The following is a 57,671-nucleotide window of genomic DNA, read 5'->3' on the forward strand; positions in this document are numbered from 1 at the left end:
CGATATGTTTAATTTCTAAGAATCTTAGTTTACTGTCGCACCATTCGGCGCATCAGCATCTGGATTTACAAAAACCAGTTTTCCTTCTGCGTTTGTTGTCATCAATATCATTCCTTGACTTTCAACTCCGCGTAAAGCTCTTGGCGCTAAATTGGCTAATACAGAAACTCGTTTTCCGATAATTTCTTCTGGAGAAAAACTCTCAGCAATTCCTGAAACAATTGTACGAACATCAATTCCAGTATCCACTTTAAGAACTAAAAGTTTGTTTGCTTTTGGCATTTTTTCAGCTTCTAGAATAGTTCCGATACGAATATCCATTTTCGCGAAATCCTCAAACTGAATTAAGTCTTTTTGCGGTTCTGCTTGTTTGCTTTCAGCCAAATTAGCTGTTTTTGTTGCTTCCAATTTATCTATTTGTTTTTGTATTTCTTCGTCTTCAATTTTAGCGAAAAGCAATTCTGCTTCTCCAATTTTATGTCCAGCTAGCAATAAATCTGATTGCTCAGAAATATCATTCCAACCTAATACTTTATCCAAAACAACATCTGTAGCGCCAGGATGATTTTCTTTCAAAAATTTACTGAATCCTTTAAAATGCTCTTTTAGATCCTTTAGGTTTAAGATTTTTGACAATTTAGCCGCTGTAAACGGTAAAAATGGCTCAGCTAAAACACTCAACGCAGCAGCAATTTGCAACGCCACATACATTTGAGTTTTTACACGCTCTGGATTGTCTTTCATTACTTTCCAAGGCTCTTCGTCTGCCAAGTATTTATTTCCTAAACGAGCAACATTCATTAATTCGCCCAAAGCTTCACGGAATCTGTAACGCTCCACCGAACTTGAAATCACAGCTGGATACGCTTTTAATTCTGCTAAAGTCTGTTCGTCAACTTCTGTAAATTCGTTTGGCGTCGGGATAATTCCGTCATAATATTTGTTGGTTAAAACCACAACACGGTTTATGAAGTTTCCGAAAACGGCAACCAATTCGTTGTTATTTCTAGCTTGGAAATCTTTCCAAGTAAAATCGTTATCTTTTGTCTCAGGCGCGTTTGATGTTAAGGCATAACGTAAAACATCTTGCTTGTCTGGGAATTCTTCTAAATATTCGTGCAACCAAACCGCCCAGTTTTTAGAAGTTGAAAGTTTATTTCCTTCTAAGTTCAAAAACTCATTTGCCGGAACGTTATCTGGTAAAATGTAGCTTCCTTCCGATTTTAACATCGCAGGGAAAATGATACAATGGAAAACAATATTGTCTTTTCCGATAAAGTGAACCAATTTCGTTTCTTCATCTTTCCAATACGGTTCCCAGTCTTTTCCTTCGCGCGCGGCCCATTCTTTTGTAGAAGAAATGTATCCAATAGGCGCATCAAACCAAACGTATAATTTTTTGCCTTCCGCACCTTCAACAGGAACATCAATTCCCCAATCAAGGTCACGAGTTACGGCACGAGGTTCTAAACCAGCGTCGATCCAAGATTTTACTTGCCCGTAAACATTCGTTTTCCAGTCGTTTTTATGTCCGACTAAAATCCACTCGGTTAAAAAATCAGTATATCTGTCTAAAGGTAAAAACCAGTGTTTTGTTTCTTTAAGAATTGGAGTTTCTCCAGTAATTGTCGATTTTGGGTTGATCAAATCGGTTGCGTTCAAAGTAGATCCGCAACTTTCGCACTGATCTCCGTAGGCACCGTCATTACCACATTTCGGACAAGTTCCCACAACAAAACGGTCTGCTAAAAACTGATTTGCTTTTGCGTCATACAATTGTTCGGTAACTTCTTCTATAAAATCTCCTTTATCATATAATGTTCTAAAGAATTCAGAAGCCGTTTCATGATGAATTTTAGCCGAAGTTCTTGAATAATTGTTGAATGAAATTCCGAAATCAGCAAACGATTTACGGATGATTCCGTCATATTTATCAATAACTTCTTGCGGAGTAACACCTTCTTTTTTGGCTTTCATAGAAATTGCAACGCCGTGTTCATCGCTTCCGCAGATAAATGCTACATCTTTTCCTTGCAATCTTAAATATCTAGAATATATATCTGCAGGCACGTAAACTCCAGCCAAATGTCCAATATGGATAGGTCCATTGGTGTAAGGCAAGGCAGCCGTGATCGTATATCTTTTTGGATTCTGTGTCATTATATGAATTTTATGAAGTGCAAAAATAAGCAATAGAATTGAGATTTTAATATTGCACAGAGATTCGCTGAGATTTTCACAGAGATTCACGAAAATTTTTTGAGTTTTGCCACGAAGGCACTAAGACACAAAGTTCTATTTGCCACAGATTAAAAAGATTAAAAAATGATTTTTTTACGAAGTGTTTTAAAATGAATCAACATTGTCAGGCTGAGCGGAGTCGAAGCCCCGCACAGTGATTCAGCAAACGTGGCTTCTCCCGAATTCTCGGGACGCTTAGCCTAACAAAACATAAGGAAAAACTTCGTGCCTTTACGACTTTCCGAGATTTAAAAACTTCGTGCCTTAGAGCCTTTGTGGCAAAAACATAACAAAAAAACTTTGCGACTTCGCGTCTTTGCGAGATTATTTCAGCGATCTTAATAAATAAACTTTGCGCATCTCTGAGAAATTCTTCGTGCATCTTTGTGAAACAACCATCTTATAGTCTTTTTGACTATATTTGAAAAAAATATCAAAACCAATATTAAATGAACAAAATATACCTCTCCGTTTTAGTTCTATTACTAACACTTTCAGTCAATTCTCAATCGCAACCCGAGAAGATTTTAAAAGAAAATAAATTCAATAATCCCATTTTTGCAGGCGATTATCCCGATCCGAGTTTACTGCGCGATGGAAAAGATTATTACGTTGTACATTCTTCTTTTGATTATTATCCTGGACTTTTAATTTGGCATTCGACCGATTTAATGAATTGGGAACCTGTTACGAATGCGCTTCACAAATATGTTGGAGCCGTTTGGGCGCCAGACTTAATCAAGTACAACAATAAATACTACATCTATTTTCCGGCAAACAACACCAATTTTGTCGTAACGGCAGATTCTATAAACGGTCCGTGGAGTGAACCTGTAGATTTGAAAATCGGAAATATTGATCCTGGGCATATTGCTGATGATAAAGGGAATCGATTTTTGTATTTCAGTAACGGAGGTTATGTCGCACTTTCAAGAGACGGACTTTCGGTAACGAGCGAATTAAAGCATGTTTACGATGGCTGGAAAATTCCGCGTGAATGGAGCATTGAATGTTTTTGTATGGAAGGGCCAAAATTATTCAAAAGAGGAGAATATTATTATTTAACCGTTGCCGAAGGTGGAACTGCGGGACCAGCGACAAGTCACATGGTGATTTCGGCGAGATCAAAATCGCCTCTTGGACCTTGGGAAAATTCGCCTTATAATCCAGTTGTACGAACGAATAGCAGTTCTGAAACTTGGTGGTCAAAAGGGCACAGCACTGTTTTTGAAGATGCAAACGGAAAATGGTGGATGATTTTTCACGGTTATGAAAACGGATATTACAACTTAGGGCGCCAAACTTTATTGCAGCCTGTAGAATGGACAAAAGACGGCTGGTACAAAACTCCAAATGGAATTGAAACCGATAAACCCATTGGAAAACCAGAAGGAAAATCGCTTCCTGAATTTTCTTTGAGCGATAATTTTGAAGGTTCGGCTCTAAAACCGCAATGGAAATTTTATAACGGAGTAGAAAGTTCAAGATTTAAAGTTGCCAATAATTCTTTAACAATTGAAGGAAAAGGCGATGGTGTTGGAAACAGTTCTCCGCTTGTTGTCGTTCCGGGAGGTCATTCTTATTCTGCTGAGGTTGAAATGGAAATAGAAGGCGATGCTGTAGGAGGATTGGTTTTGTTTTATGACAAACAATATTATTCAGGAATTTTGGCCGATCAAAACAATATTTTAGCCAATTTGAGAGGATGGCAATTTCCAACAGAAAAAGATACGCATAAACGAAAAGTCTTTCTTAAACTTAAAAACATTAAAAACACTGTAGATATGTTTTATAGTCTTGATGGAAAAGACTGGAAAAAGATTGAAAATTCGGTAGAAGTTTCAGGTTACAATCATAATGTTTTAAGCGGTTTTCTTGGTTTGAGAATTGGACTTTGCTCGATCGGAAAAGGAAGCGTGAAGTTTAAGAATTTTGTTTATAAAGCGCTATAAGGTTTTGCCACGAAGGCGCTAAGACACGAAGTTTTTTAATCTCGCAAAGGCGCGAAGGCGCAGAGTTTTTGTTGTTTTGTCAGGCTGAGCGGAGTCGAAGCCACGTTTGCTGAATCACTTTGCTGGGCTTCGACTCCCCTCAGTCTTACAATCTTTGTGAATTATGTACATTGCGCGTTAAAATAAACTTCGTGTCTTAGCGTCTTCGCGGCAAAATTTGCTTAGAAAAATCATTTTTAATCTTTTCAATCTGTGGCAAACAAAACTTTGCGACTCTGTGCCTTTGCGAGATTATTTTAATTGTAATGTAGAAAAAGACTTAGAGCCTTTGAGTCTTCGTGGCAAAAACATTATAACACCTATCTTTGCACTATTCAAAATTAATAGTCATGGCAAAAGGACCTCAAAAAGATTCAAAAAATAAGGCTTTGCATACCAAATTGCTAAAACGGAAAAAAGCTAAAGTTCAAGAAGAGAAAAAAGAAAGAGCCTTACGATTGAAAGAGATTATCACAAAAATGAATCAGCAAAAAAAGGATGATGAGTCTGATACACAAAGCGTATAGACAAAATTTTTTTGCCTTCGTGACAAAATCGTGGAATCATTATGCGGGCTTCGACTCCGCTCAGCCAGACAAAACACAAAACAACTTTGCGCCTTCGCGACTTTGCGAGATTAAAAAACTTCGTGCCTTCGTGGCAAAATAGTAGAATCACTGTGTGGGGCTTCGACTCCGCTCAGCCTGACAAAACAAAAAAAACTTTGCGACTCTGCGCCTTTGCGAGATTAAGAAAACTTCGTGCCTTAGCGTCTTCGTGGCAAAAAAATACAACTAAAATAGAACCAGTTTAAACTACGTTCACCGCTTATAAATGCCAATATATTTCGCAACCTTTGCAGCCGAAAAAAACAAATTTATGAGCAAGACGAAATTAATCATCAATAAAAACGGATCTATCAAAATTGAAGGAGATTTTGAAATCATGGATCCAGAAGGAGCACTTTACGGTTTACAAGGAAGATCTGCATTGGGACTTTGCCGTTGCGGACATTCTGCTAACAAACCATTTTGCGATGGAGCACACAGAAATAACTTCGAACACGATTCAAAAGCGTTTGATTTACCGCCAATGAAAACGAATTAAGATTTTGTTTTCAATTAAAATATAAAAGCTGCATTTCAAATGTGGCTTTTTTTTGTTTCTTACTTTAAGAAAAAATAGAATGTAAGTGTTTGTTATCGAATTAATTAATTTAATTTTAAGTCGATAAAAGCAACTTATTTATGGAAGAATTAACCCACGTCAAATCGATTATCGGAATTATTCTAGGCTTAAGTTTAACACATCTTATAAAAGGATCGGTTATTTTTATTCAGCATCCCGGGCGGAAAAAGATCTATTTTGTTCATTCGCTGTGGGTATTTTATGTTTTCTTATTAATTATCCATTTCTGGTGGTGGGAGTTTAACTTGAAATTAATTCAAGAATGGTATTTTGCCGATTATTTTTTTATCATCTGTTATATTCTCATTTTCTATTTGCTGTGTGCGATTCTTTATCCAGATGATTTACGTGATTATAATGGTTACGAAGACTATTTTTATTCCAGAAAAAACTGGTTCTTCGCAATTTTGGCGATAAGTTTTGCTGCCGATTTGATTGATACGGCAATAAAGGGGGGTAATTATTTTTTATACAATCAAGAAGAATATTATGTACGCATCATCAGTCACATTGTTTTGTGTCTGATTGCTATAAAAATTCACAATAAAGTTTTTCATACCGTTTTGGTAACACTCTTTATCGTTTACGAACTCTCGTATATTTTGAGATTGTTTAATGTGGAATAAAAACTAGATATATAATTCCCCTTTCATTGTAATAATAGAAGAACCTCCAACCAAAATATCTTCTTCGCGATTCATCACTTCAATAATGGAAGCCTGTTTTAATTTCACACCTTGAAGAATTTTATACTCTTTGTCTGATTTAGTAAATTTCTTCTGCGTTAAAAAACCAATTAAAGGTCCAGCGGCAGTTCCTGTTGCAGGGTCTTCATTTATTCCGATTATTGGGTTGAAAAATCTCGTTTCAACGATATGATCCTGATCTTCATCTGCTGGAGCGAAACAATAAAAACCTTCGGAATTGTATTCTTTTGAGATTTGAATCAAAAGCTGGTTGTCTGGAACAAAGCTATTTAAAATTTGGCTGTTTTTGATCGGAACCATTGTGTGCGCAACTTCTGTTTTAACTATTGTTGGCACAAAAGAATTGACGTCTAAATCTTCAATCTTTAAGCCAAGAGCAACCGCAATTTTGTATGTTGGGATTTCTTGTTTAATGACCGCCGATTTTTGATGCATTTGAACAACGGGATACAAAGTAATGGGATCTAAACTTGTTGTTACAGGAATTGCCGAATGATTCATAATTACAAAAGGTTCACTTTCATTTTGTTCATCAAATATGGGAATTCCTTTTAGGAGAGCACCGCAGACCGCGCCTAATAGATTATGTCCTGCGCCATCAATTTCGATTCCAGTTGGAGTAAACGAACGAACTACAAGTGCTTTTTCTCTTGTGGAATAATAGACAAAAGAGGTTTCAGAATAGCCAAACTCTTTCGAAATGTCCTGATAGGTTTCTAGTTTTAAATTACCATCTGTAAAAACAACCGAAAGCGGATTTCCTCTATAACTTTCGTTTGAGAATACATCTAAAACATAATATTCTAATGCTTTTCTTCCATCCATATTTTTCTATTTTGCTGCTAAATCCATTTTGGATGGAATAAAATTACGGTTTATTCTTGTAATTGGTGACAGCTTTTATTTTTCGGGGGTTATTTTAATATTACTTTTTGATTAAAGATTTGTTTTCGAATCAAATGGAACTTGAAGAAAAAGAAATGTTATTGCTGACTATTAAAAAATAATTGCCTCCAGCTGAAAAAACTGGAGGCAATTAAAAATATTTTAAAAGTGGTAGGTTTTTATTTTGATCAGGCTATTGTTCAAAAATGACCTTTTTATCTGTCCTGTCTGTTTTAATAATATCGTAAGGTCTTGATAATTTTAAAGTGCTATTGCCATTTTTTAGTTTTTCGACTTTTACAATTATGGTATTTCGATTTTCTGAAATTTCGACAATATCTATCGAATGGCCACTTGTACTTTGAGTTTTGTCTATAACGGCAATAACTTGATATCGGCTAAAATCAATATTAATTTCTTTAAAATCTTTAGATAAATCAGTAGAAACATTCATTTCTGTAATTAAATTATCCCAAGCTTTCTGATCTTTAATGATTAAATGTCTTGGTGCAAGACTTTCATCATTAGGAAAAGAATCTCCCTTTGCAATTAACGAATATTGCACATCAGAATTTGGCAAATCATCGTTTTCACAACTTGTTAAAGCTAGCAGAATGCTAAATATTAGGACAATCCGTTTCATGGTTTTGGTTTTGGTTGCGAAAACTTCATATTAAGTTTTCTATATAATAGATGCATTTCTCTCCAAATAGTTGCGTTAAAAGCATTCAGTTTTAGCTGCATCTTTATATTAGATAAAGATAACGCTAATTTTGATTAAAGATTGTGATAAACGGCGGAAATCTGTCAAAAACTTTAATTTCTTCTAAATCGTATTATTATTTACCCCAACTTTGCAAAACAATCTTTAAATAAAACTCAAATGGAATTCGGTAAAATCATCATTTCAGAAACGGCGGCAAAGAGCGAAAATCCTCAAGACATTGTAAATTCGAATATTTCGGTAATCAATTTAATGCGCGAAGAAAAAATAGACGACGACTTGATTCACGAAGATGCTTTGATGAGTTATTATTTGGATTTTTATGCTTCTAAATATGCAGAAGGAAATTTTTCGAAGTTTGTACATGATTCGGGATGGAATAAAGAATTGAATGAATTAATCGAAGAAGGATTAGCTTTAATCGGAGCAGAAAAACATTTAGAATTGTTTAAAGAACAATGCCGTAAACTTCGTTTGCAGAGCAATATCAAATTAGGGAAATTTCTAAAAGAAAAATTCGATACTCCTAATGCTTTCAAAGATTTGCTAAATAACAATGCGTACTTTGAGTTAGACGAAAATCTAGCTGAATTGAATGCTTCTTTTCTAAAATCTCACCCTGACACAGAAGTGCTTTCGGTTGAAGAAATGTTTAAAACACTGGAAGAGTTTGTAGGTCACGAAATTAAGAGAGATTAGTTTTTATTTTTTTGCTTTTGGTTTGTAAGAAAATTATATATTTGAGACGCCCTAAATTTCTAACAAACCAAAGCCTATGAAAAAAACAATTCTTTTAAGCGGTGTTTTGATGTTGTTGTTTTCCTGCGAGAAAAATGAAAAAGTTCAAAATGAAGCAGAAGCTCAGTATCAAGAACTTCTTTCGCAAACTCAAGCCGATATTGGTTTTAATAAAAAACCACTAAAGAAACTCATTTTTAAAAATCTCGATGAAATTGAAGATTCAAAAGAAATGAATTTGCAGCTGCTCTCCAAAGTGGCAACAAACCTCAAAATCAAATATTCAGATATTAAAATTAAAGAATCAAGTTCGATCAATTATGACGATCAAACTACTTTTTTTGTGCTCACAACCGTTGCGCACGATAAAAAAGCTTTTAGAACAAACGATGACGATGAAGAACTTGGAGATTATTTTCAGCGAAAGTATCTATTTGTAAATCGGGAAGACGGAAGCATAATTGCTGAAGAATTTGATGAGAATCTGGGTTATTACGATAATGAAGCCATTCAGTTTTCGAAATCGCATATTTTAAAAGATTTGTTTTTTCTAAATGAAAAAACACCAGCCATTGCTTTTTATACAGAGGCCCGCGCAAGTAGCCGAATTGTGTTGTATTCGGAACAAAAATTTACGCTGATTACTTTAGGTGATAAAGAAATTAGAAAAGTTTTATACGAATATCCAGTTCAATTAACTAACGGCGATTCTAACGGAACCGGAACTTTTCAAATCGAAACTTTAGAAACCGGAATGAGTTTTTCTGACCATAAAACCAATGGATATTTTGATCTGATTATTACCAAAAAGTTTTCTTACGAAGAAGCGGTCGAAGATGATTTAGAAAATGGAATTGAAGAAAAAAGCGACCTGAAAACAAAAAAAGAAATCGAAAAGATAAAGTTTAACGGAAGAGATTATGCTTTTCATAGAGATGACAGACATCGTTTTTTAGAATAAAACGTCCAAAAATTAAAAATATAGCAAGAGCACTTTTAAGGTGCTTTTGCTGTTTATAGGAGATTTCGGTTTTCCTGAAAAAGTTTGTCCTTTTGTTAACAAACATTTCCTTAAATTTGCTTCCGTTATAAAAACACAATAGTTATAAAAAACAAGCTATGTTACAAATCGCATTTATTAGAGAAAATCAAGAGAAGGTAATCAAAGCTTTAGCAAAACGAAATATCGATGCTAAAAGCGTTGTTGAAGAAGTGGTTCAATTGGACGAAAATCGTCGTGCTGCACAAGTAGAATTAGACAATACTTTATCAGAATCTAATAAATTGTCCAAAGATATTGGTGAATTGATGAAAGCTGGTGAGAAAGCTAAAGCAGCAATCTTAAAAGAAAAAACAGTTTCACTAAAAGAAAAAAGTAAAGAACTGAGCGAAAAAGCAGAAGCTTTGGCTGTTGAGTTAACCAATAAATTATATACGTTACCAAACCTTCCGGCAGATATTGTTCCTGAAGGAAAAACACCAGATGATAACTTGAATGTTTTCCAAGAAGGAGATATTCCAGTTTTGCACGAAGGCGCACAGCCTCACTGGGAATTGGTGAAGAAATACGATATTATCGATTTTGAATTGGGAGTAAAAATTACTGGAGCAGGATTTCCTGTTTACAAAGGAAAAGGAGCTCGTTTACAGCGTGCTTTAATCAATTACTTTTTAGACAAAAATACGGCTGCAGGTTATAATGAAGTTCAGGTTCCTCATTTGGTAAACGAAGCTTCAGGTTACGGAACAGGACAATTGCCAGACAAAGAAGGGCAGATGTACCACGCAGGAGTTGACGATTTATATTTGATTCCAACGGCTGAGGTTCCAGTAACGAATTTATTCCGCGATGTTATTTTAAGCGAAAGCGAATTGCCAGTTTTACATACGGCTTATACGCCATGTTTCCGTCGCGAAGCAGGTTCTTACGGAGCACACGTACGCGGATTAAACCGTTTGCATCAATTCGATAAAGTAGAAATCGTTCGTATCGAGCACCCTGACAATTCTTATGCTGCATTGGACGGAATGGTAGAACATGTAAAAAATATTCTTCAGGAATTGAAATTGCCTTATAGAATTTTACGTCTTTGCGGTGGCGATATGGGATTCACATCTGCTTTGACTTACGATTTTGAAGTGTTTTCTACAGCACAAGACCGCTGGTTAGAAATCAGTTCTGTTTCTAACTTTGAAACTTTCCAGGCAAACCGCTTGAAATTGCGTTTTAAAGATAAAGACGGAAAAAATCAATTAGCGCATACGCTTAACGGAAGTTCATTAGCACTTCCTCGTGTATTGGCGGGAATTATCGAAAACTACCAAACTCCAGAAGGAATTGTAATTCCAGAGGTTTTACGTCCTTACTGCGGATTTGATATTATAAACTAATTTCTGTTTTTAAGATATTTATAAACCTGACAGGTTTTTATCCCGAAACTTCGGGACTGTCAGGTTTTCTTAATTTTTAGAAATTAAAAAACTTAGACTAATGAAAAACGGTATCTTAAACTGGAACGTTGATCCCGTTATATTTTGGATCACAGATACTTTTCCTCTTAAATATTACGGAGCTCTTTTTGCCTGCGGACTTCTTCTCGGGTTTTATATCGTCAGAAACATTTATAAAAAAGAAAATCTTTCGTTAGACAATCTTGATTCTTTATTGATTTATGTCATTGTCGGAACTGTTTTAGGAGCAAGGTTAGGACATTGTTTCTTCTACGAACCGGAATATTTTTTCAAACATCCGATAGAAATTCTTTTACCAATTCAAAAAATAAAAGGAGCTTACCAATTTGTGGGTTATCAAGGTTTGGCAAGTCACGGAGGTTCTATTGGAGTTATTACGGCAATGATTTTATACTGCCGAAAATACAAGGTGCAATTTTTAGGGCTTTTAGATAAAATGGCTGTTGCAGTACCTGTAACGGGCGCTTTTATTAGAATGGGGAATTTTATGAATTCTGAAATTTATGGAAAGCCAACTAATGGAAATTGGGGAGTTGTTTTTCAAAGAGACGATTTGATTCCGAGACATCCAACGCAATTATACGAAGCATTTGCTTATGTGTTGATTTTTGTAATTCTGTTTTATATGTACAAATCAGAAAAAATAAGAAATGCACAGGGATTAATCTTCGGAACTTTCTTAACTTTATTATTTACAGCCCGTTTTATAATAGAATTTTTCAAAGAAAATCAAGAAGCCTTCGAGAATGATATGCTGATTAATATGGGACAGATTTTAAGTATTCCGTTTATTTTAATTGGTTTGGGATTGATTTTTTGGAAATCTAAAAAGCAATTGGCAATTTAGTATAGCCTCAATCACAGTTTTCATTGCTTTAATCGTAAATTAAAAAACTGCAATATGAAAAACATATTGATTTGTATCGTTTTGTTATGTTCTGGTTTTGCATTCGGTCAAAACGAGCAGTTGGCGCAATATTATTACGACAAAGGCGATTTCGAAAAAGCAAAAATCAGTTATGAAGAGCTTTTAAGAGCCGCACCATCCAACACTCAGTATTTTTTAAGAACAGTCGATTGTTACCAGCAATTGCAGCAATTTGCAAATGCCGAGAAAGCAATTCAAGATCGTTACAACCGTTATAAACAAGGCGTTTTTCTAGTTGAATTGGGATATAATTTTCAATTGCAGAAAAATGATTCGAAAGCCAAAAATTACTACGAACAGGCTATCGAAAAAATAAAGGTAAATCCGAATGATGTTTACGGAATTGCAAGTTCGTTTGAGAAAAAAGTATTGCTCGAATATGCTTTAAAAGCCTATCAGACGGCAATGCAAGTTCAGCCGAACTTTAATTTCAATTTCCAAATCGGAATGCTGTATGGCCAGTTAGGCAAAACCGACCTGATGATCGATTTATTATTGACAGAATCTTTCACAAATCCGCAGAACACCAATTTGATTCAGACACAGCTGTCTCGATTTATGAATGGCGAAACCGACAATACGGCTTTTAAAGATGCGATGCGTAAAGCCTTAATCTTAAAAACCCAAAAAGATCAAGATGTTTTTTGGAATCATTATCTGAGCTGGTTTTATGTGCAGCAGAAAGAATTCGGAAAAGCGTTTATTCAGGAAAAAGCCATTTACAAACGCGAGCCAGAATCGTTGATGAGTATTGTCAATTTGAGTCAATTTGCAATGAATGAAGGAGATGACGACACAGCAGAAGAAATTCTGAACTTCATTCTTCAAAACACCAAAGATTTAGATTTATTGATTCAGTCGAATGCGTATTTAATGCAGATTAAAATCGATAAAGCACAAGAAAAAGATTATCCAGCCATTAGCCAGGAATTACAGCAATTGCTAGCAACTTACGAAATCAGTCCGTTTACTTTATCTTTGCAAATCATTCAAGCCCATTTTCTGGCTTTCAATTTGAAAAAAACGGAAGAAGGAAAAGCGGTAATCAAAAAGGCTTTAGAATTAAATCTAAACGAATACCAAAAAGCCGATGCCAAAATGGAATTGGCCGATATTCTGCTTTTGGAAGAAAAATACAATCAGGCGCTTATTTACTATTCGCAAATTCAATTGGATTTGAAAAATGATGTAATGGCGCACGAAGCAAGTTTGAAAGCGGCAAAAACAAGTTATTACAAAGGCGATTTTGAATGGGCCAACAAACAGTTTAAAGAATTAAAAGCCGCAAACACACAATTAATTGCCAACGACGCTCTGGAATATTTTTTATTGATTAATGACAATACCGCTGCAGATTCGACTCAGGTGGCGCTGAAAGCATTTGCAAAAGGCGATTTTTTAATTTATCAGAATAAAAAACAAGAAGCAATAACGCAATTTCAGAATATTTTAAAGACTTATAAAGGTCAGGAAATAGAAGCGGTAACTTTATTGCGTTTGGGTAAAGTTTATGAAAGCCAGAAAGATTTTGCTTCGGCTTTAAGCCAATATCAGCAAATCATTGATCACCACAGCGACGGAATTTATGTAGACGAAGCGCTGTTCTTTTCAGCCGAAATCTACAACGACGAATTAAAAGATGTAGAAAAGGCCAAACCGTTATACGAAAAAGTAATTTTCAATCATCAGGATAGTATTTACTTTGTTGATGCGAGAAAGAAATATAGAGAATTAAGAGGGGATAAGAATTTATAAATTCCAATTTTTTTAAATCCCAAATTCCAAAATAAAAGAATTTAGTAATAGGAGATTGTATTTTAAGTTTCAGAGGAAAAAACTCAGAACCTTAGAAGCTTAGTAGCTCAGAACCTTAGAAAAAAATGATTATATACAACGTTACCACCAATATACACGAAAGCGTTCATGACCAATGGTTAAAATGGATGCAGGAAAAACATATACCAGAAATTCTGGCAACTCAGAAATTTTCTTCAGCGCGAATTGTAAAAGTTTTGGTTGAAGAAGAAATGGGCGGAATTACTTATTCGGTACAATATGTTACAGACAGCAAAGAAACTTTAGATAAGTTTTATATCGAAGATGAACCAGAATTTCACAGAGAAGCTTTAGGTTTATTTGCAGACAAAATGCTTTCTTTTAGAACAGAATTAGAGGTTATTTCGGAGCATTGATTTTTTTAGTGTTCAGTTAAAATTCGAAACAAAGAAAATTTCTTGATTTTAATTGATAGAAAAAAATAAAAACTTTGCGCCTTTGAGTCTTCGTGGCAAAAAAATTCGTCTTTAAGCCTTTATAATAAAATAATTCAGTAGATGTAGAGCCTTTCGATAAAAAAGAATACTTTTGCAGCCTTCTGGCAAACAAGTAAGAAAATGGAAAAAGTAAAAGCCAAAAAACATTTAGGACAGCACTTTCTTAAAGATGAAAGTATTGCAAAAGCAATTGCAGATACTTTGACTTTTAAGGGATATGATGAGGTTTTAGAAATAGGACCAGGAATGGGTGTGCTTACTAAATACTTACTTGAAAAGCCAATTACTACACACGTTATTGAGATCGATACCGAATCTGTAGCGTATCTGGATGCTAATTATCCAAAATTAAAAGATAAAATTATCTCTCAGGATTTCCTGAAATACAATATAAACGAAGTTTACAAGGACAAACAGTTTGCCATTATTGGTAACTTTCCGTACAATATTTCTTCTCAGATTGTTTTTAGAACATTAGATCTAAAACATCAGATTCCAGAGTTTTCTGGAATGTTTCAGAAAGAAGTAGCCGAACGCATCTGCGAAAAGAAAGGTTCGAAAACATACGGAATTTTATCAGTTTTAGCGCAGGCTTTCTATGATACTGAGTATCTGTTTACGGTTGATGAAAATGTTTTTATTCCTCCGCCCAAGGTCAAATCGGGTGTGATGAGAATGACCCGAAAGGAAGATTACAGTCTTCCTTGTAGCGAAAAGTTGTTTTTTACGGTTGTAAAAACCGCTTTTCAGCAGAGACGAAAAACATTACGTAACAGTTTGAAAACATTAAATTTATCTGATAAACTGCGAGAAGACACTATCTTTGATAAACGTCCGGAACAGCTAAGTACAGAAGAATTTATTGAACTAACTCAAAAAATAGAAGCCGATGGAGTTCAAAGTTAGTAAAGAATTTATACTTCAATTAGAAGAACTGATTATTAGTAAAAACGACAATGAACTTGAAGTTTTACTGAATGATCTGCACCACGCTGATATTGCCGAAATCTTAGATGAATTAGATTTTGACGAAGCAACATACATCTTTAAGGTTTTAGATAGTGATAAAACAGCTGAAATTCTTCTTGAACTAGAAGAAGATCTGCGTGAAAACATCTTAAGCCGACTTTCGCCAAAGGAAATTGCAGAAGAGCTTGACGAGCTTGAAACCAACGATGCTGCCGATATTATCGCGGAACTTTCGCAGGAAATAAAAGCGGAAGTAATCTCGGAAATGGTCGATGTGGAGCACGCCAAAGACATTGTTGATCTTTTGCGTTACGACGAGAACACAGCCGGTGGTTTGATGGGGAAAGAGCTTGTAAAAGTAAATGAAAACTGGAATGTCTTAACCTGCGTTAAAGAAATGCGAATTCAGGCAGAAAATGTATCCAGAGTACATTCTATTTATGTAGTTGATGATGAAAACCGACTTAAAGGAAGATTATCACTTAAAGATTTACTGACTTCTTCTACTAAAACGCAGATCGGTGAGGTTTATATCAGGAAATTGAATTTTGTAAATGTAGATACAGAAGATGTTGAGGTGGCTCGTATCATGCAGAAATACGACTTAGAGGCAATTCCTGTTGTTGACGAACTCGGCCGTTTGGTGGGAAGAATTACTATTGACGACATTGTAGACGTTATCAAAGAAGAAGCCGATAAAGATTACCAGTTAGCTGCGGGTATTACACAAGACGTTGAATCGAATGACAGTGTTTACGAATTGACAAAAGCGCGCTTGCCATGGCTTTTAATCGGAATGGTGATCGAGATTGTGGCTTCTTTTGTCTTAAAAGGCAACGAAAGTACTTTTCAAAAATATTCGACTTTAATCATATTTGTGCCGTTATTATCTGCAACTGCAGGAAATATAGGTGTTCAGGCTTCGGCAATTGTTGTGCAAGGTCTGGCAAATGGAACGTTAAAAGATTTTAGCCGCGGTTATTTTACGAAAGAAATTACCGTTTCTATGATATCAGGAAGCATTATCTCTTTGCTTTTATTGTGCTATCATTCTATCATGTACCAGCAGTATTTGGTCGGATTTGCAATTTCGATTTCTATGATTGTCGTGATTCTTTTTGCTGCAACATTAGGAACTTTAGTCCCGCTTTTCCTTAACAAAAATAAAATTGACCCCGCAATTGCTACAGGTCCGTTTATCACAACAACCAACGATGTTTTTGGAATTATGCTCTACTTTGGGGTAGCTAATTTGATTCTTGGATTCTAGATTTTTGCCACAAATTAGTAGATTACAGTGATTTAAGATCTCTAAAATCTGCGTAATTTACAGGCGCAAAAAAAGCTGTTAATCAGCCAGAAATAAATTAAAGCCAACCAGAATGAAAGTACACATTATTGGAGGAGGAAACCTTGGGGTTTCTATTGCCTTGGGAATTGCTAAATTCTCGAAAAACAACCAAGTTACTGTTACAAGAAGAAACATTGCAAGTATTCAATATTTATCAGAATATGGCATTACTGTTTCTAACGATAATAAACACAACATCAAGGAAGCTGATGTTGTTATTTTAACCATAAAACCGTATCAGGTAGATACTGTTTTGGCAGAAATTCTGCCCGTTATTCAAAACAAAACTATTGCTTCGGCTGTAAGCGGATTGTCTTTGGACGTGCTTCAAACTAAAACCAACTACGAATATCCAGTAGTGCGCATTATGCCAAATATTGCGGCTCAGTTTGGAGAATCGGCTACTTGTATTTCTTTCCCAGAAAAGTATGCAGCAAATGCTTCGCCAATTGTCGATTTGTTCCAAGATTTAGGAACAGCTCCAGTAATTGATGAAAAACTAATGGATGCAGCGACAGTTTTAGGCGCATGTGGAACTGCGTATGCTTTACGTTATATTCGTGCGTCTATGCAAGCCGGAATCGAAATTGGATTTGATTCTAATACTGCTTTAGCAATTGCTGCGCAAACGGTAAAAGGAGCTGCGAAAATGCTTCTAGAAGAACGAGTGCACCCAGAACAATTAATCGACCGTGTAACAACGCCACAAGGCTGTACAATTGTCGGTCTGAATGAAATGGAGCACAATGGCTTTAGTTCGTCATTAATAAAAGGAATCAAGACTTCTTTGAAACAGATTAAAGGTTAGGTTTTAGAGAAATTCCAATATTTTAAATTCCAAATTCCAATTTTTATTGTTGGGATTTGGAATTTTTTTGTTTTTGCAAAATTGAAAAATTTGTTCTGAGGAACAAGGTCACGAACGATAGCGAAGAGACGGAGGAAATTACACTAGAAATTCGACAAAGAGTATCAAACATAGCCCAAGGTTTTAACCTTGGGTACGCATTGCAAATCACGTTGCGTTTAAATTGAAAGCGATTGCGAATCACGTTACGTTTACGTTGTGTACCCAAGGTTGAAACCTTGGGCTATGTTTGACAAAAATGAGAATAAAATAATAGTTTGCCACTCCGAGGAATTAGTAATTTCCACAAGTAGATCCACAAGGTTTTAAATTGGAATTTGGAATTTTTTAATTGGAATTTAAAAGAATATTGAAATTTACTTTCTACTCAATGTGTATTTCAAATAAACAAATCCCATAAATCCAGCTAAGAAAGAAGCAATAAGAATTGCTATTTTAGAAAAGACAATAATTTCAGGATTTTTGAATGCCAAAACCGTAATGAAAATGGACATAGTAAAACCAATTCCACCGAGCATTCCAGCGCCTAAAATATGCGCCCATTTTAGATTTTTCGGTAAAATGCATAAACCAGAAGTAACCCCCACTGAAGAAAAAAGTAAAATTCCAAGCGGTTTTCCTACTACAAGACCGAGAATAATTCCGTAGGTATTGACATGGCTTAAGCCTTCATGCCAGTTTTCGGTAATTGGTAAAGCGGTATTGGCAACTGCAAAAAGAGGTAGGATAAAAAAAGCGACTGGCTGATGCAGAAAATGTTGAAGTCTATACGAAGAGGTTTTTTCGCCTCCATCGCCAAACGGAATAACAAAGGCTAGAATCACACCTGTTATGGTAGCATGAACGCCAGAATTAAGCATAAAATACCACATTATGGCACCACCAATTAAGTACGGAATTAGATTGTGAATTTTCATTCGATTTAAAACAAAAAGCAAACACCAAATTCCAAGTGCGATTCCAAGATTTAAAAAAGAGATTGACGTGGTGTAAAAAATGGCAATAACGATAATTGCGCCCAAATCGTCAATAACGGCAAGAGCTGTTAGAAAAACTTTTAATGAGGCTGGAACTCTATTCCCTAAAAGAGATAAAATTCCAATGGCAAATGCAATATCGGTAGCCATCGGAATTCCGGCACCGTTTTGAGTTGTTGTTCCGTAGTTTAAAGCCAAAAATATTGCAGCAGGAACCAGCATTCCTCCAAAAGCAGCCATTATAGGCAGCGATGCGTTTTTAATATTTGATAATTCACCGTGGTAGATTTCCCTTTCCAACTCCAAACCAATCAAAAGAAAGAAAATCGTCATTAATCCATCGTTGATCCAATGTGTGATCGAATGCCCTGCAATATCTTTTTCCCAAAATGCAACATACGGAACTTGAAAAGATGAATTGGCAAGGAATAAGGATAAAAGCGTGACAAAGAGCAAGATAATTCCTCCTGATTTTTCGTTCTCAAAAAAGGCTTTAAAAGTCTTGGTTAATTTCATATAAAAATTTTGTGAAGTATTAATGAATAGGATATGAAAAAATCCCAATATCTTCAAAGTTAGAAAAAATCTACGAAGTGGAAAAGGAATAAACCATATATGGCTTATAAGTACATTTTAGCATACTTAAAAAAACTTATATGACTTGCATGGTTTAAAAAAAATCGACTAGACACTGCGGGTAAAAAAGAAAACAGCAAAGCAAAACTTAAAATAAACTTACATCACTTATATGGTTCAAAAACTTTTCACTTAAAATATAATCTTGAAGAATTACTGTATTTTTGTTAGATCATAAAATCAATAAAAATGAGTGTAAAAATTCTTCATATCGATAGTAATAATCCAATTCTTTGGAACCAATTGGAAGAAGCGGGCTTTGAAAATCACGCCGATTTTAAATCTTCAAAAGAAGAAATCGAAGCCAAAATCCATGATTATAACGGAATTGTAATTCGAAGCCGTTTCAAGATTGATAAGACCTTTTTAGATAAAGCAGCAAAGTTGCAATTTATCGCAAGAGTTGGTGCAGGTCTGGAAAGTATTGATTGTGAGTATGCTTCTGCAAAAGGAATTCATCTCATTGCGGCTCCAGAAGGTAATCGCAACGCTGTTGCAGAACATTCTTTGGGCGTTATTTTATCTTTATTTAATAATTTAAACCAAGCCGATGCCGAAGTAAAAGCAGGACAATGGAATCGTGAAAGCAATCGTGGTCATGAGCTGGATTTAAAAACAGTCGGAATTATTGGTTACGGAAACATGGGTAAAGCTTTCGCTAAAAAACTTAGAGGTTTCGAGACAGAAGTTTTATGTTATGATATCTTAGACAATGTTGGAGACGAAAATGCCAAACAAGTTTCTTTGGCAGAACTTCAAGAAAAAGCAGATGTTTTGAGTCTTCACTTGCCTTGGACACCCGAAACAGATAAAATGGTAAATGCAGTATTTATAAATGCATTTAAAAAGCCATTTTGGATTATAAACACTTCGCGAGGTAAAAATATTGTTACAGCCGATTTGGTTGAAGCTATGAAGTCGAAAAAGGTTTTAGGTGCCGGTCTAGATGTTTTGGAGTATGAAAAACTTTCGTTTGAAACACTTTTTCAAGATAAAAACACGCCAGAAGCTTTTCAATATCTTCTCGAAGCAAAAAATGTTTTACTGACGCCTCACATTGCAGGTTGGACTTTTGAAAGTCATGAACGTCTGGCTCAAGTAATTGTAGATAAAATTAAAGCGGTTTACGGCAAATAATAGCCTACAGCCTTTAGGTTTTAATAACGAGTTTTTTCCTGTGAATTTTATTTGGCAAGATTAGTTTTATTTGTTAATTTTTAATAATATTGTTTCCGAATTTTAAAGAATGAGTCTAAATAGGACGGTTTTTTGAAATTCGGAGAAAACCGAAAATCCCAAGAGTAGGCCAAAAACAAACGATTAAAAATTATGATTGAATGGTATAAAACAGCCATGTTTCAGAACTATGCAAACTTTAACGGAAGAGCTAGAAGAAGTGAATACTGGTATTTTCGTCTTGCTACATCGCTTCTTATGTTTGCATTTATTTTTTTAGGGCTAATATTATCTGCGGTTTTAGGTACAGAAATTGGTCTTCCAATTGCAGTAGGATTATTTTTTCTTTATTTGATTGCTTCTATAATTCCATCTTTGGCTGTTACAGTTAGAAGAATGCATGATTTAGGAAAAAGCGGATGGACTATTTTAGTTTCTTTTATTCCGTTGGCTGGACCTATCTGGATGTTGGTTTTGTTAGTAACAGAAGGAGAGCATGGAGAAAACTATTACGGTTTGGATCCAAAAAGTACCATTGAAGAAATTGATGAAATAGGAATTAATAATTAACTAAATATTATAAAAAATGGAAACTACAAAACCAGAAAGCTGGAATACTCCATCTCAACCAAGACAAGAGAACAAAAAAGTATTAGCAGGAATTATGGGAATAATTTTTGGATATCTAGGTGTTCATAAATTTATCTTAGGATACACTCAAGAGGGAATTATCCAAATCGTAATTACAATCGTGACTTGCGGAGTAGGAAGTATAATTGGCTTCATCGAAGGAATTATCTACTTGACAAAATCAGATGAAGATTTTTACCAAACTTACCAAGTTGGTAAAAAAGGCTGGTTCTAAAAGAAAACATATATTGTCTAAATCCCATTCAAATTTTTGAATGGGATTTTTTTATGTCCAATAATATTCAAGAATTTTATTTCTTCATCTTATCTTCATTTAAAGATCGTAGTATTGGAGGTTATTTCGGATACTAAATAATGTCTGAAAATAATCGAAGTAAGGATTTTAAAGAATGAATATGTTGAAGATTTACAAAAGTGTTTTTTTTGAAAACTATGCCAATTTTAAAGGAAGATCTAGAAGAAAAGAATTTTGGATGTTTTTCTTAGTAAATTGGGCTATAAGTTTTCTTCTAAGTTTAATTTCTCCTGAATCAGATTTATTTCTGACCATTTATTGGATCGCTATTTTTATTCCTTCAATTGCAGTTGCCATAAGGAGAATGCACGACATCAATAAAGAATGGTGGTATGTTTTAGTGCCGTTTTATAATGTGTATTTGTGGACTGTTATAGGCGATGAAGGAGAAAATAAATATGGCCCCGATCCAATTAGTGAATTGGAATATTTGATAGAACTAGGAAAAGATCTTAATTAAAAAAAGTCCCATTTACAATTCGTAAATGGGACTTTTGATTTTTATAGGAAAGAGTTTTAATCTTCTTTTTCAGATAATTTTTTTTCCAATTCAATTTGAAACTCTTCTATAACGGGTTTCATAGTGCTTTCTGGAATATCTGCGATTCGAATGTACATTAAACCATCAATAGCATTGTTGAATAAAGGATCGACGTTGAAAGCTACAACTCTTGCGTTTTGTTTGATGTATTTCTTAATTAAAACAGGCAGACGTAAGTTTCCTGGTTCTAATTCGTCAATAATTTTATCAAACTTATTCAAATCAGATTCTGCTTCATCGAAGATAAAATCTTTGTCGGCGTCTTTTAATTTTACTTTATAAGCCTTTTTCGGGTGAATGTACTGCGCAATATACGGATCGTAGTAATTGGACTTCATAAACTCAATCATAAGCGATTTGGAGAAGTCTGAGAACTGATTGCTGATACTTACACCACCAACCAAATATTTGTGCTCAGGATGGCGTAAAGTAGTATGGATAATACCTTTCCATAACAAGAATAAAGGCATTGGTTTTTGCTGATATTCTTTTACGATAAATGCACGTCCCATTTCGATCGATTTATGCATCATATCATGCAATTCTGGCTCAAATCTAAAAAGATCTGTTAGATAAAAACCTTCAATTCCGTATTTTGGATAAATTTCAGAACCTAATCCCATACGATACGCGCCCGCGATTTTTTTGGTTTCATCATCCCATAAAAACATGTGGTGATAATATTGATCGTATTCGTCTAAGTCAATAGATTCATTGGTTCCTTCACCAACTTCACGGAAAGTGATTTCGCGAAGACGGCCAATTTCGTGTAAAATATTCGGAATTTGTTTTGCGCTTGCAAAGAAAACTTCATAGTTTTTGCTTTGCAAAAATCTGCTGTCGCTATCTCGTAAAGCCTGAACTTCATCGATCAATTTTGATTCGTTGGCTGCAGTAACGATTTTTTTAGGCGCTTTTGTGATTTTCAAACTTGCGGTGTCAATCAGTTTGGTGTCTTTTTCAAACGGATTGGCAAGCATATAGGTTTTCTTTCTTAAGAATTCTGAGTATTCTTCAAAAGATTCGATTTCGTTTTGCTCGTTTACAGAAATTGGTTTTCCAATACGAACTTTTATTACTCGGTCTTTCTGCGTTAAAAGCTCAGACGGAAGTTTTGCAGTTCGTAAAGTGTCATCAATTTTAGAAAGCCAGTAGAATAATTTACTGTTTTTGGCATGAAAATAAATTGGAACAACTGGTACTTTTGCTTTTCTAATTAGCTTAATTGCACCTTCTTCCCAAGGTTTGTCAACTACCAATTTTCCGTCTTTGTAAGTCGAAACTTCACCAGCAGGAAAAATTCCCAATGGTTTTCCGTCGCTTAAATGGCGTAGCGTTTCTTTAATGCCGATCACGCTCGATTTTGCATCCTTATGGTTTTCAAAAGGATTAACCGGCATAATGTATTTTTTCATCGGAACAATTCTGTGTAACAGGAAGTTTGCAATGATTTTGAAATTTGGTTCTCTTTCAAGCATCAATTTCAAAAGCAAAATTCCGTCAATTCCTCCAAGCGGATGATTAGAAATGGTTATATACGCACCATCTTTGGGCAGACGCTTTAAATCTTCTTCTGGGATTTCGAACTTAATTTCCATTTCGTCCAAAATTCCATTCAAAAACGCAAGGTCTTCCAAATGTTTATTACGATCGTAAATTTTATTAAGGGTAGAGATCTTAAGAACCTTCATAAGAATCCAGCCAGAAAAGGTACCGAAAACTCCGTACTTTTCAACATTTATTGCTTTTGCAACTTCTTTCGCGGTAACTAAACCCATGTAGTACTTTTAATTTATTAGAACAGCGAACAAAGATAACAAAAAAGTCTACTTTTCGTTGTTTCCAAGACAAACTTTGCACTTTTTTATTACATTTGAAATCCTAAAAAAATCACTGATGAAAATTATTTCTTATAATGTAAACGGAATTAGAGCGGCAATAAACAAAGGGTTTATCGAGTGGCTGCAGCAAGCAAATCCTGATGTAATATGTCTTCAGGAAATAAAAGCAACACAGGATCAAATTCCCGTAGATGACATTACTGCAGCAGGTTATCCATTTCAATATTATTATCCAGCAAACAAAAAAGGGTATAGCGGAGTAGCGATTCTGTCTAAAACCAAACCGAATAATATTGCTTATGGAACAGGAATTCATCACATGGATTTTGAAGGCAGAAATCTTCGTGCAGACTTTGACGATGTTTCAGTTATGAGCTTGTATCTTCCATCTGGAACCAACATTGAAAGGCTCGATCATAAGTTTATGTTTATGGATGATTTTCAAACATATATTAACGAATTGAAATTGACGATTCCGAATCTAATTATTTGCGGAGATTATAATATCTGTCACGAAGCGATTGATATTCACGATCCTGTTCGTAACAAAACCGTTTCAGGATTTTTGCCAGCAGAGCGCGCTTGGTTGGATGCTTTTATGAAATCGGGTTTTATTGATAGTTTCCGTCATTTCAACAAAGATCCGCATCATTACTCTTGGTGGAGTTACCGTGCGGGAGCAAGAGGAAATAACAAAGGCTGGCGTATCGATTATAATTTGGTAAGCAACGCTTTAGAAGACAGATTAAAAAGAGCGGTTATACTTCCAGATGCTATGCATTCAGATCATTGTCCAGTTTTAGTCGAAATTGACTAAACTTTGGTATTGTTCTTGTTAAGTAAAATGCAGTTTAAATTTTAAGTGTGAATTCAGATTCTTGAATTTGGAATTTAAAACTTGGGATTTGACTAGTTTAGATTTTTAAATGCCAAAAAAACGAATTAAAGATGATTAAAAAAGCCTCTATCGGATTGCTAGCATTAGCTTTGTCCACAACGTCATGTGTTTCTAAGAAAATTTATAATGATTTAGAAACAAAATATTCAGACTTGAAGAAAGAGAACCGTTCTATTGCGGATGAAAATGAAAATTTGAAGAAAGCGAAGAACCAGTTGGAAATCGATCGTGATAAACTGACGAAAGATTTGGCAACTGCTAATGATGATTTGGCAAAACAAAAAGCAAATTTAGCTGCAGAGCAGAAGAAATATAAAGTATTGCAAGATTCTTATAATGCATTAGAGAAAAACAGCAACGATGCATTGGAGATAAACTTGGCTAAAAACCGTGAATTGCTAGCACAATTGGAAGCAAAAGGTAAAGCTCTTGCAGACGAACAAGCTCGTTTGGACAAAACAGCAAACCGTTTGAAAGAATTAGAAGATATGATTGCGGCTAAAGAAGAAGCAATGCGAAAACTGAAAGAAACTTTATCTAAAGCATTAAATGGTTTCGAAGGTAAAGGTCTGACAGTAGAGCAGAAAAACGGAAAAGTTTACGTTTCTATGGAAAACAAATTGCTTTTCAATTCTGGAAGCTGGGCAGTTGGAACAGAAGGTAGAAAAGCGGTTACAGAACTTGGGAAAGTTTTAGGAGACAATCCTGATCTTTCTGTCTTAATCGAAGGACATACAGATGACGATCCATACGCTGGCTCTGGACCAATTGCAAACAACTGGGATTTATCGACTAAAAGAGCAACGGCAATCGTAGCGATTTTAAGCGAAAACCCAAAAATCAATAAACAAAAATTAACTGCTGCCGGAAGAAGTGAGTTTTCTCCGCTTGCGAGTAACGCAACTCCAGAAGGAAAAGCTAAAAATAGAAGAATTGAAATTATCTTAACTCCAAGATTGGATGAAATTGCGGAGATGCTTAATAGCATTAATTAAGTGACAAAGGTTCAAAGTTACAAAGGCTCAAAGGTTTTTACTTTTGAGCCTTTTTTTAAATTCCAATAATGAAATTCCAAATTCCAAATTTTCCACGTAATTGAAATTTTAAATTTTTGTAACTTTGATTGATCAAAAATTAAAATCATGGGACTTCCTGAATTAAAAGATAAAATTAGACATCAAATGGATTTGGCTGATGAAAGAGTTTTGCGAATTGTTTCTTCGGTTTTTGATAGTTATTTGAATGATGTTGTTTCTTATGACGCATCAGGTAATCCATTAACATTATCTGAATATCACAATAAAGTGGAAGAAGGTCTTGCTGACATTAAATACAATCGAATAATTTCACAAGAAGATTTGGAAAAAGAGATGGAAGATTGGGATAATGAGTAAGCTTAAAATTTTTTGGAGTGCGAATGTCAAAGCAGATTTAAAGGATATTTATTTTCAATTAAAAGAAAAGTATTCAAAAGAAACGGCTCTAAAAATTAGAACAGAAGTACTTCAAGAAATAAATAAAATTGTTTTTCCAGAGCAATTTCAAACAGATGAATATCGATTAGATTGTAGAAGAATTATTATTAGAAAATATAAAGTTCTATATCAGAATACAGAAGATTCGATTTACATTATCCGCATTTTTAATAGTTTTCAAAATCCAGAAAAAAGTTTAAAATAAACATAAGGCTCAAAGGTTTTTTAATTTTGAGCCTTTTTTGTTTTTCTCCTGCAAGGTTTTCAAAACCTTACCAGAATACAAAACCTTTAGGTTTATTTAACTCTTGTCAAATTTTCAATTGCAAAATCACTTTGTACCTTTGGCACTTTGCAACTTTGAACCTATTTAAAGAAAAAGATGAAATACACTACATTACCCAATACCGATATAAAAGTCTCAAAAATATGTCTCGGAACAATGACTTTCGGGCAGCAGAATACAGAAGCAGAAGGACACGAACAAATGGATTATGGGCTTGAAAGAGGCGTAAACTTTTTTGACACAGCCGAAATGTATTCCGTTCCGGCGAGTGAAGCGACTTACGGAAGTACAGAAAAAATCATTGGAACCTGGTTTAAGAAATCAGGAAATAGAGATAAAGTTATTTTAGCTTCTAAAATTGCGGGTCCGAATCCGAATTTTGGATACATGCGTGAGAAACTGGATTTTTCCCCAGCAAGCATCAAGTTTGCGGTTGAGCAAAGTTTAGCAAGACTTCAGACGGATTATATTGATTTATATCAAATGCACTGGCCAGAAAGAAAAACTAATAATTTCGGAACGCGTGCATTTCACGGACATGATGATGTTTGGGAAGACAACTTTAGAGAAATCCTTGAAACTTTCGACGGATTAATCAAAGAAGGAAAAATTAAACATATTGGTGTTTCTAATGAAAATGCTTGGGGAATGATGCGCCTTTTGGAAGAAAGCAAATACAACAATCTGCCAAGAATTAAAACTGTTCAAAATCCGTATTCTTTGTTGAATAGATTATTCGAAGTGAATTCTGCTGAAGTTTCAAAATATGAAAATGTTGGTTTATTAGGGTATTCGCCTTTAGCCTTTGGGGTTTTGACTGGAAAGTTTTTAACTGGAGAAAGTCATCCGAAAGCGAGAATTAACCTTTTTCCACAATACAAACGTTACAATAGCGATCAATGTGCCGAAGCAACGAAATTGTATCTAGAAATCGCTAAAAAACATGGTTTAACGTTGACGCAATTGGCAATGGGATTTGTGTTAGCACAACCGTTTTTGACAAGCGCGATTATCGGAGCTACAACTTTAGAACAGCTAAAAGAAAACATTGATACAATTGATGTTGTACTTTCGAAACAAATCTTAGCAGAGATTGATGCTGTTCAGGCTATAATTCCTGATCCTGCGCCTTAATTTTTTTTTAGTCACTAAAGGCGCTTAGGCAAAAAGCTTCTTAATTACTTCGCGTCTTTGCAAGCAAATTTCTCTTTAGCTTTTATAAGCTTGATAATTTTAATCTCGCAAAGACGCGAAGGCGCAAAGTTTTTAATAAAATAACAAAGCCACAAAGTTTTTTTGTATTAAACTTTGTGGCTTTGTGCCTTCGTGGCAAACCTAAACTTTATAAGTCAAATTCATCATCAACCGCTAAAGAATCGGCTTTGATTGCTGTAGAATCTGGAGCTTTAATGCGAATTAAAGAACGGGCATTTCCAGAAATATAAACAGGCAATAATCCGATTGTGTCTTCAGGAACCAAAAGCCCTCTTCTAAACATCAGATTCTTCAAGAATTTCTGGTTTTTAATGGCGTAATCTTTCAAATTACCTTCGTCATTAAACTGATACATAAATTTTCTTGGTTTCGGAATAATAGTGGCCAAATACAAGCATTCGTCAACATTTAAAGCCGATGGACCTTTTTGGAAATAATAATGGCTCGCTTCTCCAATTCCGTAAACATTTGGCCCCCATTCAATAATATTGAAATAAACTTCCAGCATTCTTTCTTTGCTTACAATTCGGTTGTTTTCTAAAATGTAAACTAAAAGGATTTCTTCTAGCTTTCGCGAAAGCGTTTTTTCACGAGTAAGAAACACATTTTTAATCAGCTGCATGCTGATGGTACTTGCGCCGCGTGAGAATTTTTTTGTTCGAATGTTTTTCAGAATCGATTGCTTGAAAGCTTCGTTTATAAATCCGCGATGCGAAAAGAATGATGGGTCTTCAGTCGTTAAAACAGATTTTCTCAAATAAGGAGAAATCTGATCCAAAGGTGTGTAATTCGGATTCGCATTTCCAACTAAAATGGGTCTTTGTAAAACATTCTGAATAATGGCGCGATAAACAAATTCGCCGTTTAATTTATTCAAATCGGCTTCGCCATATTTGGTTATGCGTAAATCTTCTTTGTTTAGTTTACTGTCAAAAACTAAAGTATTCGGTTTGTTTTTATTGAATTTGAAATCCAATTTATAATCGAAATTTCCAGTGGCCTGCATCCCTTGAAAATGCGTAAACAATCCGTCGGGAAGCGAAACAATAAAATCCTGCGCTTTCATTTTCGGAATATCGACTTTCAAAGTATAAACCGTGTCTTTTTCGGTATCATAAGAAATATACGGACGCACTTTTATTTTGTTCAATTGCATAGTGGAAGAACTGTCGATGGAAATAAAGCTATCTCCGAGTAAAAATCGGTAATCAAAACGGGCATTTTTAATTACAACATCTTTGCTGGCGATTTTTGGGTGATTAATCGTAAGATTAGCAATCGAAGTATAACCGTCAATATGCAGTTCGCTACCGCTTTTATCAATATTTTGGACGTTTAATCGAATCGAATCGAAACTAGCCTTAAGATTGTATCTTTCGTCTAAATACGGCACACGAATGGCCCCAGTATCGAGATTAAAAAATCGAATATCAGCTTTCTTATTTCTCGGGTCTGCAAAACCTTTAATGTTCCAACGCTGATCAAAATCTTTTGCCTGAACATGAAGATTGGTTTCTAATTGTTTATTAGCTAAAACTAATTTGTTGACATCGATAAAAGTTTCTTTTCCGTTATCATTGATTTTGAATTGAAAATTTTTCAAATCCATATCGGTTGGAACGAGATTTAAAAGCTTCGAAATAATATTATAAGCAAACGAAGCATACTTGCGTTTTTCGTTCGGCTCCGTTTCGTCTTTTTCTCTTTTCAAGAAAGCATCAAAATTTCTTTTTTTTCCTTTTTTGACTAATTGAATATAGCCGTTATCAATTTTTAAAGTTCCAACTTGAACATCTCCAATTAGTAAACTGCTCAAACTGATGCTCGTTTCTACATTTTTGATTTTACAAAGAGTGTCAGCATTTATTGGAGCTAGAACTATATCTGTCAATTTTATAGTCGACAAACCGTCAAAAGAAGCCGATTTTACAGAAAAATTACTGTTGTATTGCACAGCCATTTTGTGCTCTACTTTGGCGATAGCTTGTTTTAAAAGCGAATCACGGAAATAGTATAGTCCGATGCAGAGTAAAATTATAATTACTCCAAGTATTTTTAGCGCTTTGAATATTTTTTGTTTTGGAAAATTCATAAAGTTGAATTTACAATATTTTTATAATGTTTGGTTAGCCACGAATTCACGAATTTGTTTTTTTCTTTTGCCACAGATTAAAATGATTAAAAAGATTAATCTGCGGAAATCCTTTTAATCTGTGGCGAAAAATTCGTGGCTAATAAAATTATCCGAAAAGAATACTTGCTACATCTTCAATTTTTGCCACCAATTCAATTTTGATTCCGGTATTTTTTAAAGCAATTTTGTTGTATTTAGAAACAAAAATAGTGTCAAAACCTAATTTTTCAGCTTCCTGAATACGTTGATCTACACGATTAACAGGTCTAATTTCGCCAGAAAGTCCAACTTCGCCGGCAAAACAAAAACCTTTTCCAACCGGAATATCTTCGTTTGATGATAAAATCGCCGCTACAACTGCCAAATCAATAGCAGGATCATCAACAGAAATCCCGCCTGTAACATTTAGGAAAACATCTTTTGCGCCTAAACGGAATCCGGCTCTTTTTTCTAAAACAGCCAAAATCATGTTTAAACGTTTTGCGTTATATCCAGTTGTGCTTCGTTGCGGAGTCCCGTAAACTGCGGTTGAAACTAATGATTGAATTTCGATCATTAACGGGCGCATACCTTCAAGAGTGGTTGCAATTGCGGTTCCGGAAAGTTCTTCGTCCTTATGAGAAATCAATATTTCAGACGGATTATTGACTTCTCTCAAACCGCTTCCAAGCATTTCATAAATTCCAAGTTCTGCTGTTGAACCAAAACGATTTTTCAGCGAACGGAGAATTCTGTAAACGTGGTTTCTGTCGCCTTCAAACTGAAGAACGGTATCAACCATGTGCTCTAAGATTTTCGGCCCGGCAATATTTCCGTCTTTCGTAATATGTCCGATCAAGATTACTGGCGTATTACTTTCTTTAGCAAATTTGATCAACTCAGCTGTTGTTTCTCTAATTTGCGAGATACTTCCGGCAGTAGATTCGATATAATCGGTATGCAAAGTCTGAATCGAATCAATAATCACCACTTCTGGTTGCATTGTTTCGATCTGCTTGAAAATGTTTTGTGTTTTAGTTTCCGTCAGAATGTAGCAGTTGTCGCTGTTTGGTGTGATTCTTTCGGCACGCATTTTTATTTGTTTCTGACTTTCTTCACCAGAAACATATAAAGTTTTATAAGGTAATTTAAGTGAAATCTGCAACAAAAGTGTGCTTTTTCCGATGCCGGGTTCTCCGCCCAAAAGCGTTAAAGAACCAGGAACAAGTCCGCCGCCTAAAACACGATTCAATTCGCTGTCAGTAGTGTCCATTCGAACTTCCTGAGCCGAATCAATTTCGGTAATTTTTAAAGGTCTTGGTGCTTTGCTTGTAGAAGAGGGTTCGCTTTTCCAAGCCACTTTTTCCTGTTTCTGGATAATTTCCTCGGCAATCGTATTCCATTCTTTGCAGGCATTGCATTGCCCTTGCCATTTGGAATATTGGGTTCCGCAGTTCTGACAAAAAAAGGAAGTTTTAACTTTTGACATTATTTACTTTTTTTAGCAAGTGTATTCATTTCGTCGATTTTCTCGTACATCAAATCTTTATTCAAATCGCCAATCGGCTCCATTTGAGAAGCATTTTGGTATTTTTTAGACGCATGTTTCGGATCTCCTTGTTTTTCATACATTAATCCTAACTCATATTCTCCTAACATGGCTTTTGGGTAATTTACATTTCCAATTTCGGCCATTTTTGATAGTTCACTGTAAGCATTCTTTTTTAAAATGATATTTTCTATTACTTTAAAATCGGTCATTCTTACTGGAATTTGCACTCCCATAACTTCAGACATGGTGTTGTACTTTTGTTCCAAATATTCTGCGTAACCCGATTCAAGAACTGCAATTTTTTCGTTGTATTCAGCAGAATTTATTGGTCGGTATACTTCAAAAATCTGGTATAATGCGCTCGGTATAGAATGCAATACTTCCGTATAATGCGTTGCGCCTTTAAAAACATCGTATTTATAATTCACTAACGGATTATTTGCAATTTTAATATTGCTGTTTAATTTTTCTATCGGTTCTTTTATTTTTTTGATATCACCTTCTCCAGCAGAAAGATAATAGTAGACAGGGCTTTTTATTTTAGCAAACTTTTCAGCAATACGCACTTCCATTTTTGGAGCCAATTCTGGACTTAAACAGATGTATGCATTGAAAAGCGGAATTTCTTTATACAAATAAAAATTAGCAAAACTTGCTGTTAAATCATGACCTGCAATAAGTCTGAAAGGCGAAGTGCGGTATTTTTTTTCAATATATGGAACTAATTCTGCTCCGATAAATTCGAAAAATTTTGCTCCTTTTTCAAAAGGAAGTCCTTCATTTTGGTCGATTGTTGTATCATCAAAGCGCTCTCCGTCTTTATTTTGATGAATTCCGATGATAATCATTTCTGGAATATCATCCCAATAAGAGCCGTAACTTATAGCTCCAGAAAACGGATCGAATAAATAATCTCCATCCAATAAATAAAGAACTGGATATTTTTTGTCTTTGTTGGCTTCGTAAGAAGCTGGAAGTCCGATCGTAATTCTACGCTCTTCTCCGAGTTTCTCCGATTTAATGTTGTCGAACGTTTTTTGGGCAAACGACGATAATGAAATTAAAAATAATAGTAGGTAAACTTTTTTCATGATTGGTGGCATTTCAGTGAATTGAAAAGTATTAAATATAGTATGGCAATATAATACTTTATTTGTTTCTTTTTATGAGAGAAAAAAGGAAAAAGGGTGTCAATACAAAGGTTGTGGAAAATATTTTTTATGGTATGTTTTTTTAACCGCAATCCCGATAGCTATCGGGAGCAAAGGTTTCTTTTGTGAGATTTTAATAGTAAAGAATAAAGTTCGCAAAGCTTTACCTTTACTGCTTTGCGAACTTTATTAATTTCTTAGATACATGTCGCGTAAAAAATCTTTGCGGTCTTTGCGGTAAAAAAACGATTAGTGTGTAAATCTTTTCGGATTTATACAAATGCAAAAAACTTTGTGCAAAAAGAGATTTGACAAAGTTGTTGATTTTTAAAATTAAAAAGAAAATCTTAGGTTAAAGAATTGTCATTTTCATTCGGGAAAATAATCCATGGCTTGAAGGTTTTTGCCTCTTCAAAATCCAATGTAGCATAAGAAATGATAATGATGATATCATCTTTTTGTACTTTTCTTGCTGCAGGACCATTTAAAGTAATTTCTCCTGAATTTTTTTCACCTTTAATAGCGTAAGTTTCAAAACGTTCGCCATTATTAATGTTAACAATAGACACTTTTTCGCCTTCAATAATGTTTGAAGCTTCTAGTAGCGTTTCATCAATAGTAATACTGCCAATATAATTTAAATCGGCTCCGGTTACTTTAACTCGATGAATTTTAGATTTTATAACTTGAATTTGCATGCTGCAAAGTTAGATTAATTTAATGAAATGGTGTCAATCAGTCTGATAGAATTAACAAATACTGCTATAAATGCGCGGTATTTTTTGCCATTCTCTTTTTGATTGATAGATAAAAGTGTTGATTCGTCAGCAATAACAAAATACTCTAATTCAAACTCTTTGTTGTCTTTGAAAGAATTTTCTACAAATTCGATTGTTTCTTCTGGACTTTGATTCTGGAAAATTTCTTTTGCCTGGCTTAAAGTTTTGTAAATAATAGAAGCATCTTTTCTTTCCTGTGCTGTTAGACGCTCATTTCGAGAACTCATGGCAAGCTGGTTTTCTTCTCTAAAAATCGGACAGCCGACAACATTAACGGGTAATTCCGTTTTTTCAACCAATTTTTTAACAATTTGAAGTTGCTGAAAATCTTTTTCTCCGAAATAAGCATTTGTCGGAGTTACGATTTCAAATAAGCGTTTCACAATTGTTCCGACGCCGTTAAAATGCCCAGGTCTGAATTTTCCTTCCATCTGGTTTTCTAATCCGTCAAAATCAAAAGTCTGCGAAACTGTATTTCCTTCATAAATATCTTCGACAGAAGGAGCGTATAAAATGATTTTATCACTTAATGTACGCATTTTCTTAATATCTTCATCAAGAGTTCTCGGATATTTTGCTAAATCTTCTGGATTATTAAATTGTGTTGGATTGACAAAAATGCTCACTACTGTGTCGTCGTTTTCTTTTAGCGAACGTTGCATTAAAGCCAAATGTCCTTGGTGTAAAGCGCCCATGGTTGGTACAAATCCGATGGTTGAATTTGCCGTTTTGATAGTTTTAAGATAGGCTATCAAGGCTGCTTTACTGTAGAAAATATGCATTGAGGTATTATTAAAATTTAGTGCAAACATAATATATTAGTTATAAACTGCATAAATTTTTGTAATTTTGCGACGTTTTTATTACCAAAATTAAGTAAAATACTATTATGAAAGATAAGAGGATATTATATGTATCATCTGAAGTCGTGCCTTATTTGGCTGAAAATGAGGTTTCTTTAATGTCTTATGACGTTCCGAAAATGATTAATGACCAAGGCGGTCAGATAAGAATTTTCATGCCAAGATATGGGAATATAAATGAGAGAAGACATCAATTACATGAAGTGATTAGACTTTCAGGGATGAATTTGGTAGTGAATGACTTAGATATGCCATTGATTATTAAAGTAGCATCGATTCCGAAAGAAAGAATCCAGGTTTATTTTATTGATAATGATGAATATTTCAAACGTAAAGCAACCTTTACTGATGAAGAGGGCGCTTTATATCCAGATAATGACGAAAGAGCAATTTTCTTTGCAAAAGGAGTTGTTGAGACGGTAAAAAAGTTAAACTGGGTTCCTGATATTATACATGTTCATGGATGGTTGGCTGCAATGCTTCCAATTTATATGAAACATTACTATAAACATGAAGCCTTGTTTTCTGAAACTAAAATTATTACTTCTGTTTACGGTCAATCATTTGATGAAAACCTAGATTTAGAAATGATCAATAAAGTTAAGTTTGATGGTGTTCCTCATGAAGCGGTTTCAGACTTAGAAGTTCCAAATTACGAGAATGTTTTAAAAGCCAGTATTTTACATTCAGACGGTGTAATTATTGCGTCAGAAAATGTTTCTCCAAGTTTAACAAAATTTATAGAATCTTCAGGAAAACCTTTTTTACCTTTCGCCGGGAAAGATGGGTTTGCTGATGCTTACACCAACTTCTATAGAACATTTGGACTTTAAATTTTAATTTTTATTATTAGACATGTATAAAACTTCTTTTATTAAGAAAGCTTTTTTAGCTGTAATTGCTATTTCTCTATATTCTTGCGACAAAGATTTTAATGCGATTGGTGATGGTTTGGTTGGTGATGATCATTTTGGACTTGAGGCTGAAAAATATGATGTTTTAGCATTTAATCAAGAAGTGACTCCAGTTCAGTCAAATAGCATGACGCCAAATGCTCTTGGTATTTTTGATAATCCGCTTTTTGGCACTACAACTGCAAATTTTGTAGCTCAAGTAGGACTTGCATCTTATGCTCCAACAATTGGTGAATCTCCTGTAATTGACAGTGTTAGAATACAGATTCCTTATTTCAGTCATATTACCGCTACTGATAATAGTGGTAATAATACGTACGAGCTAGATTCTATCTATGGAAATAAAAACGGGAAGCTGAAGTTAAGTGTTTATGAGTCTGGAATCCAGATGAGAAGTAGTTACTTTAGTGAAGGTGGTCAATTACCACAGTATTACTATACAGATCAAAATACTGAATTTAATAGTAAAAAAGTAGGGGAAAGATTAAATGATAATATTGCTAATAAGCTTGAAAATGACGAATTCTTTTTCAGTGCAGCAGAGTATAAAGATAGTATTACGACGGATGGTAAGAAAACAATCACAAGGGTAAAGCCTGAAATGCGTTTGCACTTAAACAAGAAGTTTTTTCAAGATAAAATATTAAATGCCCCTTCTTCTAAGCTTGCAACAGAAGATGTTTTTCAAGAATACTTTAGAGGTTTGTACTTTAATGTAGAAAGGTCTGGATCAAACCCTAGCAATATGGCATTGATGGATTTTAGCGCTGGAACGATTACAGTTTATTACAAAGCTAAAACAGCGTCTACAGCCGATGATGCCGCTGCTACCGAAAATAAGACTATTGTTTTGAATTTGAAAGGTGTTTCTTCAGCTACATCTGGGACAGTTAATTTTCTTGAAGATGCTCGAAACCCAGATTATGCAAGCGCTATAACGACCAATGTAAATAAGACAGAAGGAGACGAAAAACTGTATTTAAAAGGAGGTCAGGGATCTGTTGCAGTTATAAAACTTTTTAATCCAACAGATGTATTAAGCTATAATGCTGCAGGTGAACCAGTAAGTGGAGCAAATGGCGTTCCTGATCAATTGGATGAGATAAGAAGTAATGCTGTTGTCAAGAATTGGAAAGTTAACGAAGCCAATTTAGTTTTTAATATTGATGCTGAGAAAATGGCAAATACGGAAGAGCCTAATAGAGTGTATTTGTATGATTTGACAAATAATGCTGTTTTGGTAGATTATTCTGCAGATCCAACTTCTACTTATGGAGGATTAATTAGCGTAGGTTCTGATAAAAGAGGAAAAAGTTATAAAATTAGAATTACAAACCATTTCCGTAATCTGATAAAAGATGCTACGGCTAAAAATGTAGATTTAGGACTGGTTGTTTCTCAAAGCCCAATTGCTGTAGCATTTAATCCGTTGAAGAACAAAAATGAGATTATATCTGCAGCGCCAAGAACATCAGTTATGAGTCCTTTGGGTACAGTCATTTACGGCGGAAAATCTTCAGTTCCAGTTGATAAAAGATTGCAACTTGAAGTTTACTACACGAAACCAAATTAATAAATATATATGTGTGGAATTGTTGGATATATCGGTCACCGAGATGCCTATCCTATTGTAATAAAAGGATTAAAGCGTCTTGAGTACAGAGGATATGATAGTGCCGGCGTTATGTTGTATGATAACGAGTCGAGCATTAAAGTTTGCAAAACAAAAGGTAAGGTTTCTGATCTTGAAGCTAAAGCAAATGAAGGCTTTACAACAAACGGAAATATTGGAATTGGACACACTCGTTGGGCAACTCACGGGGTTCCAAATGACGTGAATTCGCATCCCCATCTTTCGAATTCTGGAGATTTAGCAATCATTCATAACGGAATTATTGAAAATTATGCGCCTTTAAAAGAGGAGCTTATTAAAAGAGGTTATACTTTTAAGTCAGATACAGATACTGAGGTTTTAGTTAATTTAATAGAAGAAGTTCAAAAGAAAGAAAATATTAAATTAGGAAAAGCGGTTCAAATTGCATTAAACCAAGTCGTTGGAGCGTATGCAATTGCTGTTTTTGATAAAAAAAATCCAAACGAAATTGTAGCGGCAAGATTAGGAAGTCCGTTAGCAATTGGAGTTGGGGAAGGGGAGTACTTTATTGCTTCTGATGCTTCTCCATTTATTGAATATACTTCTAATGCGGTATATTTAGAAGATGGCGAGATGGCAAATATCAGATTGCATAAGCCAATTAAAATTAGAAAAATTCAGGATGACTCTTTAGTAGATCCTTATATTCAAGAACTTCAAATGAATTTGGAGCAGATTGAAAAAGGTGGGTATGATCATTTCATGCTAAAAGAAATCTACGAGCAGCCAAGTGTAATTAAAGACACTTACAGAGGAAGACTTCATGCAAATGAAGGAATCGTTCAGATGGCTGGTGTTGAAGATAATCTGGAGAAATTCTTAAATGCAAAAAGAATCCTTATCGTTGCGTGTGGAACTTCTTGGCACGCAGGTTTAGTTGCAGAATATATCTTTGAGGAATTTACCCGTATTCCTGTAGAGGTAGAATATGCTTCTGAATTTAGATACAGAAATCCAATTATAAATAAAGATGACGTAGTTATTGCTATTTCTCAATCTGGAGAAACTGCAGATACTATGGCGGCTATTAAATTGGCAAAAGAAAATGGAGCGTTTGTATTTGGTGTTTGTAACGTTGTTGGTTCTTCTATTTCTAGAGAAAGTCATGCAGGTGCTTACACGCACGCTGGACCAGAAATTGGAGTAGCTTCAACAAAAGCATTTACGACTCAAATCACAGTTTTAACGATGATTGCTTTGAGATTAGGGAAAGCAAAAGGAACATTGTCAAATACAGATTTCCATACTTATCTTCAAGAATTAGAAATTATTCCTGAGAAAGTATCTGAAGCCTTAGAAACTGATGCTAGAGCTAAAGAAATTGCTGCAGCTTTTAAAGATGCGCCAAACTGTCTTTATTTAGGTCGCGGATATAATTTCCCAGTGGCATTAGAAGGAGCATTAAAACTGAAAGAGATTTCATATATCCACGCTGAAGGATATCCTGCTGCGGAAATGAAACACGGTCCGATTGCTTTAATTGACGAATTTATGCCGGTTATTGTTATTGCTCCTAAACAAGGGCATTACGATAAAATTGTAAGTAATATTCAGGAAATCAAATCAAGAAGCGGTAAAATTATCGCTGTTGTTACAAAAGGAGATGTTCAAGTTCGTGAATTAGCCGATTATGTAATCGAAATTCCAGAAACTTCAGATGCATTGTCACCATTAGTAACGACAATTCCATTGCAATTACTTTCTTATTACATTGCTGTAATGAGAGGTTGTAATGTGGATCAACCACGTAACTTAGCAAAGTCTGTTACGGTAGAATAGTTTATTTTTCGAAATACAAATATGTTAAAAAAGCGAGATTTTCATCTCGCTTTTTTTTATTGTCAATAATTTTTTTGAAGGGATGTATTTTTATGAAATTTTCAGTTTTTTAGTGAAAATTTATATGTATGCATAGTATATTGGTTTTTCTTCTTGATTTCTTTGTTTTTATTCTAATAAATTCAATTACAAAATAGTTAAAATATTGTAAAAAATCATGATAAATATGAATTTTATTTAACGTTTTTTTATACATATTAAAATATTTGCTTATTTTGGCTACATATACTAATCCAAAAACTAACCCTAATGAGAATCTATTTGCTAATTATGTTGTTATTCAGCGGAGTAACTTTTGCGCAGAATACAATTACAGGTTCGGTTACAGACAGTAACAAACAATCTATTCCAGGTGCTAATGTTGTCGTGGTCGGAGAAAATAGTGGAGCTTCTACTGATTTCGACGGATCGTTTAAATTGACTACTAATTCTAAAGTGCCTTTCTCTGTAAAGGTTTCTGCAGTAGGATTTGAGTCTAAAACGATAAACGTAACAGCTGCCAATCAAAAATTAAATGTTGTTTTAAAAGATGAAGAAACTAAATTGGATGAGATTGTAGTTTCTGCATCAAGAACGCCTGAAAGGGTAATTGAATCTCCTGTTACAATTGAGAGAATGGGAATTCAGGAGATAAAAAATACTACGGCGGCCACTTTTTATGATGGTTTGGAAAATTTAAAAGAAGTAAATTTCAATACGAGCAGTATTTCTTTTAAATCAGTAAACACTCGTGGTTTTGCTACTGTTGCCAATACTCGTTTTATGCAGCTGGTTGATGGTATGGATAACTCTTCTCCTGCTTTGAACTTTGTATTGGGTAACTTAATTGGGGTTTCAGACATAGACGTTGCAAGTGTTGAGCTTTTGCCAGGTGCTTCTTCTGCGCTTTATGGAGCAAACGCTTTTAACGGAATTATGTTTATGACTAGTAAAAGTCCGTTTACAAATGAAGGAATAACGGCTTACTATAAATATGGTCAAACGAGTCAGGATGCTGCAGGAACAAATGATTACAATGATTTTGGAATTAGAGCTGCAAAAGCATTTACAAAACATTTTGCAATGAAAGCTAATTTTACTTACATGGAAGCAAGTGAGTGGATTGCAAACGATACAAGAAGTATGACTGGTGGTTCTGTTGGTCATGCTATGAATCAGAATTATGACGGATTAAATATTTATGGTGACGAGGTTACTACTTTTATTCCAAACGTGGGTCAGGTTAGTAGAACGGGTTACCGTGAGCAAGACTTAACGGATAATAAAGTGCAAAGTATGAAGGCTGATTTCAGCGCGCACATTAAACCTTGGGCAGACGATACAGAATTTATACTGCAATATAAAATTGGTACAGGAAGTACTATTTATCAAGGAGCAAACCGATATGCATTAAAAGATTTCTTAATGCAGCAAGGTAAATTTGAAGTTAAGGGTAAAAACTTTTTTGGTAGAATATATTTTACAAGTGAAGATGCAGGAAACTCTTATGACATGAGATTTGCTGCATGGAACGTAAACAGGGCTGCGAAATCAGACCAAGAATGGTTTACAAACTATGCAACTGCTTATCAGTATGCGGGTGCGGTTATGGGAACAGATGCAAATCAATCTGCTGCGATCGCTAGAAATTTTGCCGATTATAATGTTTTGCCGGCGCAAATTTCATTTCTTCCAAAACCAACTGGTTCTGCAAGATTTGAGCCAGGAAGTGCACAGTTTGATCAGGCTTTGAAAACAGTTGTGGCAAATCCAGATTTAACTCAAGGGGCAAAATTTATTGACCATTCAAAATTATACCATTCAGATGTAAATTATAATTTTAGAGATATCATCAAATGGGCGGAAGTTCAGGTTGGAGGTTCTTGGAGAAAGTATGTAATGGATTCTGAAGGAACGATTTTTACAGATTATGACGGTCCAATTGAATATAAAGAATATGGTGCTTATGCGCAGCTTCAGAAAAAATTCTTAGAAGACAGATTGAAATTTACAGGGTCTTTACGTTACGATAAAAGCCAGAACTTTGATGGTAATGTTTCTCCAAGAGTATCTTTTGTTTATTCAGCGGGTGCAAGCAAAAACCATAACTTCAGATTGTCTTATCAGACAGGTTTCCGTAATCCAACTACACAAGATCAGTATATTGGTTTAGATTTAGGACCGTTTGCTTTAATTGGTTCTGCGCCAGAAAATTTAGATCGTTTTCAGGAAACTGTAAATGTGAGTGCGGCGGGACAAGCAGCGGGTCAGCCTGCGACAATTGGAATGTCAGGACAAAATGCATATCGTAATGCGTATACAGTGGCTTCTGTTCAGGCGTTTGCAGCTTCTGCAAATCCAGGAGATCTTCAAGTTGCTGATATTGGATTGGTAAAACCAGAGCAAGTTCAGGCTTTTGAAGTTGGATATCGTACAGTAGTTCAAAACGATTTGTCTGTAGATTTAAATGCTTATTATAACATCTACAATGATTTCATGAATACAGCAAGAGTTATTTCTCCATACTATGGAACAGTAGGTACAGATCCGACAAACCCAGCGGTACAGCAAACGTATCAGGCACTTGCTTTTGGAGACAGAAGAGTGTATCAGGTATATACTAATACGACGGCTCAGATTTCTTCTTTTGGTTTTGGAGCAGGTTTAAATAAAAAAGTATACAAAGATTTTGAAGTAGGAGTTAATTATAACTATTCTCAATTTAATTTTGATCAGTCAGAAGATCCAGATTTCGTAGCTGGATTTAATACGCCAAAACATAGAATTAAAGCTTCTTTTGGAAATGCAAAAGTGACTAAAAACTTAGGCTTTAATGTGAATGTAAGATGGAATTCTGAGTATTTATGGGAGTCTTCTTTTGGGGATGGTATGATTCCAGAAAACACAGTGCTAGATGCTCAGGTAAATTATGCACTTCCAAAATGGAAATCAGTTATTAAAGTAGGAGCAACAAATCTTTTTGGATCAGATTATCTTCAAGTAATTGGAGCAGGAGCAATTGGTCAGATGTGGTTTGCTTCATGGACAATTAATCCGTAAGTGATTGCTAGGTTGTAATGAAAGAGATAATAATTTAAAAAGTACTACAATGAAAAAAAATATAAAATGGCTGTTTTTGGTTTCGTTAACCGTCTTGGCAGCATGTAATAATGATGATAATGATGCACCAGCAGAAGTTCCTGTAACTCCAGGTTCTGCAGTTTTTACCAAATATATTGCGCTTGGGGATTCTTTTGCCGCAGGATATAGTGATAATGCATTGTTTAAAAAAGGACAGGAGAATTCTTACGTGAATATTTTGTCACAGCAATTTGTTGAAGCTGGCGGAGGTGCTTTTGCTCAGCCGTTAATGAACGACAATATTGGCGGATTGCTTTTGGGAGGAAATGTTGTTGCGGGAACAAGATTGTATTTTAATGGTCAAGCTCCGGTGAACGTTTCTGGTAAGCCAACTACAGAAATTACAAATCACTTAACAGGAACATTTAATAATATGGGAGTTCCAGGAGCAAAATCATATCATTTGATTGCTCCGGGTTATGGAAATGTTGCTGGGGTAGCTACAGGAGCAGCGAATCCTTATTTTGCTAGATTTTCAAGTTCGGCTACTGCTACAGTTTTAGGAGATGCTGTGACTCAGGCTCCAACTTTCTTTTCTCTTTTTATTGGAGGAAATGATGTGCTAGCTTATGCAACTTCTGGCGGAATCGGTAAAGATCAGACAGGAAATATGAATCCAGCAACTTATGGCAGTAATGATATTACAGATCCAACAGTGTTTAAGAATATCTATTCTAATTTGGTGACGACTTTAACCGCAAATGGAGCAAAAGGAGTAGTAGCAAATCTTCCTTATATTACGACTCTTCCTTATTTTACAACAGTTCCTTACAATCCTGCACCGCTTTCTGCAGCTTTAGCAACGCAATTAAATGCGGGTTATGCTGTATATAATGCTGGTCTGCAACAATTGGTAGCGGCTAAAATGCTTTCTGCAGAAGAGGCTACAAGAAGAACAATTACATTTAAAGCAGGAAATAATGCAGTAGTAATTGTGGATAGCTATTTGACAAATCTTTCAGCAGCGGGACTTCCGTCTTACAGACAAGCAACAAAAGAAGACTTAGTAGTATTGTCGGCAAGAACTTTTATAGGAACAACAGTTGGAGGTGATGCAACAAAAGTAAATGGACTTTCTGTTCCGTTAGCAGACAACTGGGTTTTGACAAAAGACGAAGTTGCGGAGGTTAAAAAAGCGACAGATGCTTATAATGTTGCAATAAAAGCTATTGCAGATGAAAAAGGTTTGGCATTTGTTAACACAGTAACAACAATGACACAGTTATCTAGTGGCGGTGTGAAATTTGGAAATTTTGTAATGTCTTCTACTTATGTAACGGGTGGTGCTTTTTCTTTAGATGGAGTTCATCCAAGTGCAAGAGGATATGGATTAATTGCGAATATTTTTATCGATGCAATAAACGAAAAGTATGGTTCTACACTTCGCCATGTAGATTTAGCAAAATATCCAATTCAATATCCAGCTACGCTTCCGTAAGCAGATAATGTTTGAAATACTTAAAAAACCGCTCATTTTTACCAATGCAGCGGTTTTTTCTTTTAATAAAAAAAATGCCGTTTTTGTTGTTTTTTGGTCAAGTTTTATGAATCAAACAAAATGATGCTATTTTTTATGAAAAAAAAATTGATTTTATATTTTAAAAAATTATCTTTGCGCTCTGAAAAAAGAGGTATTTTCGATAAACCTAAATAGCTATTTAATAAATACATAAGTAATGTCAAAAGTAATAGGAAAAGTTGCTCAAATCATTGGACCAGTAGTAGACGTAGTTTTCAACGGTAAAGATGTTGAACTTCCAAAAATTTATGATTCACTAGAAGTCACTAAAAAAGACGGAACTATTTTAGTTCTTGAAGTACAATCTCACATTGGAGAAAACACTGTTCGTACAATCTCTATGGACTCTACAGACGGTTTGTCAAGAGGATATGAAGTAGTTGGAACTGGTAATCCAATCCAAATGCCAATCGGTCCAGACGTATATGGACGTTTATTTAATGTTGTTGGAGATGCCATTGATGGTTTAGGTGATTTGCCTAAAACTGGAGAAAACGGTTTGCCTATTCACAGACAAGCTCCTAAATTTGAAGATTTATCAACTTCATCTGAAGTTTTATTTACAGGTATCAAAGTAATTGATTTGATCGAGCCTTACGCAAAAGGAGGTAAAATTGGATTGTTTGGTGGTGCAGGTGTTGGTAAAACAGTATTGATTCAGGAGTTGATCAACAATATCGCAAAAGGTCACGGTGGACTTTCAGTATTCGCTGGAGTAGGTGAAAGAACACGTGAAGGAAATGACTTGCTTCGTGAGATGTTAGAGTCAGGAATTATTAAATACGGTGATGATTTCATGCACTCTATGGAAAATGGAGGATGGGATTTATCTAAAGTAGATATGCCAGGAATGAGAGAGTCTAAAGCTACTTTCGTTTTCGGACAAATGAATGAGCCACCTGGAGCTCGTGCTCGTGTAGCACTTTCAGGATTATCTATCGCTGAATATTTCCGTGATGGAGCTGGATCAGACCAAGGAAAAGATGTATTATTCTTCGTTGATAACATCTTCCGTTTTACACAAGCAGGTTCTGAGGTATCAGCACTTTTAGGACGTATGCCTTCTGCAGTAGGTTACCAGCCAACTCTAGCAACAGAGATGGGTGCTATGCAAGAGCGTATTACATCTACAAACAAAGGATCTATTACATCTGTACAGGCGGTTTACGTTCCTGCGGATGACTTAACTGACCCGGCGCCGGCAACAACTTTCGCGCACTTAGATGCAACAACAGTATTGTCTCGTAAAATTGCTGAGTTAGGTATCTATCCTGCAGTTGACCCGTTAGATTCTACTTCAAGAATCTTAACTCCACACATCTTAGGTGATGAGCACTACAACTGTGCACAAAGAGTTAAAGAGATTCTTCAAAAATACAAACAATTACAAGATATCATCGCTATCTTAGGTATGGAAGAGTTATCTGAAGAAGATAAACTTGCAGTATCTAGAGCACGTCGTGTACAACGTTTCTTGTCTCAGCCATTCCACGTAGCAGAGCAATTTACAGGTATTCCAGGTGTATTAGTTGATATTAAAGATACTATCAAAGGATTTAACATGATCATCGACGGTGAGTTAGATCACCTTCCAGAAGCTGCTTTCAACTTGAAAGGTTCTATTCAAGATGCAATCGAAGCTGGAGAGAAAATGTTGGCAGAAGCTTAATATAATTATGAATTATGAGTTATAAATTATGAGTTTCTACTCACTTATAACTCATAACTTATAACTCATAACTCAAAAAAAATGATTTTAGAAATAGTATCACCAGAGGCAAAATTATTTTCAGGAGAAGTTACTTCGGTTACTTTGCCAGGAGTTAATGGAAGCTTTCAGATTTTAAATCATCACGCCCCAATTGTTTCTATCTTAGAAGAAGGAACAATTAAAATTGCAGCTCCAAGCTTCAGTTTTTCTAAAGAGGCAGCTGATAAATTTACGAGAGTTAATGATCAAACTTATACTTTAGAGATTAAGTCAGGAACAATCGAAATGAAAAACAATAAGATAATTGTTTTAGTTGACTAAGACGATTTCAAAATAAGCAGAAAAGCCAGACACTATTGTCTGGCTTTTTTTATTTTATTACTTTTGAATTATTAGAATCTCTTTATAAAATATTTGATCAAATGTAAAAGCTCAGTAAGCTTTTGCGCTTTTGCTTCATCTTGAATGACGAAGCATAATTTACTTATGTCAAATTTTATAAAGAAAAGATATGAAAAATATATCAAAAGTTGCCGTTTTGGGCGGTGGCGGAAGAACTGGAAAATACCTTGTAAACCAGTTATTAGAAAACGGATTTAGTGTAAAACTTCTTCTAAGAAATCCGAATAATTTTACCATTCAGAGTTCAAAAATAGAAATCATTAAAGGCGATGCCATTGATGAAGAATCGATAAATGTGTTGCTGAAAGATTGTCAAGCAGTGTTAAGCACTATTGGTCAACGACCGGGAGAGCCAATGGTGGCGAGTCAGGCAACAAAGAACATTTTGAAAGCTATGAAGAATTATGATATTCAGAGATATGTTTTACTGGCCGGACTCAATATTGATACCCCTTTCGATAAAAAAAGTCCAAAAACGATTATGGCAACCGACTGGATGAAAACGAATTTTCCAGAAATTCAAAAAGACAGACAGTTTACTTATGATCTTTTGATAAATAGCGACGTCGATTGGACACAAGTTCGTGTTCCATTAATTATTTTTTCTGATGAAAGTTCTGAAATCTCGGTAAACCTTGAAGACTGTTTAGGAGATAAAATTACAGCATTGGATATTTCGAAATTTATGGTAAAGGAAATGTTGAAGTCTAATTACAGTAGACAATCACCTTTTATTAGTGCTATTTTAGAAAAACAGCGGGTTGACTACAATCCGCTGTTTATTTTATTCTGAATGAATTGCCTAACTTTGTTTTATGGAACTGCCAGAAAATCTTAATCGGAAATTAGAAAGTTGCAAACAGGATAATCTGTTTAGGAAGTTGCCTGTGTTTAATAATCTGATTGATTTTTCTTCTAATGATTACATCGGGTTCTCTAAATCGGAAACTTTATTCAAACATACTCATGCTTATTTATTGGAAAATGAGATTTTTCAAAATGGGGCTACAGGTTCTAGATTGCTTACAGGAAATCATTCTCTTTATCAAATTGCAGAAAGTTATATAGCTGAATTTCATGAGGGAGAAGCGGCTTTAATTTTCAATTCGGGATACAATGCCAATTTAGGTTTTTTTAGTGCTGTACCGCAAGAAAATGATGTTGTTTTGTATGATGAACTATGTCATGCTTCCATAAAAGATGGAATTGCGATGTCGCGAGCAAGATCGCATCATTTTATTCACAACGATATTGAAGATTTAGAAAAGCATATCCTTAAATTTCATGATGCCACAATTTACATTGTAACAGAAACTGTTTTTTCTATGGATGGCGATTGTCCGAATTTTGAAGAACTCATACAGCTTTCGGAAAAGTACAATTGTTATCTCGTTGTCGATGAAGCTCAAGCTTTGGGTGTTTTTGGAGAAAAAGGAGAGGGACTGACTCAATATCTGCAATTGCATAATAAAATTTTTGCCCGAATCGTAAGTTTTGGAAAAGGCTTAGGATGCCAAGGTGCCGCAATTTTAGGAAGTATTAGTCTTAAAGATTATCTAATCAATTTTGCGAGAAGCTTTATTTATACTACTGCTTTATCTCCTCATGCGGTTGCCACAATTTTTACAGCTTATCAGCAATTGGAAATAGAAAAAGAAGCTATTGAAAAGCTTCGTCAAAATATTGTGTTTTTTAATCAGCAGAAAAATTTGCTGGGATTAAAACCAATGTTTGTTCACAGTAAATCACCCATACATTCTGCTATTGTTCCAGGAAATGAGAATGTGAAAAAGCTGACACAGCAACTTCACGACAAGGGTTTTGATATCCAGGCTGTACTTTCTCCAATAGTTCCAGAGGGTCAGGAGCGTCTTCGCTTTTGCATTCACAGTTACAATTCTCAAGAAGAAATTAATGAGGTTTTGGAATTGGTTAGAGATTTTGTTTTTTAATACTTCTATTGTTAGCTAGATTGAAGTTAAAGTATTGTCAGGCTGAGCGAAGTCGAAGCCACATTCCAATTGGCACGCCCTTCGACTTCGCTCAGGGTGACAAATATTGCGGGAAAGTATTTTGATTTTTTCGGTGTAAGTTATCGTATCAGTTGGATCGAAATTAAATGATTGTCAGTCTGAGTGAAGCTTACATTCCACTTAAATTCCCTAATACTTCGTGCAGGATAGCATCCATAGTTTAAAATCTGTGCCTTTAATCAGTTTCTATAAAAACTTTCATTTTTTTTTTGTAACGTTTTGATGATTTAATTACTTACCATTCGAAATCAAAGAAATAGTTTCGAACATAAATTTTAAGCAACCATCAAAATGAAAAACGCATTCAAATTATTAGTTTTAATATTTGCCCTTATTTCTAGTGGAACAATTAAGGCTCAGGCCAAAAGTTCAAAATTGGAAAATTCGCTCCTATGGGAAGTGTCAGGTAAGGGAATCCAAAAGCCATCTTATTTATATGGAACAATTCATATGATCTGTTCTAAAGATTATTTTTTATCTGAAAAAACGAAAGTTGCTTTTGATAAATCGGATAAATTATTTCTTGAAATAAATTTTACAGATCCAAATGAAATGAGCCAGATGCAGCAATTAGCAATGGGAAAAGAGCCATTAAGTAAAAAATTAACGCCTGAACAATTGGTAAAATTAGACTCAATTCTGAGAAAAAGTGCTGGAATGACAGTTCAGCAAGTGGATAGTTTTAGTTTGATTACCGTTTTAAGTTTAATTTCCATGAAAAGTTTTGGATGCACCGATCTTAAATTCTATGAAATGGAATTCTCTGATCTTGCCAAAAAAAGAAATATACCGATAAGCGGGCTGGAGAAAGTAAAATCGCAATTTGAAATTCTTGAAAATGCTTATCCAAATGACGAAATGCTACAGCTATTAGAAGAATCGACTTCAGAGGAAACAACAGAACTTTTGAAGCAATATAAGAATGAGGATATAGAAGCTCTGTATGCAGCAACAACAGATGTAAGATTTACGAGCGAGAGAACGAAAAAGCAGATTTTGGATAACCGAAACCTCAATTGGGTACAGCAAATGCCTGACTTAATGAAGCAAAACAGTGTTTTCTTTGCTGTTGGGGCCGGACATTTAGGAGGTGATTATGGAGTTATAAATTTATTACGAAAAGAAGGATACACGGTAAAACCAGTAATGAACTAAATCTGTTTTGAAAGAGAAAGAGCAAGAATTTTTAAATCGGATAGAAATTCATAAAGGAATTTTGTATAAAGTTTCTAAGATGTATATGGATACTTTTGATGATCAGCAAGATTTGTTTCAGGAAATTGTCTGCCAGCTCTGGAAATCGTACGATTCTTTTCGGAATGAAAGTCAGTTTTCGACTTGGATGTATAGAGTTGCCGTTAATACTGCAATTGTATTTCTAAAAAAAGAAAAACGAAAAGTCGATAAATATGAAATTCTATCAGAGAATATCAACGAAGAAGAAAGTGATTCCCCAATCAAAGAAAGTCAGTTAGATCATTTTTATAAAGCAGTTCAGAAATTGGAAAAAATAGACAAAGCTATAATTTTCTATCAGCTTGAAGGTTTTTCACATAAAGAAATAGGGGAGAATCTCGGAATATCTGAAGGAAATGCCAGAGTGAAATTAAACCGAGCAAAAGAAAAATTAAAAGAAATTATTAAAAATCAGGGATATGGATTTTAACGATATACAAAATGCATGGAATAACGAAAAGCCTGAAAATGTTATTCTGCCTAAAAATTTAGAGAAGATTCAGTCGGCAAATACGCCGTTGGATAAAATAAAACAAAATCTTAGAAAGGAATTTATTTATCAGATTATATCCATTTTATTTGTCGGAACAGTTCCAATTATATGCCACTTTCCAGTAAAAATGACTGCAACTTTTTATTTGCTATATAGTCTTTTTGTTGCCGTTTGTATTTACTATCTGGTAAAATTATATCTGTTTTATAAACGGATCAATTCCATTACGCTAAAAACGAAAGACAGTCTTTATGAAACTTATTTTGATATCAGGCTTAATATGGAACTTTATAAAACCTTTGGTTTTGCTTTGACTCCATTTTTAATATTGTATTTAGTCGGGCTTTTCTATTACGAGTTTTCTAAAATTCCTGGATTTGAAACTCATGAATTTACGAGTTATCATTTGCTTATATTTTTTTCAATTGTAGTTTTTACTATGCTTTTTATGGGAATTAGCTTGGAATGGTGGGTTCATAAATTTTATGGAAAATACGCTCGAGAAATTAGAAAAGTAATTGATGAACTGAAAGAAGAATAAAAACAAGAAACCCATCGTAAAGATGGGTTTTGTATTAATTAAAAATGATTTTTTTCGTGACTACATGTCCATTTTCTAAAATTACTTTTACCAATAAAACCTGATTGCTAGAATGTAAGTTTTCAATTCTTAATTCTTTTGCTTCAATTTTATTTTTGCCATAAAGCAATTGGCTGCCAATAGTATAGATCTGTACTTCTTTAATGTTTTCAGTTCCGCTAGTAAGATTTATTATTTTTGATTTTACTGAAACTAAAACATTATTTCCTATATTTTCAAAATCGTCTGTGCCTAAAGTTTTGTTGGTGTAACGCAATACGAAACGATCTGCAAAAGTTCCAACAGCAGTTTTGAACGTGTAATTTGAAGTTCGAAGGTCTGTTATCGTTCCTGTTGTTTTATCTTCTAAATAAACGGCTTGCTGATTAAAAAATCCATCTGCATGGTCTATCGATATTGTAAGTTCGCCTTCAATAGTAACTCTGTAGCCAAGAGGAACGGTGTCGGTATTGTCAAAGGGCAAGCCACGACCTTGAATAGTTAAACTCTTAGTTTCGTTGATACTGTAAAAATCAATATAGGTGTTACTATTCATTGTTTCGGCATCATAATTATGATCTAGACCATTTGTTGCTCCCGTTGCATATCCTACAAGTATTTGTTTAAAAGCGTCTTTTGTATTGGTTAAATTTAGCCATAGACGATTTTTTTCTATTTCGCTAGTGTTCTCTGTCGTCTTAAAGAATGCTGTATTTTTAGCTTTCACTCTTTGTGCATTTGTAAATAAAGCAGTACTTACTTTAGGTTCAATAAAGAAGCCTTGTCCGGTTGCAATATAGCCATTAGGAACTTGTCCTTTTGGAGAAGGTTGAGTTTGACCCGTCAATGTAAAAACGGCAAAATCGGCACTATCATAAGTAAATGTGTTGGTTCCTTCTATCTTCTTTGGCGGTGTATTATGTGACCAGAAGTATAAAGCTCCTATATCTCCGTTGTCTCTAATGAATTTTTCGGCATCAATAGCAGACGGGTATGGATTGCCTAAGAAATTCAAATTTCCATTTACAAGAGAGACTGGGATGTCCCCATTGTTTGGCTTTCCTACAAATTTTGCAGTAAAATCTTTAGGGATAGTTAGATCATAAGGCTGAGGAGCTCTAATGCTGTATCCTTTTCCTGCCGCCATCTTTTCTATTCCGTTTTTACTAACAACCCATTTTTCAGTAGTAGGGTTCCAGTAATGGAATTTGTCTGATAAGGTCTGTGGAGATAAATTGTACATTGAAAAGTTACCTACTGGTGATGACCAATATGTCACGTCATAACGAACTACATTGATTGTTCTTTGTATTTCAAACGCATTTGCCCCTCCAGTAAACATATCTTTGCTTGTTGAAGTTTGAAGCAATGATCCTCCATCTAAAATTAGTAATTTCCCTGCTCCGATAACATTTATGTCTTCGTCAACAGTTAAAGTAACATCTTTTTTAACTGTTAGGGTAACTCCATCATTTATTGTACAAGAACAAACAGTGAGGTCTGAACTAAGTTCTGTATTAGCATTTATTACTAAAGAGCTTCCGTTTGCATTGCCTGTTCCATTTGGAACATTAATAAAAAGGACAGAAGATTTTGCTCCACCTCCATTTTCTTTTAAACGAATTTCTATTTTTGTTTTGCTGCTGAAGGCAAAAAGCTGTCCATTGTTGTCAAGTGTTACCGAATTGTCTGTGTTTCCAGATTTATCAAAAACTTTTGTTCCATCTACATAAATTTGAAGGTCATCATCATAATTTGCAACTTGTATTTGATATTTACCACAAGTAAAGCCTTGACGTTTAGAAACAACCGTAAAATAATCATTAGGCATTGGGGCACCTTGCCAATTGCTTGCCGTATATGGAGATTTGTTTGTCGCCCAGTATGCCGTAGAATTTGCATTCAGATTTGGATCTACATAATAACCAGCATAAACTGCATTTTGTAAAGTGATGTCATTTTTGTTGTAACCGTAAACATTCCAAACTTTATCTCCAAATACAGTAGGATCGCCTTTTGGTAATCCGAATGAGAAAGAGGCTCGGGCATCTCCTGCTATTTCAAAATATTCTAGAACAAAATCGTAATCTTTGTTGGCTTCAAGTTCGTATAAAGCGGAATTTACAGCGTAACTTCCTCCGCTCCATCGCTGTAAAACGATATTTCCATTAATGTATAATCTGATTCCGTCATCACCTGCTATCATGAAATTGTAAAGTCCAGCTTCTGTAACTTTAGTACGCATTCTATAACGCACAAAGAAATGATCAGGTGGGGCAACTTCACATGGAAAATTTGATGTAACACCGGTTATAGCTCCACTGTTAACATCTCTGTCAAAATTTTTGTTTTCGGTTACAGTTCCAATATAAGTTGAAACTGCAGGATCAGGAGTAGCATTATAGTTAATAGTTGGAACTGCATTGGTCTGAGTCCATTTGTATACATATCCAATCCATTTATCTTGCCCATATGCGTTTGGATCTTCAGTTGGTGCGCAAGGTGCTGCGGTAACGTCAACACTTACAGTTGCTGATGAGTATATTGTTCCGTTAAAGATAGAATACGTAAAGTTTGATGTTCCAACAAATCCAGCTGTAGGAGTAAAAGTTACACCAGTAATACCATTTATAACTACAGTTCCTCCTGAAGTTGGTTGAGTAACAGCAATGCTTTGTACAGGGGTATTACCAACAACATCATTAGTTAAAACTGGAATTGGAATGCTTTTATTAGATGGAGTAGTCGCAAAGTCGCTATATGCGATGAACACATTAGAATCTTTTACGCTTCCCGTAATGTTTAATTTTGTTCTAAACTGAAATTCTTGGTTTGAATTATAAACATAAAGACGGATATACATGGTTTGTCCTGGAAGTAGATAATTTAAATCAGAACCAAAAGGAGCGCTAACACTTGTCCATGTTCCGGTTGTGTTTGTTTGTGCTAACAGAGTTTTTGGGTTGGCAAATGTAGCATCGTTGGAATAGTTGATTTTAAATCTTTGTCCACTGCCACCTTGATTTCGATAAACCAAATTAAAAGCACTTAAATTTACCCGATGTGTATCATCTGCCTTAATTGTAAATTCTACATATTTACTATCAGACGCTGCACCAGATGGCCAGCTTCCAGTCTGAAAAAAAGGATTTTTTGCATCTTCGTTTATATTGTAGTTTAAAGATACATTGTTGTTTTTAATGCTGTTTGACGTTACATAAGGAGATAATACAGTTGCTTCTTTTCTGTCTGATGCATTTCGACCATACCAGATAACCAATTTTTCAGGTGTGTCTTCGGCAACTGTAACTTGAATTTTAGCTTCTGATGAAACATTTGCTGCATCTTTTATAGTGTATTTGAATGATGATACTCCCAAAAAATTATTAGCAGGACTAAACGTAACCGTTTTATCAGGATTGATGGTTGCTGTTCCCTGAGAAGCGGGAGGAGGAGTAGAAATTACAATGGAAGTAACATTCTCCTTTTTTATATCATTGCTTAGTGGTGAAACATTTAAGGTTGTATTTTTAATAACTTTCACATAATCGTTAATCGCTAAAATTTTGTTTGGATCAAAGTCTGAAATCGTTCCTGTAATTGTAGTAGGTGCAGAATCTCCGATCATAATATGAAAATTATTGTTTGAATTGTAAACATACAAACGAACATATACAATCTGACCAGGCAAAACAGGATTGATTTCTTCTGAAAAAGAAGGATTTATTGAAGTCCAGTTGTTAACACTGGCTCTTTCAGGTACTAGAACCTTTACATCTTTTTTAAATTCGGAGTCTTTAGAATATAAAATGGTGAATCTTTCTGTTGCTCCTCCTCCTTGACTTTTAAATTTCAATTTGAATTCAGCTAAATCCAATTTCTTTCCAGAGTTTGGCGTAATTTTAAATTCTACATATTTTGCAGGATCGTATTCACCTTCATTTTGCTGTCCATTTGGCCAGCCACTGCATAAAAAAAAAGGTTGAGGCTCCCAGCCATTGTTATAGTCTACCGTTATTTGTGACGGAGATGTAGAAGAAGTTAGGTATGATAAAGCCAAACCAGAATTAATAACCGTTGGTTTTTTTGGGTCACTTGGTGTTTGTGCATCCCATTTAATTAAATCTACATTTTGGGCAAACGTAAAAAAAGGCAACAATAAGAATAAAAGTAAAGTTTTTTTCATGTTAAATGTTTTCTATCAATTTGTTATGCTGGCATAGAACTTTCGAACCGCGGCAAAGATAGATACATCTACGAGCTGGAAATTGTTAGGGTTTTGCGAACCCCTATTTAATCGATGAATTGTTGAAATAGTCGATGAACTACATTAAAAAATTTAATGTTCGATAAATATTCTTATAAAACACCTGAAAATAATATAGGAATAATCGTAAATATTTGAGTTTTTTGAGGTTGTTTTTTGCGTTTTTAGACTAAAAAACGTCAGATTTGCTATAAATTCTTCAAAAAAGGAATATTTTATAACTTGAAGTTGTGTGGGTTTTGACACTGGTTTAATGGAGTTTGCAGCGAATTTAAAATTCTACAAAAGGGATAAAAATTGTCTTTTTTGGGAGAAGAAAGGAAATCTAATTTTCTTCTAGTTCTTTTACTTTTTCATAAACTAAATTACTTTCAAAACCTCTGCGAAGCATATAGTCGCAGAATTTTTTACGTTTTTTTAGAAGGTTGGTTTCTGAAATAGTATCCCAAGATCTTTCGGCAAGATTTTCGAAAGTTTCAAAATATTCTTCAACTGAAATTTCTTTCAAAGCCAAAGTAATATTGGTTGAAGAAATATTTCTCATTTTCAATTCGTTTGTAATCCTGATTTTTCCCCAATGTTTTATTCTGTGTTTGCCTCGTGCAAAGCTGCACGCAAAACGGGTTTCGTTAAGAAAATTACCTTCAATGAGCTGAACAACAATATAGTCGATTTCATCGGAAGTCATTTTTAAACTATATAATTTATCAACAACTTCGTCATGACAGCGCTCTTGATAAGCACAAAAATGCTCTAACTTTTGTAAAGCTTCTTTGATGGTGAAAGTGCTGTTCGTCGGTTTTTTCATGCGTTTTAACGTTTAAATTCAGTTATGCTCAATTAGTTATAAATTAATTCTGAAATTTGTTAATATTTTACAAAAAGAAATAAATTATAACCTTGTGTATTAGGCTAATTTAAATATTTTTGTACGGAATTTTAACAATTTTAGATTTCGGCTTAAAGTCCAAAATTTAACATTTTAAGATTCAGAGAATTACCAAAAGAATATTGCTCTTTTTGGAAGAAATGCCTTTTTTGCTTTAAGCAAACCAAAAACAAATTTAAAACAAATACCTACTGCTATATGATGAGAAAATTACTTTACTCGTTTTTATTTTTATTCTTTGCCTATTCTTCTTTTGCCCAGATTGTATATACAGATAATAATTCAGGTACAAGAAGCTGGACAGTTCCACAGGGTGCTACAGAAGTAACCGTTGAAATATGGGGTGCTGGTGGTGCTGGTGGAGGCTCGCAAAATAACAATAGAGGCGGTGGCGGCGGTGGCGGCGGCGGTTATTCTTCAAAAACATTTTCAGTAACAGCAGGGCAAAATATTAACTATACTATTGGGACTGGTGGAACTGGAAGTATAAATAGTGGAACTAATGGAGGTGCTACATCGCTAACTTACACCGGAGCAAATTCGCTAACGGCTAATGGAGGAGTACGTGGTATTCAAAGTAGTAGTACAGGAAATGCTGGTGGAGCTGGAGGGACGGCAACTGGTGGTACAATAAATTTGCAAGGTTCAAGTGGTGGCTCAGGTGGTAGTAGTGGAGGAAATGGAGGAAATAGTGGAAATACTACAAATACAGGAGGAGCAGGAGGAACAGGAGTTAATGGAACAAGTGGATTCGTACCTGGAGGCGGCGGCGGCGGCGGCGAAAGGGCGGGTAGTGATCGATCTGGAGGTGCTGGTGCAAATGGGCAAGTGAGAATCACATATATTCCAAGTTATCAATATCAAATTATATCTTCAAATACTGGATCTACAACATGGTGTGCGGGAGAGACTAGAAATGTTACAGTTACTATAAAAAATACTGGTTCAAAGGCTTGGACTGACACGCCTTCTGCAGATTTTAATATCGGAATCAAATGGAATCCTAACGGTGAAAGTTGGACAGACTACAATGTAAGAGTTGATGCTCAAAATTTGGCTCCAGGTGAAACTAAAACTTATACTTTTACAATTTCTGCAGTCTATAGTGGAGGAGATGATAATGGTACGGCCTTGCCAGCAGGAATAAATAATCTTGCTTTTGATGTTGTTTATGAACATGTCGCTTGGTTTGGAGATAATCATAACGGAGTAGGCCCTGGGAATACTTTACTAAAAACTGTAAATCAAACTATAGTGGCATTACCCCTTAATAGGACTACTTCTGCAGTATTGTCATCAGTTTGCACAGGTTCAGGTACAAATATTAATGTTGCGAATTCGGAACTTGGTGTTAGTTATCAGTTAAGAAATGGAAGTGTTAATATAGGAACTCCAGTTGCTGGTTCAAACGGAACGATTAGCTTACCTACAGGTAATTTAACAACAGCCACAACTTTTAATGTACTCGCTACATCGGCTTGTGGAAGTTCACTACAAATGTCCAATACTCCTACAGTAAATGTTACTCCACTTCCAACAACATCCAATGCTGGTCCAGATCAAACAGGAAATAGCAGTTCTTTCACATTGGCTGGTAATGCGCCTACAGTAGGTACAGGTGCATGGTCGGTAGCCAATGGTCCGAGCACATTGGCAACTCAATTTAGTAGTACTTCAAATCGTACAGCAACATTTACTCCAGCAGCTTCTGGAACATACGTTTTGAATTGGACAATAACGAATGGTACTTGTACATCTACAGATCAAGTTGTCATTTCGACTTGTCTGAGTAATTTAATTAAGAATGGTGATTTTAGTCTAGGAACGACTGATTGGGCAAGAGCAACAACAAAAGGAACAACTGTAGAAGTCCTAACTGAAAATGTGTATTTTAGCAATGGGAATTCTGATAATACAGCAGAATTAGATTCACAAGCATCACTGAGACAAGATGTAACAGTTGTGCCTGGTGTTCAATATACTTTGAGCTTTCTATACGCCCGAAGACCGGGGTCATCTCCCACTGTTGCGGTTGATGTTAAATTGTTTGGAGGATCAACGGCATCAATAAATTATACGACTTCCGATACTAATAACACTCCTTTTGTAGGTACATTAACTTTTATACCAACAACTTCTTCTGTAGGTATTGAATTTTATAATTCCTTAGAGACAACTACACTTGGTTCTATTATAGATAATATTGTTTTAATTCCTTCTTCTCAGGTGGCTCCGATTGCTATATCATCGCCTAAAGGAAATTATAAAACTTTAGATGTCTGTGCAGGAGTACCTGTTCAATTAGATGTGGAAAATGTTCCTACTTCTGGTGTAACTTATGTTTGGTCAACTACATCTTCAGGAGCAGTGTTTTCATCAACTACTGCTAAAAATCCTACTGTAACATTTGCTGGATCAGGAAATGAACAGAAAGTAACAGTGGTTGTAACTACAGCAGGTGGCTGTTCAGGAACGCCTTCTTCTACATATTTTAATGTAAAAGCGGCTCCAACAGTTGCGGCAATAGGAGGTGGAGCAAGTACCGTTTGTATTGGGGCTACAACTCCTGCTTTTACAAATAGTACAGCGGGAGGAACTTGGTCTATATTGGCTGGATCTGGTACAGCAAGTATTACGTCAGGAGGTATTGTGACAGGATCAACTGAAGGTACAGTAACTGTTGTTTATACGGTTACTGCAGGTAATGGATGTTCAAATACTGCTACGCGAAGTCTGACTGTAAACCCAAACCTTCCAGCTTCTGTAACTATTGCAGCTTCTCCGTCTAACGTAATCTGTTCTGGCGCTTCAGTAACCTTTACAGCTACGCCTACTAATGGCGGAACGGCTCCTTCATACCAGTGGTATAATGGGGCAACAGCGATAACAAATGCTACGAATTCAACATATACAAGTACAGGATTGGCAAATTCAAATGTTATAAGTGTTCGAATGACATCAAATGCAACTTGTGCTACAGGAAGCCCTGCAATGTCAAATCAGATTACAATGACTGTAAACCCAAATCTTCCAGCTTCTGTAACTATTGCGGCTTCTCCGTCTAACGTAATCTGTTCTGGCGCTTCAGTAACCTTTACAGCTACGCCTACTAATGGCGGAACGTCTCCTTCCTATCAGTGGTATAATGGGGCAACAGCGATAACAAATGCTACAAATTCAACATACACAAGTACAGGATTGGCAAATTCAAATGTTATAAGTGTTCGAAT

At 35.0% G+C, this 57,671-nt stretch carries 47 protein-coding genes (1 of these 47 running past the window's edge); 35 read left to right on the forward strand and 12 right to left on the reverse strand.

The features are described 5' to 3' along the window. Positions 1 to 24 precede the first annotated feature (24 nt). Positions 25 to 2,160: a methionine--tRNA ligase gene (gene metG, locus ACWA1F_RS14320; protein WP_456894467.1), complete on the reverse strand. Its 2,136-nt coding sequence runs from the start codon at positions 2,158 to 2,160 to the stop codon at positions 25 to 27. Between the two features lie 530 nt (positions 2,161 to 2,690). Here metG and ACWA1F_RS14325 point away from each other — a divergent pair. The 4 genes from ACWA1F_RS14325 to ACWA1F_RS14340 all read left to right on the forward strand — a co-directional run bounded on the left by ACWA1F_RS14325 (position 2,691) and on the right by ACWA1F_RS14340 (position 6,046). Further along, positions 2,691 to 4,193, forward strand: a complete 1,503-nt coding sequence (locus ACWA1F_RS14325) for a family 43 glycosylhydrolase (protein ID WP_456894469.1) — start codon at positions 2,691 to 2,693, stop codon at positions 4,191 to 4,193. 389 nt (positions 4,194 to 4,582) lie between these two features. Further along, positions 4,583 to 4,759, forward strand: a complete 177-nt coding sequence (locus tag ACWA1F_RS14330) for a hypothetical protein (RefSeq protein WP_306153759.1) — start codon at positions 4,583 to 4,585, stop codon at positions 4,757 to 4,759. Positions 4,760 to 5,111: 352 nt separating this feature from the next. Then, positions 5,112 to 5,339: a CDGSH iron-sulfur domain-containing protein gene (locus ACWA1F_RS14335; RefSeq protein WP_306153757.1), complete on the forward strand. Its 228-nt coding sequence runs from the start codon at positions 5,112 to 5,114 to the stop codon at positions 5,337 to 5,339. A gap of 140 nt (positions 5,340 to 5,479) precedes the next feature. Next, entirely contained in the window at positions 5,480 to 6,046 is a 567-nt protein-coding gene (locus ACWA1F_RS14340) for a hypothetical protein (protein ID WP_456894472.1), read from the forward strand. A 3-nt stretch (positions 6,047 to 6,049) separates the two neighbouring features. Here the strand turns inward: ACWA1F_RS14340 and ACWA1F_RS14345 are convergent, their stop codons facing one another. Both ACWA1F_RS14345 and ACWA1F_RS14350 read right to left on the reverse strand, forming a co-directional pair. Next, positions 6,050 to 6,952: a PhzF family phenazine biosynthesis protein gene (locus ACWA1F_RS14345; protein ID WP_306153751.1), complete on the reverse strand. Its 903-nt coding sequence runs from the start codon at positions 6,950 to 6,952 to the stop codon at positions 6,050 to 6,052. A gap of 253 nt (positions 6,953 to 7,205) precedes the next feature. Next, positions 7,206 to 7,655 (reverse strand): protease complex subunit PrcB family protein, encoded by a 450-nt coding sequence (locus ACWA1F_RS14350; RefSeq protein ID WP_456894474.1) that lies wholly within the window; start codon positions 7,653 to 7,655, stop codon positions 7,206 to 7,208. 240 nt (positions 7,656 to 7,895) lie between these two features. Between ACWA1F_RS14350 and ACWA1F_RS14355 the strand changes: the two genes are divergently transcribed. The 9 genes from ACWA1F_RS14355 to proC all read left to right on the forward strand — a co-directional run bounded on the left by ACWA1F_RS14355 (position 7,896) and on the right by proC (position 17,275). Continuing rightward, positions 7,896 to 8,435 carry a DMP19 family protein gene (locus ACWA1F_RS14355; RefSeq protein ID WP_456894476.1) on the forward strand — a complete coding sequence of 180 codons (540 nt, stop codon included), beginning with the start codon at positions 7,896 to 7,898 and terminating at the stop codon, positions 8,433 to 8,435. 76 nt (positions 8,436 to 8,511) lie between these two features. Further along, positions 8,512 to 9,435: a PA3715 family protein gene (locus ACWA1F_RS14360; protein WP_456894478.1), complete on the forward strand. Its 924-nt coding sequence runs from the start codon at positions 8,512 to 8,514 to the stop codon at positions 9,433 to 9,435. A gap of 158 nt (positions 9,436 to 9,593) precedes the next feature. After that, positions 9,594 to 10,865 (forward strand): serine--tRNA ligase, encoded by a 1,272-nt coding sequence (gene serS, locus ACWA1F_RS14365; RefSeq protein ID WP_306153743.1) that lies wholly within the window; start codon positions 9,594 to 9,596, stop codon positions 10,863 to 10,865. Positions 10,866 to 10,965: 100 nt separating this feature from the next. Continuing rightward, a complete protein-coding gene (gene lgt, locus ACWA1F_RS14370) occupies positions 10,966 to 11,793 on the forward strand; it encodes a prolipoprotein diacylglyceryl transferase (protein WP_456894480.1) in 828 nt (275 codons plus the stop codon). Positions 11,794 to 11,847: 54 nt separating this feature from the next. Further along, on the forward strand, positions 11,848 to 13,629 hold the full coding sequence (locus ACWA1F_RS14375; protein WP_456894482.1) for a tetratricopeptide repeat protein: 1,782 nt from the start codon (positions 11,848 to 11,850) through the stop codon (positions 13,627 to 13,629). Positions 13,630 to 13,754: 125 nt separating this feature from the next. Next, positions 13,755 to 14,066, forward strand: a complete 312-nt coding sequence (locus ACWA1F_RS14380; protein ID WP_095952990.1) for a DUF4286 family protein — start codon at positions 13,755 to 13,757, stop codon at positions 14,064 to 14,066. A 201-nt stretch (positions 14,067 to 14,267) separates the two neighbouring features. Then, positions 14,268 to 15,053, forward strand: coding sequence for a 16S rRNA (adenine(1518)-N(6)/adenine(1519)-N(6))-dimethyltransferase RsmA (gene rsmA, locus ACWA1F_RS14385; RefSeq protein WP_456894485.1), 786 nt, complete (start codon positions 14,268 to 14,270; stop codon positions 15,051 to 15,053). Continuing rightward, complete coding sequence (gene mgtE, locus ACWA1F_RS14390; protein WP_306153735.1) at positions 15,037 to 16,386, forward strand: magnesium transporter; 1,350 nt, start codon at positions 15,037 to 15,039, stop codon at positions 16,384 to 16,386. The genes rsmA and mgtE overlap by 17 nt, the downstream gene beginning before the upstream one ends. 112 nt (positions 16,387 to 16,498) lie before the next feature. Then, positions 16,499 to 17,275: a pyrroline-5-carboxylate reductase gene (gene proC / locus ACWA1F_RS14395; RefSeq protein ID WP_456894487.1), complete on the forward strand. Its 777-nt coding sequence runs from the start codon at positions 16,499 to 16,501 to the stop codon at positions 17,273 to 17,275. Positions 17,276 to 17,691: 416 nt separating this feature from the next. Here proC and nhaA read toward each other — a convergent pair whose 3' ends face one another. Next, complete coding sequence (gene nhaA, locus ACWA1F_RS14400; protein ID WP_456894489.1) at positions 17,692 to 18,828, reverse strand: Na+/H+ antiporter NhaA; 1,137 nt, start codon at positions 18,826 to 18,828, stop codon at positions 17,692 to 17,694. A 309-nt stretch (positions 18,829 to 19,137) separates the two neighbouring features. Between nhaA and ACWA1F_RS14405 the strand changes: the two genes are divergently transcribed. The 4 genes from ACWA1F_RS14405 to ACWA1F_RS14420 all read left to right on the forward strand — a co-directional run bounded on the left by ACWA1F_RS14405 (position 19,138) and on the right by ACWA1F_RS14420 (position 21,530). Next, positions 19,138 to 20,085 carry a 2-hydroxyacid dehydrogenase gene (locus ACWA1F_RS14405; protein ID WP_456894491.1) on the forward strand — a complete coding sequence of 316 codons (948 nt, stop codon included), beginning with the start codon at positions 19,138 to 19,140 and terminating at the stop codon, positions 20,083 to 20,085. Between the two features lie 192 nt (positions 20,086 to 20,277). Continuing rightward, the gene (locus ACWA1F_RS14410; RefSeq protein ID WP_456894493.1) at positions 20,278 to 20,694 is read left to right on the forward strand and encodes a DUF805 domain-containing protein; all 417 of its coding nucleotides are present in this window, start codon (positions 20,278 to 20,280) and stop codon (positions 20,692 to 20,694) included. A 16-nt stretch (positions 20,695 to 20,710) separates the two neighbouring features. Continuing rightward, the gene (locus ACWA1F_RS14415) at positions 20,711 to 20,989 is read left to right on the forward strand and encodes a TM2 domain-containing protein (RefSeq protein WP_125718214.1); all 279 of its coding nucleotides are present in this window, start codon (positions 20,711 to 20,713) and stop codon (positions 20,987 to 20,989) included. Positions 20,990 to 21,170: 181 nt separating this feature from the next. After that, positions 21,171 to 21,530 (forward strand): DUF805 domain-containing protein, encoded by a 360-nt coding sequence (locus ACWA1F_RS14420; protein WP_456894495.1) that lies wholly within the window; start codon positions 21,171 to 21,173, stop codon positions 21,528 to 21,530. A gap of 56 nt (positions 21,531 to 21,586) precedes the next feature. Here the strand turns inward: ACWA1F_RS14420 and ACWA1F_RS14425 are convergent, their stop codons facing one another. Further along, positions 21,587 to 23,389: a lysophospholipid acyltransferase family protein gene (locus ACWA1F_RS14425; protein ID WP_306153724.1), complete on the reverse strand. Its 1,803-nt coding sequence runs from the start codon at positions 23,387 to 23,389 to the stop codon at positions 21,587 to 21,589. Between the two features lie 118 nt (positions 23,390 to 23,507). Here ACWA1F_RS14425 and ACWA1F_RS14430 point away from each other — a divergent pair, with 118 nt between their 5' ends. The 5 genes from ACWA1F_RS14430 (at position 23,508) to ACWA1F_RS14450 (ending at position 27,245) form a co-directional block, all read left to right on the forward strand. Beyond that, a complete protein-coding gene (locus ACWA1F_RS14430; protein WP_306153723.1) occupies positions 23,508 to 24,269 on the forward strand; it encodes an exodeoxyribonuclease III in 762 nt (253 codons plus the stop codon). 131 nt (positions 24,270 to 24,400) lie between these two features. Further along, positions 24,401 to 25,345, forward strand: coding sequence for an OmpA/MotB family protein (locus ACWA1F_RS14435; RefSeq protein ID WP_456894498.1), 945 nt, complete (start codon positions 24,401 to 24,403; stop codon positions 25,343 to 25,345). Between the two features lie 147 nt (positions 25,346 to 25,492). Then, entirely contained in the window at positions 25,493 to 25,744 is a 252-nt protein-coding gene (locus ACWA1F_RS14440; protein ID WP_456894500.1) for a hypothetical protein, read from the forward strand. After that, positions 25,737 to 26,030: a type II toxin-antitoxin system RelE/ParE family toxin gene (locus ACWA1F_RS14445; protein WP_456894502.1), complete on the forward strand. Its 294-nt coding sequence runs from the start codon at positions 25,737 to 25,739 to the stop codon at positions 26,028 to 26,030. The genes ACWA1F_RS14440 and ACWA1F_RS14445 overlap by 8 nt, the downstream gene beginning before the upstream one ends. A 177-nt stretch (positions 26,031 to 26,207) precedes the next feature. Further along, positions 26,208 to 27,245, forward strand: coding sequence for an aldo/keto reductase (locus tag ACWA1F_RS14450; protein ID WP_456894504.1), 1,038 nt, complete (start codon positions 26,208 to 26,210; stop codon positions 27,243 to 27,245). Positions 27,246 to 27,453: 208 nt separating this feature from the next. Here ACWA1F_RS14450 and ACWA1F_RS14455 read toward each other — a convergent pair whose 3' ends face one another. The 5 genes from ACWA1F_RS14455 to panC form a co-directional block, all read right to left on the reverse strand. Continuing rightward, entirely contained in the window at positions 27,454 to 29,418 is a 1,965-nt protein-coding gene (locus ACWA1F_RS14455; protein WP_456894506.1) for a transglycosylase domain-containing protein, read from the reverse strand. A gap of 148 nt (positions 29,419 to 29,566) precedes the next feature. Next, positions 29,567 to 30,928, reverse strand: a complete 1,362-nt coding sequence (gene radA / locus ACWA1F_RS14460; RefSeq protein ID WP_456894508.1) for a DNA repair protein RadA — start codon at positions 30,926 to 30,928, stop codon at positions 29,567 to 29,569. Next, on the reverse strand, positions 30,928 to 32,082 hold the full coding sequence (locus ACWA1F_RS14465; protein WP_456894510.1) for an alpha/beta hydrolase: 1,155 nt from the start codon (positions 32,080 to 32,082) through the stop codon (positions 30,928 to 30,930). The genes radA and ACWA1F_RS14465 overlap by 1 nt, the downstream gene beginning before the upstream one ends. 407 nt (positions 32,083 to 32,489) lie before the next feature. Further along, positions 32,490 to 32,840: an aspartate 1-decarboxylase gene (panD, locus tag ACWA1F_RS14470; protein WP_008465481.1), complete on the reverse strand. Its 351-nt coding sequence runs from the start codon at positions 32,838 to 32,840 to the stop codon at positions 32,490 to 32,492. A 14-nt stretch (positions 32,841 to 32,854) separates the two neighbouring features. After that, positions 32,855 to 33,733 carry a pantoate--beta-alanine ligase gene (gene panC, locus ACWA1F_RS14475; RefSeq protein WP_456894513.1) on the reverse strand — a complete coding sequence of 293 codons (879 nt, stop codon included), beginning with the start codon at positions 33,731 to 33,733 and terminating at the stop codon, positions 32,855 to 32,857. Positions 33,734 to 33,810: 77 nt separating this feature from the next. On the opposite strand from panC, the gene ACWA1F_RS14480 reads away from it, so the two are divergent. The 12 genes from ACWA1F_RS14480 (at position 33,811) to ACWA1F_RS14535 (ending at position 49,246) form a co-directional block, all read left to right on the forward strand. Continuing rightward, positions 33,811 to 34,617 (forward strand): glycogen/starch synthase, encoded by an 807-nt coding sequence (locus ACWA1F_RS14480; RefSeq protein ID WP_306153700.1) that lies wholly within the window; start codon positions 33,811 to 33,813, stop codon positions 34,615 to 34,617. A 22-nt stretch (positions 34,618 to 34,639) separates the two neighbouring features. Continuing rightward, positions 34,640 to 36,271, forward strand: a complete 1,632-nt coding sequence (locus tag ACWA1F_RS14485; RefSeq protein WP_456894516.1) for a DUF4270 domain-containing protein — start codon at positions 34,640 to 34,642, stop codon at positions 36,269 to 36,271. Positions 36,272 to 36,280: 9 nt separating this feature from the next. Further along, the gene (gene glmS / locus ACWA1F_RS14490) at positions 36,281 to 38,131 is read left to right on the forward strand and encodes a glutamine--fructose-6-phosphate transaminase (isomerizing) (protein ID WP_456894518.1); all 1,851 of its coding nucleotides are present in this window, start codon (positions 36,281 to 36,283) and stop codon (positions 38,129 to 38,131) included. Between the two features lie 309 nt (positions 38,132 to 38,440). After that, positions 38,441 to 41,230 carry a TonB-dependent receptor domain-containing protein gene (locus ACWA1F_RS14495; protein ID WP_456894520.1) on the forward strand — a complete coding sequence of 930 codons (2,790 nt, stop codon included), beginning with the start codon at positions 38,441 to 38,443 and terminating at the stop codon, positions 41,228 to 41,230. Positions 41,231 to 41,279: 49 nt separating this feature from the next. After that, the gene (locus ACWA1F_RS14500; protein ID WP_456894522.1) at positions 41,280 to 42,749 is read left to right on the forward strand and encodes an SGNH/GDSL hydrolase family protein; all 1,470 of its coding nucleotides are present in this window, start codon (positions 41,280 to 41,282) and stop codon (positions 42,747 to 42,749) included. A gap of 238 nt (positions 42,750 to 42,987) precedes the next feature. Next, positions 42,988 to 44,499: a F0F1 ATP synthase subunit beta gene (atpD, locus tag ACWA1F_RS14505; RefSeq protein ID WP_091489608.1), complete on the forward strand. Its 1,512-nt coding sequence runs from the start codon at positions 42,988 to 42,990 to the stop codon at positions 44,497 to 44,499. A gap of 81 nt (positions 44,500 to 44,580) precedes the next feature. After that, the gene (locus ACWA1F_RS14510) at positions 44,581 to 44,862 is read left to right on the forward strand and encodes a FoF1 ATP synthase subunit delta/epsilon (protein ID WP_177211684.1); all 282 of its coding nucleotides are present in this window, start codon (positions 44,581 to 44,583) and stop codon (positions 44,860 to 44,862) included. A gap of 190 nt (positions 44,863 to 45,052) precedes the next feature. Next, complete coding sequence (locus ACWA1F_RS14515) at positions 45,053 to 45,736, forward strand: NAD(P)H-binding protein (protein WP_456894525.1); 684 nt, start codon at positions 45,053 to 45,055, stop codon at positions 45,734 to 45,736. 22 nt (positions 45,737 to 45,758) lie between these two features. Further along, positions 45,759 to 46,895, forward strand: coding sequence for an aminotransferase class I/II-fold pyridoxal phosphate-dependent enzyme (locus ACWA1F_RS14520; RefSeq protein WP_456894527.1), 1,137 nt, complete (start codon positions 45,759 to 45,761; stop codon positions 46,893 to 46,895). Between the two features lie 372 nt (positions 46,896 to 47,267). Continuing rightward, positions 47,268 to 48,131 (forward strand): TraB/GumN family protein, encoded by an 864-nt coding sequence (locus ACWA1F_RS14525; RefSeq protein ID WP_456894529.1) that lies wholly within the window; start codon positions 47,268 to 47,270, stop codon positions 48,129 to 48,131. 7 nt (positions 48,132 to 48,138) lie between these two features. Then, complete coding sequence (locus tag ACWA1F_RS14530) at positions 48,139 to 48,642, forward strand: RNA polymerase sigma factor (RefSeq protein WP_456894531.1); 504 nt, start codon at positions 48,139 to 48,141, stop codon at positions 48,640 to 48,642. Then, positions 48,632 to 49,246, forward strand: a complete 615-nt coding sequence (locus ACWA1F_RS14535; protein WP_456894533.1) for a hypothetical protein — start codon at positions 48,632 to 48,634, stop codon at positions 49,244 to 49,246. Before ACWA1F_RS14530 ends, ACWA1F_RS14535 begins: the two co-directional genes overlap by 11 nt. 34 nt (positions 49,247 to 49,280) lie before the next feature. On the opposite strand, the gene ACWA1F_RS14540 is transcribed toward ACWA1F_RS14535, so the two are convergent. Both ACWA1F_RS14540 and ACWA1F_RS14545 read right to left on the reverse strand, forming a co-directional pair. Beyond that, positions 49,281 to 53,471, reverse strand: coding sequence for an Ig-like domain-containing protein (locus tag ACWA1F_RS14540; RefSeq protein ID WP_456894535.1), 4,191 nt, complete (start codon positions 53,469 to 53,471; stop codon positions 49,281 to 49,283). Positions 53,472 to 53,877: 406 nt separating this feature from the next. Beyond that, positions 53,878 to 54,360 carry a regulatory protein RecX gene (locus tag ACWA1F_RS14545; protein ID WP_456894537.1) on the reverse strand — a complete coding sequence of 161 codons (483 nt, stop codon included), beginning with the start codon at positions 54,358 to 54,360 and terminating at the stop codon, positions 53,878 to 53,880. Positions 54,361 to 54,639: 279 nt separating this feature from the next. Between ACWA1F_RS14545 and ACWA1F_RS14550 the strand changes: the two genes are divergently transcribed. Then, positions 54,640 to 57,671: the 5' portion of a glycine-rich domain-containing protein gene (locus ACWA1F_RS14550; RefSeq protein ID WP_456894539.1), read on the forward strand. The gene runs 2,515 nt beyond the window's last position; 3,032 of the gene's 5,547 nt are visible here — the first part of the coding sequence; it begins with the start codon at positions 54,640 to 54,642; its stop codon lies off the right edge, out of view.

Source organism: Flavobacterium erigeronis (assembly GCF_054075165.1).

What these genes read in the sequence shown, in the direction of transcription:
- metG (WP_456894467.1), bottom strand. Translation starts at nt 2,160, where the DNA reads ATGACACAGAATCCAAAAAGATATACGATCACGGCTGCCTTGCCTTAC.
- ACWA1F_RS14325 (WP_456894469.1), top strand. Translation starts at nt 2,691, where the DNA reads ATGAACAAAATATACCTCTCCGTTTTAGTTCTATTACTAACACTTTCA.
- ACWA1F_RS14330 (WP_306153759.1), top strand. Translation starts at nt 4,583, where the DNA reads ATGGCAAAAGGACCTCAAAAAGATTCAAAAAATAAGGCTTTGCATACC.
- ACWA1F_RS14335 (WP_306153757.1), top strand. Translation starts at nt 5,112, where the DNA reads ATGAGCAAGACGAAATTAATCATCAATAAAAACGGATCTATCAAAATT.
- ACWA1F_RS14340 (WP_456894472.1), top strand. Translation starts at nt 5,480, where the DNA reads ATGGAAGAATTAACCCACGTCAAATCGATTATCGGAATTATTCTAGGC.
- ACWA1F_RS14345 (WP_306153751.1), bottom strand. Translation starts at nt 6,952, where the DNA reads ATGGATGGAAGAAAAGCATTAGAATATTATGTTTTAGATGTATTCTCA.
- ACWA1F_RS14350 (WP_456894474.1), bottom strand. Translation starts at nt 7,655, where the DNA reads ATGAAACGGATTGTCCTAATATTTAGCATTCTGCTAGCTTTAACAAGT.
- ACWA1F_RS14355 (WP_456894476.1), top strand. Translation starts at nt 7,896, where the DNA reads ATGGAATTCGGTAAAATCATCATTTCAGAAACGGCGGCAAAGAGCGAA.
- ACWA1F_RS14360 (WP_456894478.1), top strand. Translation starts at nt 8,512, where the DNA reads ATGAAAAAAACAATTCTTTTAAGCGGTGTTTTGATGTTGTTGTTTTCC.
- serS (WP_306153743.1), top strand. Translation starts at nt 9,594, where the DNA reads ATGTTACAAATCGCATTTATTAGAGAAAATCAAGAGAAGGTAATCAAA.
- lgt (WP_456894480.1), top strand. Translation starts at nt 10,966, where the DNA reads ATGAAAAACGGTATCTTAAACTGGAACGTTGATCCCGTTATATTTTGG.
- ACWA1F_RS14375 (WP_456894482.1), top strand. Translation starts at nt 11,848, where the DNA reads ATGAAAAACATATTGATTTGTATCGTTTTGTTATGTTCTGGTTTTGCA.
- ACWA1F_RS14380 (WP_095952990.1), top strand. Translation starts at nt 13,755, where the DNA reads ATGATTATATACAACGTTACCACCAATATACACGAAAGCGTTCATGAC.
- rsmA (WP_456894485.1), top strand. Translation starts at nt 14,268, where the DNA reads ATGGAAAAAGTAAAAGCCAAAAAACATTTAGGACAGCACTTTCTTAAA.
- mgtE (WP_306153735.1), top strand. Translation starts at nt 15,037, where the DNA reads ATGGAGTTCAAAGTTAGTAAAGAATTTATACTTCAATTAGAAGAACTG.
- proC (WP_456894487.1), top strand. Translation starts at nt 16,499, where the DNA reads ATGAAAGTACACATTATTGGAGGAGGAAACCTTGGGGTTTCTATTGCC.
- nhaA (WP_456894489.1), bottom strand. Translation starts at nt 18,828, where the DNA reads ATGAAATTAACCAAGACTTTTAAAGCCTTTTTTGAGAACGAAAAATCA.
- ACWA1F_RS14405 (WP_456894491.1), top strand. Translation starts at nt 19,138, where the DNA reads ATGAGTGTAAAAATTCTTCATATCGATAGTAATAATCCAATTCTTTGG.
- ACWA1F_RS14410 (WP_456894493.1), top strand. Translation starts at nt 20,278, where the DNA reads ATGATTGAATGGTATAAAACAGCCATGTTTCAGAACTATGCAAACTTT.
- ACWA1F_RS14415 (WP_125718214.1), top strand. Translation starts at nt 20,711, where the DNA reads ATGGAAACTACAAAACCAGAAAGCTGGAATACTCCATCTCAACCAAGA.
- ACWA1F_RS14420 (WP_456894495.1), top strand. Translation starts at nt 21,171, where the DNA reads ATGTTGAAGATTTACAAAAGTGTTTTTTTTGAAAACTATGCCAATTTT.
- ACWA1F_RS14425 (WP_306153724.1), bottom strand. Translation starts at nt 23,389, where the DNA reads ATGGGTTTAGTTACCGCGAAAGAAGTTGCAAAAGCAATAAATGTTGAA.
- ACWA1F_RS14430 (WP_306153723.1), top strand. Translation starts at nt 23,508, where the DNA reads ATGAAAATTATTTCTTATAATGTAAACGGAATTAGAGCGGCAATAAAC.
- ACWA1F_RS14435 (WP_456894498.1), top strand. Translation starts at nt 24,401, where the DNA reads ATGATTAAAAAAGCCTCTATCGGATTGCTAGCATTAGCTTTGTCCACA.
- ACWA1F_RS14440 (WP_456894500.1), top strand. Translation starts at nt 25,493, where the DNA reads ATGGGACTTCCTGAATTAAAAGATAAAATTAGACATCAAATGGATTTG.
- ACWA1F_RS14445 (WP_456894502.1), top strand. Translation starts at nt 25,737, where the DNA reads ATGAGTAAGCTTAAAATTTTTTGGAGTGCGAATGTCAAAGCAGATTTA.
- ACWA1F_RS14450 (WP_456894504.1), top strand. Translation starts at nt 26,208, where the DNA reads ATGAAATACACTACATTACCCAATACCGATATAAAAGTCTCAAAAATA.
- ACWA1F_RS14455 (WP_456894506.1), bottom strand. Translation starts at nt 29,418, where the DNA reads ATGAATTTTCCAAAACAAAAAATATTCAAAGCGCTAAAAATACTTGGA.
- radA (WP_456894508.1), bottom strand. Translation starts at nt 30,928, where the DNA reads ATGTCAAAAGTTAAAACTTCCTTTTTTTGTCAGAACTGCGGAACCCAA.
- ACWA1F_RS14465 (WP_456894510.1), bottom strand. Translation starts at nt 32,082, where the DNA reads ATGAAAAAAGTTTACCTACTATTATTTTTAATTTCATTATCGTCGTTT.
- panD (WP_008465481.1), bottom strand. Translation starts at nt 32,840, where the DNA reads ATGCAAATTCAAGTTATAAAATCTAAAATTCATCGAGTTAAAGTAACC.
- panC (WP_456894513.1), bottom strand. Translation starts at nt 33,733, where the DNA reads ATGTTTGCACTAAATTTTAATAATACCTCAATGCATATTTTCTACAGT.
- ACWA1F_RS14480 (WP_306153700.1), top strand. Translation starts at nt 33,811, where the DNA reads ATGAAAGATAAGAGGATATTATATGTATCATCTGAAGTCGTGCCTTAT.
- ACWA1F_RS14485 (WP_456894516.1), top strand. Translation starts at nt 34,640, where the DNA reads ATGTATAAAACTTCTTTTATTAAGAAAGCTTTTTTAGCTGTAATTGCT.
- glmS (WP_456894518.1), top strand. Translation starts at nt 36,281, where the DNA reads ATGTGTGGAATTGTTGGATATATCGGTCACCGAGATGCCTATCCTATT.
- ACWA1F_RS14495 (WP_456894520.1), top strand. Translation starts at nt 38,441, where the DNA reads ATGAGAATCTATTTGCTAATTATGTTGTTATTCAGCGGAGTAACTTTT.
- ACWA1F_RS14500 (WP_456894522.1), top strand. Translation starts at nt 41,280, where the DNA reads ATGAAAAAAAATATAAAATGGCTGTTTTTGGTTTCGTTAACCGTCTTG.
- atpD (WP_091489608.1), top strand. Translation starts at nt 42,988, where the DNA reads ATGTCAAAAGTAATAGGAAAAGTTGCTCAAATCATTGGACCAGTAGTA.
- ACWA1F_RS14510 (WP_177211684.1), top strand. Translation starts at nt 44,581, where the DNA reads ATGATTTTAGAAATAGTATCACCAGAGGCAAAATTATTTTCAGGAGAA.
- ACWA1F_RS14515 (WP_456894525.1), top strand. Translation starts at nt 45,053, where the DNA reads ATGAAAAATATATCAAAAGTTGCCGTTTTGGGCGGTGGCGGAAGAACT.
- ACWA1F_RS14520 (WP_456894527.1), top strand. Translation starts at nt 45,759, where the DNA reads ATGGAACTGCCAGAAAATCTTAATCGGAAATTAGAAAGTTGCAAACAG.
- ACWA1F_RS14525 (WP_456894529.1), top strand. Translation starts at nt 47,268, where the DNA reads ATGAAAAACGCATTCAAATTATTAGTTTTAATATTTGCCCTTATTTCT.
- ACWA1F_RS14535 (WP_456894533.1), top strand. Translation starts at nt 48,632, where the DNA reads ATGGATTTTAACGATATACAAAATGCATGGAATAACGAAAAGCCTGAA.
- ACWA1F_RS14540 (WP_456894535.1), bottom strand. Translation starts at nt 53,471, where the DNA reads ATGAAAAAAACTTTACTTTTATTCTTATTGTTGCCTTTTTTTACGTTT.
- ACWA1F_RS14545 (WP_456894537.1), bottom strand. Translation starts at nt 54,360, where the DNA reads ATGAAAAAACCGACGAACAGCACTTTCACCATCAAAGAAGCTTTACAA.